This window comes from Xanthomonas vasicola (genome assembly GCF_000772705.2).
GTDB lineage: Bacteria > Pseudomonadota > Gammaproteobacteria > Xanthomonadales > Xanthomonadaceae > Xanthomonas > Xanthomonas vasicola.
In genome coordinates this window covers 1-57457 of sequence record NZ_JSBW02000051.1, presented here as the reverse complement: position 1 = coordinate 57457, position 57457 = coordinate 1, and the positions used below count along the sequence as shown (strand labels likewise).

General features: G+C 63.2%; 49 protein-coding genes, 2 tRNA genes, 1 other RNA gene and 4 pseudogenes. 25 read left to right on the top strand and 31 right to left on the bottom strand.

Annotated elements, in window-relative coordinates; genetic code table 11:
* Positions 1-2 precede the first annotated feature (2 nt).
* Positions 3-2216 (top strand): YccS family putative transporter, encoded by a 2214-nt coding sequence (gene yccS / locus NX05_RS14450; RefSeq protein WP_039434097.1) that lies wholly within the window; start codon positions 3-5, stop codon positions 2214-2216.
* 129 nt (positions 2217-2345) lie between these two features.
* Here the strand turns inward: yccS and NX05_RS14445 are convergent, their stop codons facing one another.
* Positions 2346-3536, bottom strand: coding sequence for an MFS transporter (locus NX05_RS14445; RefSeq protein ID WP_039434094.1), 1191 nt, complete (start codon positions 3534-3536; stop codon positions 2346-2348).
* A 97-nt stretch (positions 3537-3633) separates the two neighbouring features.
* On the opposite strand from NX05_RS14445, the gene NX05_RS14440 reads away from it, so the two are divergent.
* The 4 genes from NX05_RS14440 (at position 3634) to NX05_RS14425 (ending at position 7737) form a co-directional block, all read left to right on the top strand.
* A complete protein-coding gene (locus NX05_RS14440) occupies positions 3634-4536 on the top strand; it encodes a LysR family transcriptional regulator (RefSeq protein ID WP_039434091.1) in 903 nt (300 codons plus the stop codon).
* A gap of 68 nt (positions 4537-4604) precedes the next feature.
* Positions 4605-6527: an MFS transporter gene (locus tag NX05_RS14435; RefSeq protein WP_039434089.1), complete on the top strand. Its 1923-nt coding sequence runs from the start codon at positions 4605-4607 to the stop codon at positions 6525-6527.
* Positions 6528-6982: 455 nt separating this feature from the next.
* Positions 6983-7327: a CD225/dispanin family protein gene (locus tag NX05_RS14430; RefSeq protein ID WP_010368109.1), complete on the top strand. Its 345-nt coding sequence runs from the start codon at positions 6983-6985 to the stop codon at positions 7325-7327.
* The gene (locus NX05_RS14425) at positions 7327-7737 is read left to right on the top strand and encodes a DUF2752 domain-containing protein (protein WP_010368108.1); all 411 of its coding nucleotides are present in this window, start codon (positions 7327-7329) and stop codon (positions 7735-7737) included. The genes NX05_RS14430 and NX05_RS14425 overlap by 1 nt, the downstream gene beginning before the upstream one ends.
* A gap of 219 nt (positions 7738-7956) precedes the next feature.
* Here the strand turns inward: NX05_RS14425 and ampE are convergent, their stop codons facing one another.
* The 6 genes from ampE to NX05_RS14395 form a co-directional block, all read right to left on the bottom strand.
* Positions 7957-8847 (bottom strand): regulatory signaling modulator protein AmpE, encoded by an 891-nt coding sequence (ampE, locus tag NX05_RS14420; RefSeq protein WP_010368105.1) that lies wholly within the window; start codon positions 8845-8847, stop codon positions 7957-7959.
* Between the two features lie 73 nt (positions 8848-8920).
* Positions 8921-9811 carry an NAD(+) diphosphatase gene (gene nudC, locus NX05_RS14415; RefSeq protein WP_039434224.1) on the bottom strand — a complete coding sequence of 297 codons (891 nt, stop codon included), beginning with the start codon at positions 9809-9811 and terminating at the stop codon, positions 8921-8923.
* Positions 9812-10120: 309 nt separating this feature from the next.
* Positions 10121-11383 (bottom strand): lipase family protein, encoded by a 1263-nt coding sequence (locus NX05_RS14410; RefSeq protein ID WP_017117213.1) that lies wholly within the window; start codon positions 11381-11383, stop codon positions 10121-10123.
* A 919-nt stretch (positions 11384-12302) separates the two neighbouring features.
* Complete coding sequence (gene erpA / locus NX05_RS14405) at positions 12303-12689, bottom strand: iron-sulfur cluster insertion protein ErpA (protein ID WP_010368095.1); 387 nt, start codon at positions 12687-12689, stop codon at positions 12303-12305.
* Positions 12690-12761: 72 nt separating this feature from the next.
* A complete protein-coding gene (locus NX05_RS14400) occupies positions 12762-13211 on the bottom strand; it encodes a bactofilin family protein (RefSeq protein ID WP_010379445.1) in 450 nt (149 codons plus the stop codon).
* A gap of 3 nt (positions 13212-13214) precedes the next feature.
* The gene (locus NX05_RS14395; RefSeq protein WP_039434085.1) at positions 13215-13952 is read right to left on the bottom strand and encodes a DUF6776 family protein; all 738 of its coding nucleotides are present in this window, start codon (positions 13950-13952) and stop codon (positions 13215-13217) included.
* A gap of 140 nt (positions 13953-14092) precedes the next feature.
* On the opposite strand from NX05_RS14395, the gene NX05_RS14390 reads away from it, so the two are divergent.
* The 3 genes from NX05_RS14390 to NX05_RS14380 are packed head-to-tail and all read left to right on the top strand — an operon-like array spanning position 14093 to position 19038.
* Positions 14093-14719: a DUF4126 domain-containing protein gene (locus tag NX05_RS14390; protein WP_039434084.1), complete on the top strand. Its 627-nt coding sequence runs from the start codon at positions 14093-14095 to the stop codon at positions 14717-14719.
* A 38-nt stretch (positions 14720-14757) separates the two neighbouring features.
* A complete protein-coding gene (locus NX05_RS14385) occupies positions 14758-16728 on the top strand; it encodes an EAL domain-containing protein (RefSeq protein ID WP_010368088.1) in 1971 nt (656 codons plus the stop codon).
* On the top strand, positions 16729-19038 hold the full coding sequence (locus tag NX05_RS14380; RefSeq protein ID WP_039434082.1) for an ATP-binding protein: 2310 nt from the start codon (positions 16729-16731) through the stop codon (positions 19036-19038). It abuts the gene before it with no gap.
* 601 nt (positions 19039-19639) lie between these two features.
* On the opposite strand, the gene bfr is transcribed toward NX05_RS14380, so the two are convergent.
* The 3 genes from bfr to NX05_RS14365 all read right to left on the bottom strand — a co-directional run bounded on the left by bfr (position 19640) and on the right by NX05_RS14365 (position 21402).
* Positions 19640-20110, bottom strand: a complete 471-nt coding sequence (bfr, locus tag NX05_RS14375; protein ID WP_003483093.1) for a bacterioferritin — start codon at positions 20108-20110, stop codon at positions 19640-19642.
* A 384-nt stretch (positions 20111-20494) separates the two neighbouring features.
* Complete coding sequence (locus NX05_RS14370) at positions 20495-20704, bottom strand: (2Fe-2S)-binding protein (protein ID WP_010368085.1); 210 nt, start codon at positions 20702-20704, stop codon at positions 20495-20497.
* A 95-nt stretch (positions 20705-20799) separates the two neighbouring features.
* A complete protein-coding gene (locus tag NX05_RS14365; protein ID WP_039434080.1) occupies positions 20800-21402 on the bottom strand; it encodes an RNA pyrophosphohydrolase in 603 nt (200 codons plus the stop codon).
* Between the two features lie 118 nt (positions 21403-21520).
* On the opposite strand from NX05_RS14365, the gene NX05_RS14360 reads away from it, so the two are divergent.
* Together NX05_RS14360 and NX05_RS14355 are read left to right on the top strand one after the other, a co-directional pair.
* A tRNA-Met gene (locus NX05_RS14360) sits at positions 21521-21597 on the top strand.
* Between the two features lie 53 nt (positions 21598-21650).
* Positions 21651-21724: transfer RNA gene (locus NX05_RS14355), tRNA-Gln, on the top strand.
* 222 nt (positions 21725-21946) lie between these two features.
* Here NX05_RS14355 and rpsI read toward each other — a convergent pair.
* Positions 21947-22339: a 30S ribosomal protein S9 gene (gene rpsI, locus NX05_RS14350; protein ID WP_005990700.1), complete on the bottom strand. Its 393-nt coding sequence runs from the start codon at positions 22337-22339 to the stop codon at positions 21947-21949.
* 3 nt (positions 22340-22342) lie between these two features.
* A complete protein-coding gene (gene rplM / locus NX05_RS14345; RefSeq protein ID WP_003483082.1) occupies positions 22343-22771 on the bottom strand; it encodes a 50S ribosomal protein L13 in 429 nt (142 codons plus the stop codon).
* A gap of 182 nt (positions 22772-22953) precedes the next feature.
* Between rplM and coq7 the strand changes: the two genes are divergently transcribed.
* A complete protein-coding gene (coq7, locus tag NX05_RS14340; RefSeq protein WP_039434077.1) occupies positions 22954-23607 on the top strand; it encodes a 2-polyprenyl-3-methyl-6-methoxy-1,4-benzoquinone monooxygenase in 654 nt (217 codons plus the stop codon).
* A 355-nt stretch (positions 23608-23962) separates the two neighbouring features.
* Here the strand turns inward: coq7 and NX05_RS14335 are convergent, their stop codons facing one another.
* Together NX05_RS14335 and speD are read right to left on the bottom strand one after the other, a co-directional pair.
* Positions 23963-24277, bottom strand: coding sequence for a DMT family transporter (locus NX05_RS14335; RefSeq protein WP_010379439.1), 315 nt, complete (start codon positions 24275-24277; stop codon positions 23963-23965).
* A 160-nt stretch (positions 24278-24437) separates the two neighbouring features.
* The gene (gene speD, locus NX05_RS14330; protein ID WP_010368069.1) at positions 24438-25232 is read right to left on the bottom strand and encodes an adenosylmethionine decarboxylase; all 795 of its coding nucleotides are present in this window, start codon (positions 25230-25232) and stop codon (positions 24438-24440) included.
* A gap of 137 nt (positions 25233-25369) precedes the next feature.
* On the opposite strand from speD, the gene crp reads away from it, so the two are divergent.
* A complete protein-coding gene (gene crp / locus NX05_RS14325) occupies positions 25370-26062 on the top strand; it encodes a cAMP-activated global transcriptional regulator CRP (RefSeq protein WP_010368067.1) in 693 nt (230 codons plus the stop codon).
* A 318-nt stretch (positions 26063-26380) separates the two neighbouring features.
* Here the strand turns inward: crp and NX05_RS14320 are convergent, their stop codons facing one another.
* The 11 genes from NX05_RS14320 to rpe all read right to left on the bottom strand — a co-directional run bounded on the left by NX05_RS14320 (position 26381) and on the right by rpe (position 36823).
* Positions 26381-27097, bottom strand: a complete 717-nt coding sequence (locus NX05_RS14320) for a haloacid dehalogenase-like hydrolase (RefSeq protein ID WP_039434073.1) — start codon at positions 27095-27097, stop codon at positions 26381-26383.
* The gene (gene trpC, locus NX05_RS14315) at positions 27090-27965 is read right to left on the bottom strand and encodes an indole-3-glycerol phosphate synthase TrpC (RefSeq protein ID WP_172645746.1); all 876 of its coding nucleotides are present in this window, start codon (positions 27963-27965) and stop codon (positions 27090-27092) included. The genes NX05_RS14320 and trpC overlap by 8 nt, the downstream gene beginning before the upstream one ends.
* Before the next feature lie 62 nt (positions 27966-28027).
* Entirely contained in the window at positions 28028-29065 is a 1038-nt protein-coding gene (trpD, locus tag NX05_RS14310; RefSeq protein ID WP_010379436.1) for an anthranilate phosphoribosyltransferase, read from the bottom strand.
* Between the two features lie 115 nt (positions 29066-29180).
* Complete coding sequence (locus NX05_RS14305) at positions 29181-29813, bottom strand: flavin reductase family protein (RefSeq protein ID WP_039434068.1); 633 nt, start codon at positions 29811-29813, stop codon at positions 29181-29183.
* Positions 29814-29965: 152 nt separating this feature from the next.
* Entirely contained in the window at positions 29966-30544 is a 579-nt protein-coding gene (locus NX05_RS14300; RefSeq protein WP_010368061.1) for an anthranilate synthase component II, read from the bottom strand.
* 10 nt (positions 30545-30554) lie between these two features.
* A complete protein-coding gene (locus NX05_RS14295; RefSeq protein ID WP_039434065.1) occupies positions 30555-31319 on the bottom strand; it encodes an SIMPL domain-containing protein in 765 nt (254 codons plus the stop codon).
* A gap of 31 nt (positions 31320-31350) precedes the next feature.
* Complete coding sequence (locus NX05_RS14290; protein WP_039434062.1) at positions 31351-32412, bottom strand: threonine aldolase family protein; 1062 nt, start codon at positions 32410-32412, stop codon at positions 31351-31353.
* Entirely contained in the window at positions 32412-33887 is a 1476-nt protein-coding gene (gene trpE, locus NX05_RS14285; protein WP_039434060.1) for an anthranilate synthase component I, read from the bottom strand. Before trpE ends, NX05_RS14290 begins: the two co-directional genes overlap by 1 nt.
* A gap of 581 nt (positions 33888-34468) precedes the next feature.
* Positions 34469-35398: a lipid kinase YegS gene (gene yegS / locus NX05_RS14280; RefSeq protein ID WP_039434058.1), complete on the bottom strand. Its 930-nt coding sequence runs from the start codon at positions 35396-35398 to the stop codon at positions 34469-34471.
* A gap of 235 nt (positions 35399-35633) precedes the next feature.
* The gene (locus NX05_RS14275) at positions 35634-36125 is read right to left on the bottom strand and encodes a GNAT family N-acetyltransferase (RefSeq protein ID WP_017115962.1); all 492 of its coding nucleotides are present in this window, start codon (positions 36123-36125) and stop codon (positions 35634-35636) included.
* Positions 36122-36823 (bottom strand): ribulose-phosphate 3-epimerase, encoded by a 702-nt coding sequence (gene rpe, locus NX05_RS14270; RefSeq protein WP_172645745.1) that lies wholly within the window; start codon positions 36821-36823, stop codon positions 36122-36124. The genes NX05_RS14275 and rpe overlap by 4 nt, the downstream gene beginning before the upstream one ends.
* Positions 36824-37068: 245 nt before the next feature.
* Here rpe and NX05_RS23820 point away from each other — a divergent pair.
* Positions 37069-37897: pseudogene (locus tag NX05_RS23820) on the top strand (outer membrane protein).
* Positions 37898-38047: 150 nt separating this feature from the next.
* On the opposite strand, the gene NX05_RS14260 reads toward NX05_RS23820, so the two are convergent.
* Entirely contained in the window at positions 38048-38377 is a 330-nt protein-coding gene (locus NX05_RS14260; RefSeq protein WP_010368045.1) for a J domain-containing protein, read from the bottom strand.
* A 209-nt stretch (positions 38378-38586) separates the two neighbouring features.
* Here NX05_RS14260 and NX05_RS14255 point away from each other — a divergent pair, with 209 nt between their 5' ends.
* Positions 38587-39513 (top strand): phosphoribosylaminoimidazolesuccinocarboxamide synthase, encoded by a 927-nt coding sequence (locus tag NX05_RS14255; RefSeq protein ID WP_039434056.1) that lies wholly within the window; start codon positions 38587-38589, stop codon positions 39511-39513.
* A 526-nt stretch (positions 39514-40039) separates the two neighbouring features.
* Here the strand turns inward: NX05_RS14255 and NX05_RS24970 are convergent.
* The 4 genes and pseudogenes from NX05_RS24970 to NX05_RS24965 all read right to left on the bottom strand — a co-directional run.
* Positions 40040-41155 (bottom strand): YopT-type cysteine protease domain-containing protein, encoded by a 1116-nt coding sequence (locus tag NX05_RS24970; protein WP_230597701.1) that lies wholly within the window; start codon positions 41153-41155, stop codon positions 40040-40042.
* Positions 41156-41750: 595 nt separating this feature from the next.
* Entirely contained in the window at positions 41751-43718 is a 1968-nt protein-coding gene (gene xopF1 / locus NX05_RS14245; RefSeq protein WP_249027762.1) for a type III secretion system effector XopF1, read from the bottom strand.
* Positions 43715-44164, bottom strand: coding sequence for an Hpa3 family type III secretion system protein (gene hap3 / locus NX05_RS14240; protein ID WP_039434213.1), 450 nt, complete (start codon positions 44162-44164; stop codon positions 43715-43717). The genes xopF1 and hap3 overlap by 4 nt, the downstream gene beginning before the upstream one ends.
* A gap of 930 nt (positions 44165-45094) precedes the next feature.
* Positions 45095-45542, bottom strand: a pseudogene (locus NX05_RS24965) (transposase); the annotation flags it as partial.
* Positions 45543-45667: 125 nt separating this feature from the next.
* Here NX05_RS24965 and NX05_RS23815 point away from each other — a divergent pair.
* The 4 genes from NX05_RS23815 to NX05_RS22730 all read left to right on the top strand — a co-directional run bounded on the left by NX05_RS23815 (position 45668) and on the right by NX05_RS22730 (position 48560).
* Positions 45668-45817: a hypothetical protein gene (locus NX05_RS23815; protein WP_155282151.1), complete on the top strand. Its 150-nt coding sequence runs from the start codon at positions 45668-45670 to the stop codon at positions 45815-45817.
* Between the two features lie 426 nt (positions 45818-46243).
* Entirely contained in the window at positions 46244-47842 is a 1599-nt protein-coding gene (locus tag NX05_RS14225) for a M4 family metallopeptidase (RefSeq protein ID WP_039434211.1), read from the top strand.
* 96 nt (positions 47843-47938) lie between these two features.
* Complete coding sequence (locus NX05_RS14220) at positions 47939-48424, top strand: Mpo1 family 2-hydroxy fatty acid dioxygenase (RefSeq protein ID WP_010368031.1); 486 nt, start codon at positions 47939-47941, stop codon at positions 48422-48424.
* Positions 48425-48485: 61 nt separating this feature from the next.
* Positions 48486-48560: non-coding RNA, sX9 sRNA (locus tag NX05_RS22730), on the top strand.
* Positions 48561-48591: 31 nt separating this feature from the next.
* Here NX05_RS22730 and NX05_RS25260 read toward each other — a convergent pair.
* Positions 48592-49402: pseudogene (locus tag NX05_RS25260) on the bottom strand (NAD-dependent epimerase/dehydratase family protein).
* Between the two features lie 164 nt (positions 49403-49566).
* Between NX05_RS25260 and NX05_RS14210 the strand changes: the two are divergent.
* From NX05_RS14210 to NX05_RS14180, 7 genes and pseudogenes are all read left to right on the top strand, one after another.
* Positions 49567-52395, top strand: coding sequence for a monovalent cation/H+ antiporter subunit A (locus NX05_RS14210; protein ID WP_039434039.1), 2829 nt, complete (start codon positions 49567-49569; stop codon positions 52393-52395).
* Positions 52395-52769, top strand: coding sequence for a Na+/H+ antiporter subunit C (locus NX05_RS14205; RefSeq protein WP_010368025.1), 375 nt, complete (start codon positions 52395-52397; stop codon positions 52767-52769). The genes NX05_RS14210 and NX05_RS14205 overlap by 1 nt, the downstream gene beginning before the upstream one ends.
* Positions 52766-54310, top strand: a complete 1545-nt coding sequence (locus NX05_RS14200) for a monovalent cation/H+ antiporter subunit D (protein WP_039434035.1) — start codon at positions 52766-52768, stop codon at positions 54308-54310. Before NX05_RS14205 ends, NX05_RS14200 begins: the two co-directional genes overlap by 4 nt.
* Positions 54307-54813 carry a Na+/H+ antiporter subunit E gene (locus NX05_RS14195; RefSeq protein WP_010368021.1) on the top strand — a complete coding sequence of 169 codons (507 nt, stop codon included), beginning with the start codon at positions 54307-54309 and terminating at the stop codon, positions 54811-54813. The genes NX05_RS14200 and NX05_RS14195 overlap by 4 nt, the downstream gene beginning before the upstream one ends.
* On the top strand, positions 54810-55094 hold the full coding sequence (locus NX05_RS14190) for a K+/H+ antiporter subunit F (protein ID WP_003486364.1): 285 nt from the start codon (positions 54810-54812) through the stop codon (positions 55092-55094). The genes NX05_RS14195 and NX05_RS14190 overlap by 4 nt, the downstream gene beginning before the upstream one ends.
* Positions 55091-55444 carry a Na+/H+ antiporter subunit G gene (locus NX05_RS14185; protein ID WP_010368016.1) on the top strand — a complete coding sequence of 118 codons (354 nt, stop codon included), beginning with the start codon at positions 55091-55093 and terminating at the stop codon, positions 55442-55444. The genes NX05_RS14190 and NX05_RS14185 overlap by 4 nt, the downstream gene beginning before the upstream one ends.
* Positions 55445-55799: 355 nt before the next feature.
* A pseudogene (locus tag NX05_RS14180) lies at positions 55800-56761 on the top strand (IS1595 family transposase).
* The last annotated feature ends 696 nt before the right edge of the window (positions 56762-57457 follow it).

The window sequence follows — 57457 nt, the reverse complement described above, 5'->3', positions numbered from 1 at the left end:
CTGTGGCCACTCCCTCCTTCGAAACCCGCTTAAGCCGTTTGTGGGCCCATGAAAAGGCCAGCTATGGCCTGCGCGTGTTCATCGCGTTGGCGGTGGCGATGGGCGTGTGCTGGCACTGGCAGCAACTCACCGCGGTACCGGCGCTGTTCCTCGGCGCGATTGCCAGCGCCATTGCCGAAACCGACGACAACTGGCTGGGCCGCATCAAATCGGTGCTGCTGTCGCTGTTGTGTTTTGCTGCCGCGGCAGCTGCGGTGGTGCTGCTGTTTCCATACCCGCTGCCGTTCGTGACCGGCATGGCGTTGGCGACGTTCTCGTTGACCCTGCTCGGTGCGCTGGGCGAGCGCTATGCCTCGATCGCGCAGGCCACGGTGGCCTTGTCGATCTACGCCATGATCGGCATGGACCAGCACGGCAACCACGATCCGTCGATCGCCTGGCATGGCGCGGTGCTGCTGTTGATCGGGGCGACCTGGTATGGCGTGCTGTCGATCCTGTGGACCATCCTGTTCGCCAATCGCCCGGTGCGCGAGCGGCTGTCGCGGCTGTTTTTCGAGCTGGGACGCTATCTCAAGCTCAAGGCCGATCTGTTCGAACCGGTACGCCAAAGCGACCTGCATGCACGCCGGCTGGCATTGGCCGAACAGAACGCCAAGGTGGTCGGCGCGCTCAATGCGGCCAAGACCGCGATCATGAGCCGCTTCGGCCGCTCGGGGCGGCCGGGCGTGCAATCTGGCCTGTATTTCAGGCTGTATTACATGGCGCAGGAATTCCATGAACGCGCCAGCTCGTCGCATTATCCGTACGAAGCGCTGACCGACGCGTTCTTCCACAGCGACGTGCTGTATCGCTGCCAGCGCCTGCTCGCATTGCAAGGCAAGGCGTGCACCGCGCTGGGCGAGGCGATCCGCCTGCGCCATCCGTTCGATTACGGCGACAACAGCCGTCTGGCCACCGAAGATCTACGCCAATCGCTGGATTATCTGCACGCGCGTGCCGACCCTGCGTTGACGCGGCTGCTGGGCGCGCTGGAACTGCTAGTGACCAACCTGCAAAGCATCGAACGCAAGTTATCGGAGGCAGCGCAATCCGATTCCACCAGCGACAACCTCGACACCCGCCTGCGCGATTCCTCGCCGCATACCTTGCGCGAAATGGGCGCACGGCTGGTGCAGCAACTCACGCCCGGCTCGGTGCTGTTCCGCCACGGCCTGCGCATGGCCATCGCGCTGCTGGTCGGCTACGCCATCATGCAATCCATCCATGCCGACAACGGCTACTGGATCCTGCTCACCACCGCGTTCGTCTGCCGGCCCAATTACGGCGCCACGCGCTTGCGGCTGGTGCAGCGCATCGCCGGCACCTTGATCGGCCTGGTCGCCACCTGGGCGTTGATGCAGCTATTTCCCGGTACCGAAGTGCAACTGCTGCTGGCGCTGGTTGCTGCGCTGGTGTTTTTCATCACCCGCACCGACCGCTACATGCTGGCCACTGCCGGCATCACGGTGATGGCGCTGTTCTGCTTCAACCTGCTCGGCGATGGCTTCGTGCTGATCTGGCCGCGCCTGATCGACACCCTGATTGGCTGCGCGATTGCCGCGGCTGCTTCGTTCCTGATCCTGCCGGACTGGCAGGGCCGCCGCCTCAACCAGGTGATGGCCACGGTACTGGCCAGCTGCGCGCGCTATCTCACCCAAGTGCTGGAGCAATACGCCAGCGGCATGCGCGACGATCTGCCCTACCGCATCGCGCGCCGCGACATGCACAACGCCGATGCCGCGTTGTCGGTGGCGCTGTCCAACATGCTGCGCGAGCCAGGTCGCTACCGGCGCAATCTGGATGCGGGGTTTCGCTTCCTGGCGCTGTCCAACACCTTGCTCGGCTATCTGTCTGCACTGGGTGCGCATCGCGCCGCGCTGGAAGGCGAACACGATGCCGCCATCGCGCAGGCCGGCGAGTACCTGCAGCGCGCGCTGAGCGAAATCGCCAGCGCGCTCGGCCAACGCCAACCGCTGCCGGTGCACGACGAAAGCGAAGAACTGGCCATCGCCGAAACGCTGGAACAACACGCCGTGCAGTTGCCACCCAAACAACGCCTGGTGCGCGACCAGTTGGCATTGACGCTGCGCCTGCTGCCCAAGCTGCGTGCTGCAGCGTTGGCGGTGACAACGGCGCCGGCAGAGAATCCGCCGCGTCTGGCAATCAACAAGGCCTAACGCATCGTCTCTGTGGGCCTGGACGCTGCGCCACCGACGCAGCATCCGTGGACAACGCGGAGCCGAGCACTGTCATGCCGAGTAACCGCCACATCGACTAAATCGCGGTGGCGTTTCCATCAGCCACGCTTACTTCCACTGCTTGCGCGCCACGCTCAGTCCCACCCAACCCAGCGCCGCTGCAGCAAGCACCGCTCCACCGATCACCACACCCATCCACCCAGCCTGCGCATACGCCGCCGTGCCCAGGGTCGAGCCCAGCGCACCGCCGATGAAGTAGCAAGTGATGTAGGCGGAGGTGATGCGATTGCGTGCAGTCGGATTGCGCTGATAGATCACGCTTTGATTGGCGATATGCACGCCCTGCACCGCGATATCCAGCAGCAGCACACCGACGATCAGCAGCACGATCGAGTGCGGCGCAAACGCCAGCAAGCCCCACGACAGCAGCAACATCACCAGCCCGCCCCAGCTCACGCGGTCGCCATGGCCGTGATCGGACCAATGCCCGGAGCGATTGGCAGCCAGCGCACCGGCCGCACCGATCAGCCCGAATAACCCGATCACCGCCGTGCCATAGCAATAGTTCGGCCCGGACAACAAAAACGCCAGGGTGGTCCAGAACATGCTGAAACCGGCAAAGATCAGCCCGCCCAGCACCGCGCGCGAACGCAGCACCGCATCGTCGCGCAGCAACATCAGCACCGAGCCCACCAGCTGTGGATACGCCAGTTGCGCATTGCCCGGATGGCGCGGCAGCCCACGCCACAACAACCCGGCAGTAAGCAATAACGCGACCGATGCGATCCAGTACACCGTCTGCCAGCCACCTACGCCGGCCAGCACGCCGGCCGCGATGCGCGCCAGCAAGATCCCCAGCAACAACCCGCTCATCACCGTGCCGATCACCCGGCCACGCTCGTGGGGCGCGGCCAGCGTGGCGGCAAATGGCACCAGGATCTGCGCCGCCACCGAGCTGGCGCCGGTCACGATCGTGCCGACCAGCAACATCGTAAAACTGTGCGAACTGGCGCTCACCAGCAGGCCGAGCGCGCTCAGCGCGAACAAGCCCACGATCAGGCCGCGCCGCTCCAGCCGGTCGCCCAGTGGTACCAGTAACAGCAACCCCCCCGCGTACGCCAACTGCGCAGCCGTAACCACTGCACCGGCGCTGCGCACCTGGATGCCGAATGCCTGCGCCAGCGTTTCCAGCAGGGGCTGGGCGTAATAGTTGCTCGCCACCGCCAGCCCGGTGGCAGCGGCCATCAGCAGCACCAAGCGACGTGGCAAGGGCGGGTGGGAGGTGGGCTCGGTCTGCATGGCTGCTGCTTGGTCAAGGAATGTGCGCAGTGTGGACAGCCGGCTGGCATCTTTCCAATGTATTGTTTTCACCAGAGCCATCGTATTGCGAGATTGCATGCTGACCCTGCGCCAACTGGAATTCGCCGTGGCCGTGGCCGAAGAAGGCGGCTTCACTGCTGCCGCACGCCGCTGCAACACCGTGCAATCGGCACTCAGCCATCAAGTTGCCAAGATCGAAGAGACCTTCGGCGCGCGCCTGTTCGAACGCGGCACCCGCCAGGTGCGGCCCACCGCCGCCGGCGAGGTGTTCCTGCATAACGCCCGCCAGACCCTGCACGCGGCCGAGCGCCTGCACGAGGAAATGGCGCAGGCCCTGGGCACCGTGCGCGGGCGGCTCGCGTTGGGGCAGATCTCCTCGCTCACCACCGTGCAGCTGCCGGGCTTACTGCATCAGTTCCGCAGCGCGCATGCGCGGGTGGATGTGCATCTGCGCACCGCCATGAGCGAAGCGCTGCTGCACGATCTGGGCGAAGGCCGGCTGGATGTCGTCCTGGTCGGCGTCGGCCCGCAGATCGCGGTGCCGGCGCAGCGCCTGCTGCTGCATGAAGAGGCGCTGGCCTTGATCGTGGCCCCCGGCCATCGCTTCGCCGCGCGCAAGCGGGTGGCACTGGCCGAGCTGGACGACGAACCGATGGCCGGGCTGATTCCCGGTGCTGGCGTGCGCGGCATCATCGATGCCGCCTTTGCGCAGGCCGGCCTGCGGCAGCGCCAGCAGTACGAAGTGACCCATGCCGATCTGGTGCGCGAACTGGTCGCCGCCGACCTGGGCGTGGGCATCATCCCGCAGACCATGGCCGGCGCCATGCGCGGCGTGGTCACGGTCGCGCTGAAGGAGCGCTACCGCTTTCTGACGTATGCAGTGTGGCGGCCCGACCCCAGCCCGGCCGCGCGCGCCTTCGTCGCCTTGCTGCGTGCCCAGCTTGCACGCCCCAAGCCGCCGGCATGTATCGCCCGCTGAGCGCAGCCGCCATCCACCAGCACGCCGTGGAAGACTGCTAGGCTGCGCGCGTTCGCAAAGGAAACTGCATGTCCGGTCACAGCCAGTTCGCCCTGCTCAGGCAGCGCCGCTTCTTGCCGTTCTTCGCTGTCCAGGCGCTGGGCGCGTTCAACGACAACGTCTATCGGCAGGCCATCATCGGCCTGTTGTTCTATCTCGGCATCGATGCCGCGCAGCGCACGCTGTATACGAACCTGGCGCCGGCATTGTTCATCCTGCCGTACTTCCTGTTCTCCGCGCTGGCCGGGCAGATCGCCGAGAAACTGGAAAAACAGAAGCTCATCGTGATCACCACCACGATGGAGATTGCGATCATGTCACTGGCCGCCGTCGGCTTCATTACCGAAAACATGGTGATCCTGCTGATTGCGCTGTTCTGCACCGGCCTGCAGTCCACGCTATTTGGGCCGGTGAAATATTCGATCCTGCCATCGGTACTCAAGCCGGAAGAACTCACCGGCGGTAACGGATTGGTCGAAATGGGCACCTCCATCTCGATCCTGTGCGGGATGATCTTCGGCGGGCTGATCTTCCAGATCGCCGGCAGCCATGGTCCGGAAGCTGCGGCGACGGCGGTGATCGCAATTGCGGTCACCGGCAACCTGGTGGCGCGGCTGGTACCGCGCGTGGACGCCGGCGCGCCCGAGCTGAAGATCAACTGGAACCCCATCCCCGAATCGCGCGCCATCATGCGCCTGACCCGGCGCACGCTGGCGGTGCGCAATTCGGTGTTGGGTGTGTCGTGGTTCTGGTTCATCGGCACCGTGTTGACCGCGCAGCTGCCCACCTATGCGCAGCTCAACCTCGGCGGCCAGCAGGACCTGTACGTGTTTGCGCTGGCACTGTTTTCGATCGGCACCGGCGTGGGCTCGCTGCTATGCGAACGCCTGTCCGGGCGCACCGTGGAAATCGGCTTGGTGCCGCTGGGCGCGTTCGGCATCAGCGCATTCCTGCTGGATCTGTACTTCGCCCGCCCTGGCGCGGCGCCCGTCACAGGCCTTTCGATCGGCCAGTTCGTGCAGCAGCCCGGCAGCGTGCGGCTGATCATCGATCTGATCGGCATCGGCCTGTTTACCGGCCTGTTCGTGGTGCCGTTGTTTGCGCTGATCCAGAGCCGCACGCCCAAGGCAGAGCTGTCGCGCGTGATTGCCGGGCTCAACATCCAGAACTCGTTGTTCATCGTGGCTGCGGCCGTCGTTGGCATTGCGCTGCAGTTGCCGCATGTGGTGCTGTTTGGGGTGCGCATCCCGCTGCCGGGCCTGAGCATTCCACAGGTGTTCCTGGCACTGGCAATCGCCAACACGCTGGCGGCGCTGTGGATCTTCACCCTGGTGCCCGAGTTCCTGATGCGCTTCCTCAGCTGGGTGCTGGTGAGCGTGTTGTATCGCCTGCGCGCGCGCGACATCGACGCACACGTGCCCGACGAGGGCGCAGCGCTGCTGGTGTGCAACCACGTCAGCTACATGGACGCGCTGATTCTGTCGGCAGTGATTCCGCGCCCGGTGCGCTTTGTCATGTACTACAAGATCTTCCGCATCCCGGTGATGCGCTGGATCTTCCGCACCGCCAAGGCCATCCCGATCGCCGGCGCGCGCGAAGACCCCGCATTGATGCAACAAGCCTTCGACCGCATCGATGCCGCATTGGCCGATGGCGAGCTGGTGTGCATCTTCCCCGAGGGCGCGTTGACCAAGGATGGCGAGATCGCGCCATTCAAATCGGGTGTGGAAAAGATTCTGCAACGCCGCAGCGTGCCGGTCATTCCGATGGCGCTGCGCGGCATGTGGTCGAGCATGTGGAGCCGGCGTGACACGCGCCTGGGCCGCATGCGGGTGCCGCGGCGGATGCGCGCGCAGATCGAAGTGGTGGCAGGTGCGGCGGTTGCCGGCGATCACGCCAGCGCCGCGCTGTTGGAACAACAGGTGCGCGCACTGCGTCAGGACCAGTCCTGAGCTTGGCAGCTGTAGACTTTGCGTCGATGACGCGCCGCGAGTAGCCTGTGCGCCATTGCACGCTTTGCCGCCGCATCCACCAAGCGGACGCGGCTGGTCGTACCGGGGGACGTCGTTGTGCTCAACATCATCGCGCCTGAGGCGTCTGCCGTGATCGGCGGGCGGCGCTCAGTCCAGCGGCTGGCCGTCATGCAGGCAGCGATGCGCATGGCAATGCGCGCGATTACTGCGTGGGCGCAGTGTGCATGTCGCTTGCGCGAGCAAACATCCAGCATTGGCCCACGTCCACAGATGCCGACACCTGGCTTGCCGCTCACGCGCATGCCGACGTTTGCTTGAGGACCATCCGGCCAGCGCCGGCGCGCCCATCGCGCATTGCCGCTGCGCAAGGCTACCGATAACGCACCCCACTCACCCATCAGTTCGCTGTTGCTTACCACCCAAGGAGCTTCACCATGAGTGCCATGCCACCGCCGATCCATCCCTCGTCCAGCGCCGCGCCCGGCCCGGTGCCGAATCACCTGATCTGGGCGATCGTCTCCACCGTGCTCGGCTTCTGCCTGTGCTGCCCGGCCCTGATCTCCGGCATCGTGGCGATCGTGTTTTCCAGCAAGGTCAACGGCCTGCTCAACCAGGGCGACATCGACGGCGCACGTCGTGCCTCCAACACCGCCAAGACCTGGTGCATCGTGACCAGCGTGCTGGCTGCGATCGGCTTGCTGATCAGCATCGGCATGGTGGCCACCGGCGGCATGCAGGGCTACATGGACTACATGCAGCAGTTGCAGCACATGAAGTAATGGAACTGCGTCCACGCCACTGGCTTGGACTGGGGGCGGCCACCAGCGTGGCCGCCTTTGGCGTGTCGTTGCTGTATCGCTTCGACCCGAATGCGAGCAACAGCCCGTTCCCGCCCTGCGTTTTTCGTGCCGTCACCGGCTGCTACTGCCCCGGCTGCGGCATGACCCGCGCACTGTATGCGCTGGTCCACTTCGATCTACCCGGCGCCTTCGCAATGAATCCGGCCGCGGTGCTCGGCCTGTTCACCCTGCCCGGCCTGATAGCCTGGAAAGCCGGCTGGCGCGCACGCTGGTTTGCACCCGTCGTGGCGGTGATGTCCGAACCGAAGTTCTGGTTGTTGGCGCTGCCCACCTATTGGGTTGCAAGAAATTTGCCGTGGTACCCGTTTACGCTGCTGGCGCCGGGTTAGACCGCAAGGATCAACGCTGTGAACTTGGAACTAGCATCCGAGCGCGCGACTGAACTCTTGGCCGGGAAGGCAGTTAAGACTGTTCTCCATCACCGACCAGGCGCAATCGTCATTCAGTTCGAAGATGGCAGCCGGCTCTTGTGGACGCCAATGGCGATGCGCTTGAGCTTTCCATCACCGGTTGCACAGGCGATTAACTGTTTCTAAGCAGGCGCGGAGCTATCGCACCCACCCAGCAATCACCAGCAACGCCAGCACCACCAACCACAGCAGCAGCACGCGCCAGACCAGGCTCATCGCATCGCGCACTTCCGGCAGTCGACGCCAGACGGGCACCAAGCCCGAATCGGTGTAATCGTGCGCTTCTTCGCGCAGCTCTGCGCTGACGCTGGCACGCGCGACGGCACCGAGAAAATGCGGTTCCAGCGACCAGCGGTTGCCATGCGCTTCACGCCAGGCGCGGAACACCGTCTCGAAGTTACCCACCAGCGCCATCGACATCGTCATCAGCTGCGCCACCGGCCATTCCAACACCGCCAGCAGCCAACGTGCGCCGCCCAGATTGCGTGGCGGAAGCAAAACCGCCAGCGGGCTTTCCACCGCTGATGCAGTCAGCCGGTAGAGCACCGCGCCGAACGGGCCCAGCAGCAAAAACCACCACAGCACCGCAAACCAGCGCCGCAGGCCATTGACCACCACCGCTTCCACCAGCGACGGCGTGTCTTCATGCACGCTGCCGCCCGCGGCCTGCAGGTGCGAAATCGCCTCGCGCCGCGTGTGCGGCTCGTCGGCATCGATCACCGCTTCTACATCGCGATCCAGATCGCGCGGGCCCCAGGTCCAGGCCAGCACCGCCACGCCGAACAGCAAGTCCAGAAAGCCGTGCCAGACATCGTCCAGCAGCCACTGCACCAGCAACACCAGCAGCGCCGGCAGCAGCGCTAGCAGCACGCCATAGCGGCCTTGCCACGCACCGCGCCCGGCCGCGTAACTGTCCAACCGACGCAGCCATTGGCCGAACCAGGCGAAATTGCGCAGTCTGGCCACCTGCGCCGGCACCAGATGGCCCAGCGTGAGTGCGACGACGACGGCTACCAGGGTGGTGAACATGGGTGGGCCTCCTCAGCCGAGTCTAGCCGAGCGGACGCAAGCGCCGCTGCAAGGTCGCGACCGCCAGCCAGACTCAGCCATGCGTGCGATGCCAGTGCTCGATCAATGCACGCGCAATAGAGATACGCGGCGGCAACCCGATGTCGCCCTCGCCGGCCAGCGCGGCGGTGACCTGCGCATGGCTGACCCAGCGCGCGTCTTCCAGTTCTCCGGTGACCTGCGGCACCTCGGTCGCTGCGGCACGCGCCGTAAAGCCCAGCATCAGCGCGCCTGGGAACGGCCACGGCTGCGCGCCCAGATAGCGGCAATCCTGCACATGCACGCGGGTTTCTTCGAACACCTCGCGCACCACGGTCTGCTCCAGCGACTCACCCGGCTCGACGAACCCGGCAATCACCGAATAACGGCCCGGCGTCCAACTGGCCTGGCGGCCGAGCAGCAAGCGCGCGCCATCGCTCACCGCCACGATAATGGCCGGATCCACGCGTGGGTAATGCTCGGTCTGGCATTGCGTGCAGTGCGCGATGAAGCCGGCGCGCCGGAACGCGATCGCACCGCCGCAGACGCCGCAAAAGCGCGTGCGCGATTGCCAGTGCAGCATCGCCCGTGCATAAGCGAAGGCGGTCGCGATCTCGGCAGGCCAGTCGGCCGCCTCCTGGCGTAGATCGATCCGCTGGGGCGCCTGCACCGCGGCAATGTCGGCCGGCAGACAAAACCAGCCCACCGCGTCGCGCAGGCCCAGGAAGATCGCCGCCTCTGGACCATCGGCCAGTGCCGCGCCCCCCATCAACAGCGGCTGGCCATCGGCATCGGCCAGCGCCGCGCCTTTGGCATCGAGCAACAGCACACGGCCCTGCGGCCAGAGACGCGCCAGGGCGTCGGGATCGTCACGCAGCACATCACCGCGATCGAGCGGCGCGTGGGTGAAGGCAAAACCGGAAGATGAAAAAAGAGGCTCTGACATCGGCGCAAGCCTGCCGATAATCGGCAGCGCCTGCAACCATCATAAGCACTCTGCCTAAGGCAGCTGCGGTGCGTGTTCAGACGTGGGCGCCACCCGCGCTGGTGATTGGCTCGGCCTGTGGTTCACGGCAGGCCGCATGTGGCCCAATCCCCGGCAGGGCGTGCGGATATCACAACGTCAAGGCATCCACGCTAGCCGGTGGTCATCGGGAATGCATTGACGCAAGAGCAGCGACGAACCATGCAGGTGCGGGCGTTCGATACGCCCGCACCTGCAAAACCTAAGGCAGCGTCAACAATAACCGTGGCGTCAGCGCTGCTTGTCCAGCAACTGATGCCGCACCGCCACGATGCACGGTTCGTTCGTCAACAGATGGGCGAAGGCCGAGTTGTCGCTGGAGTTGCCTGTGCCGATATCCACCAACGCCACCTGGCTGCTACCACGCCGCTTGAAACTGGCGATGGCGGTCTGCGCATTCTTGAGCGGAATGGTGGCATCGTTGGACGAACCGCACAGCAATGTCGGGGTGTGCGGCGTCCACGCCAGCAGATCGTTGCGCGCCAGATCCTGACGGAACGGGTTGGCGGGATTGCTGGCAAAGTCGCGGTAGAAGCCAGGCTGGAAATACGCCTTAATTTGATCGATGCCGGGCAAGGTGTCGCCGAGGAACAGATCTGTCAGGCTTTGCTTGCCCGGGAACAAGGGCTCCACTTTGGCAGCCCACGGGTCTTGAAACACCTGTCCGGGCGCCAGATAGATGTTCTTGTACGTGTGCTGCATCGCGACGATGGCATAGCTGCCCAGAATGATGCCGAAGCTGCTTTGGCCCACCGCGTTGCTGCCGCTCCAGCTGTCCAGAAAGGTCTGCTGCAGCGCGTAAGGCCCGGAGATCGGCGCGCTGGCCACCAGCTGGAATTCCTTGGACAGATGCGCTTCTATCTCACGCTGGGTAGCCATCGCCGTGTGGCCGCCCTGCGAATAACCCGACAGCATCACCTTGCCGGACAGCGGCGTGTTCAAGCGCTGCAACACACTGCGCGCAGCGCGCATCGCATCGATGGTCGCACTCGCCTCGGTCGCGCTGTGCAAATACGGGTGATAACCGTAGTTGGACTTACCAAGCCCCAGATAATCGCTGCTGACCACGACATACCCCTGGCTGGCCAGGCGCGTGACCAGTGGGTCGTTGCCCTTGGCATCGCGGATGTCCTTGGCCTGCTCCTCAGCGCGAACCGTTCCGGTCGGGCGTCCCCAGCCGAGCAACGGATACGGCCCGGCACACCGCTCGCCATCGGGAATCAGCAGCACGCCAGATGCGGTTGCAGGTTCGCCTTCGACACCGACGGTTGAATAGGTGAATTCGGCAACGCGGACGTTGCATTTGGGCTGCTCGGCCTGCGGCTCGGAGGACAGCATCGCGCCGATCGCATCACGGGTGTAGCTGGTCAGGAAATTGCTGGTAAGCAAGGTGCCGCGCGCAGGCGCAGCCAGTGCGCTCGGCGCAAGTACTGCACTGGCGATACCTAGAATGGCCACCAGGCCAAGCGACGATCGGGAGTTGATCTGCAACATGAGGTGATGCTCTCTTGGGAGGGACGGAACGAGCAGGCAAGAATCACGCAACGCGTGATCGGCATCGGCTGCCTGATCAAGGTGGGGGAGGAGTTGGAGCGTTCACTGCGCTACCGCATGCAATCGACGCAGGGTGTGTCATGCGCTGTCGGCACGGTGCAACGGGTGGCCGACCATGCATTAGCATGGACAAGTGATAGTGCCTGGAGGAAACGCGCATATCGTGGCGCCAGCGCTGAACACTGCACGCAGTGTAGTCATCTCGATCCATGCACCATCGCGCACGCACGAAGCTGGCGCGCGCGCAGCGAAAGCTGCAACGCGCAGATATTAGTGCGCGTTAAACGCACGCAGCGGTGACGTGGCGTTGCGTGCGAATTCAAGTAATCAGCTGCGTATCAGGCACTCGATAGGCAGCGACCCGCTGCATTCCTACCATCATGTAGAACATGGCTACGGCGCTGCGCGTGGCACAAGCCATCTTCCTCTACTGCGTGCATGGATCGCTGCTTGCGTGCTTTATATGGCGCACGCGCTGTCATCGCATTGAAGGATTACCGCAATAATTATCGGCAGTTGAAACACTCAACCGAATCTCTGAGCAGTGGTGGCCATTCGTGCAATGCGCGGCCGCGTCCGTAGCCTTGTCGTGAGCTAGTCCGCAGTCGTCCGCCGAGCTGCAGCGACCCAAAGCCATACATCACCATCAGCAAGCGCAGCGCGGCGAGTGACATCACGCAAACACGTCACACCACGGCGGGCCGACCAGCCTCATTGGCTCGCGTTCAATACTTACCGGAGCGCAGCGCGCGCGCGTCTACCGCGCTCGATCTCACGCGCAAGAACCCAGCTCTCATCGCGACAGGCGCCATACCGCAGCACGCCTACACGCCGGCAATCAGCACGCATCAACATGCACTCAAACGCTGAAGCTGCTCCCGCACCCGCACGTGGTCTTCGCATTGGGATTGCGAATCACAAACTGCGCGCCGGTCAGGCTTTCGGTGTAATCCACCTCGGCGCCCATCAGGTATTGCAGGCTCAGCGGATCCACCAGCAACGTCACGCCATCGGTGGCCACGGCAAGGTCATCCTCGGCACGGTTCTCGTCGAACTCGAAGCCATACTGGAAGCCGGAACACCCGCCGCCCTGGATATACACGCGCAATGCCAGATCGGCATTGCCTTCTTCCTGGATCAGCTCGCGCACCTTGGCGGCGGCGGCCACGGAAAAGTTCAGTGGCCGGTCGATGGATTGGTAGTCCGGTACCGGGGCGGCGGTGGGAAGCGAAACGAGCGTACTCATGGCGCCAGCATGGGGGCCAGACGGCCCCACTTCAAGTCGCGGCTGCGCTGGCGTTCACCGCGCACGCCGCACTCAGACGTCGGCGGTTTCGGCCTGCAGTGCCTTGACCGGCTCGGCACGGCTGGCTTCCGGCGCCGGCAGCGCCGCGGTTGCGCCTGCGCTGGCGGCGTGGATCAGCCGCCCGGTGAGCTGCGCACCGGCGCTCATTTCCACCACTTGGTAATGCACATTGCCCTGCACGCGCGCATTGGCGGCCAGTTCGACCCGCTCAGCGGCATGCACATCACCGATCAGCTGGCCGTTGATGATGACCACCGGCGCGCGCACTTCGCCCTCGATGCTGCCCTGCTCGGCCACCGTCAAGGTGGCGCTGGCACCTTCTTCGGCAATCACCTTGCCCAGGACGCGGCCTTCCACATACAGGCCGCCGCTGAACATCAGGTCGCCGCGGATGACGACCTGCGGTCCGATCAAGGTATCGACCACGGTCTGTGCACCACGGTTGGACTTGTTTCCGAACATGAGCTACTCCCCCGCGCCATTGCCGGCGACTTTCCAATCGAATGTCTGATTGACCGGCGCCCCATCACCGCTCAGGGAGATTTTGACACGTTGCGGGGTGAAATCCTTCGGCAGGATCACGCTACCGTCCAGTTGCTGGAAATAGCGAAAGGAATACGGCTGCCCGGCGGCATCGGGCTTCTGGTGCAGCTCGTTCCAGCTCACGGTCACCAGCTTGCCGGCGCGCACGCCTTCTACCGCAAAGCGCAGCTGGCCCTGGCTGATCGCGCCACGGTTGAGGTTCTGGGTGAGCACCACGCTGTAATTCCAGGTGCCGCCGGCTTCGGCAGTGAACTGCACCGAGTGCGCGTTGAGCCCCTTACGCTGCGCTGTAGAACCCACCAAGCGCTCGTAGAAGGCCACGTCGGCACGCAATGCGGCGATCTGCTCGTCGCGCTCGGCCAGCGAGGCCTGCACTTCGGTATTGGCCGCGCGGCTGATCTTGTCCGACATCGCCAGATTGACCTGACGCTGCTGCAACTGCTCGATCTGCCGACGCTGCTGAGCCTGACTGCGTTGCGCCTGCCGCAGCGCAGCCTCGGCCTCCACCAAGCGCGGGGCGGCGGTGCGCGTGGCTATCCACCACACCCCGCCCAGCGAGGCCAGCCAGACGACGGCGACCACCAGCCACAGCCAGCGGCCACCGGGACGGCCACCGCCGGAGTCACGTTGGACGATCTGCACGCGTGCGGCTGGTCTCATGGGCATCGGGTCCGGACGGGCCGGCGCAATCATCGGCGGCGTAGTGTGCCAGAGCCCCGACAATCGTCGCGCTGGCGCTGGCCCGGCGGTTATCCCAAAGTTCTGCGATAGTTCTGCAATTGTTTGCAGGGAACCACGCCATGAGCGAAGCGCATCTGTTCGTGATCGGCATTCTGCTGGCCTGGCTGGCCGGCATCCGGGTCTATCTCACCGTGTTCGGCGTCGGCCTGGCCGGCCTGCTGGGCTGGATCGACTTGCCGCCGGCGCTGCATCCGGCGCAGTCGTGGTGGGTGCTGGGCACCTCCGGCGCGCTGGCAGTGGCCGAATTCTTCGCCGACAAGATCCCGGGCGTGGATTCGGGCTGGGACCTGCTGCAGACGCTGGCGCGCGTGCCGGCCGGCGCCTTCCTGGCCGCGGCCACCCTCTCGCCCGACGGCGATCTGGGTGCCGGCGCCCTGGCGGCCGGCGCCGGCGTGGCGCTCACCAGCCACACGCTCAAGGCCGGAACCCGCGTATTGCTCAACACCTCACCCGAGCCGGCCAGCAACTGGGTCGCCTCGCTGGCCGAAGACACCGTCGCTACCACGGCATTGGCACTGGCGTTGGCGCACCCGTGGCTGGCACTGAGTGTTGCGGTGGGTGCCAGCCTGCTGGCGGCGCTGGTGGTGTGGTGGGTCTGGCGCTTGCTATGGCGGGGCATGCGCCGGCTGGTCGCGCCGATGCGCTCTACCGCCACGCCGGCTGCACGCAGCTCCCCGCTACGGTGAAGTTCATCGCATAATCACAGTTACTGTAGGGAATATCGATGGCCGCCCGAGATCCGGTTGTTTCCACCACACGTGACGATACCGCCACGCGTAATCGTGCACTGCGCGCCGAGACCCCGCCGGCCGACCACTGGCGTCGCTGGGCCGATGAGGCTGCCGCGACGTCTGACGACGCCGCGCCGGTGAGCGCAGCGATCATTCCTGCGCCAGCCGCTGCAGCTGCGCCAAGTTCGGCTGCCCCCGTGGCCGCGCTGCGCCCGGCAGCCGCCGTTGGCAGCGCGCGTGCCGCATCGGCATCGGCGTTCGCTGCACCGCCGACCTCCGCAGCCGCGGCGCGCGAAGGCGACGACAACATTGCGGCCGATGCGCCATATCGTGTGCTCATCGTCGAAGACGATCGCTCCCAGGCCTTGTTCGCGCAGAGCGTGCTGCACGGTGCCGGCATGCACGCGCAGGTCGAAATGACCGCCGCCAGCGTGCCGCAGGCGATCCAGGACTATCACCCGGATCTGATCCTGATGGACCTGCACATGCCCGAACTGGACGGCATCCGCCTGACCACGCTGATCCGCCAGCAGCCCGGTCAGCAGTTGCTGCCAATCGTGTTCCTCACCGGCGACCCGGACCCGGAGCGCCAGTTCGAAGTGCTCGACAGCGGCGCCGACGACTTCCTCACCAAACCAATTCGCCCGCGCCATCTGATCGCTGCGGTGTCCAATCGCATCCGCCGCGCACGCCAACAGGCGCTGCAGCTAGCCGGCGAACAGGTCAGTGTGCGCAGCAATCCGGAAACCGGTCTGCCCACGCGCGGCCACGTGATGGACCTGCTCGCCGATGCGCTGGAGCGCAAGCAGTCCGGCGGCCTGTTCTTCATCGAGATCGCCAGTGCGCTCGGCCTGCGCGAACGCTATGGCTACGCCGCCTACGAGCGCCTGATGACCCAGGCCGGGCACCGCCTGGCTAGCGCCGCTCAGCCCTACCCGCTGGCGCGCTTGAACGACAACAGCTTCCTGCTGCTGACCGTGGACATGCCCGAAGCCAGCCTGGAACAGCAGGCGCTGGAGATCCGCCAGCGGCTGTCCGCCAACGCTTTCCCGGTACGCGAAGAAGAATCCGTGCACGTGCGCTGCGCCATCGGCGTGGCAGCGCTGGGCTTGGGTTTCGACGACACCGGCAGCGCGCTGGAAGCGGTCGAACGCACCGCGCTGCAGGCACGCCTGCGCAGCGAGGGCGTGCAGACCTATCTGGCACCCAGCCAGGCCGAACAGCAGGAGCAACTGCGGCTGGTCGAAGGCCAACTAGAACTGGCCTATCAACCGATCGTGGCCGTGGCCGGCGGCGACACCGCGCAATACCAGGTGCTGCTGCGTCTGCGCCAGGCCGACGGCACCCTGCTGTCGGCGGGCCAGGTCATTCCTGCCGCCGAAGCGGCCGGGCGCATCGCCGATCTGGACCAGCAGGTCATGGACCACGCGCTGGGGTTGCTGCATCTGTACCAGCACGCCAGCCCGCCGCTGCGCCTGTTCGTATCGCAGTCACCGCGCACGCTGGCCCGTGACGCCTTCGCCGATTGGCTGCTCAAGGCGCTGGTGGAACGCGGCGTGGCCGGGCAGTCCCTGATCGTGGATCTGCGCCTGGACGATGCGCTGATCCATGCCGTCACCGTGCAGCAGTTCTGCGCCAAGTTGATGCCGGCCGGCGTTCAGTTCTGCCTGAGCCAGTTCGAACCCGGCGACGAAGCCAACGCGCTGCTGGCCCAGTTGCCACTGAGCTTCGTGCGCATGGCCCACCGCTTCGCCGATGCCCATGGCAACGCGGCGGTGCGCGACGAATTGCGCGGCGTGATCGACATCGCCCACCAGCGCGGCCTGCTCATCATCGGCCAACGCATCGAAGACCCGCAGGCAGCGGCTGCGATGTGGATGAGCGGTGTGGATTTCATCCAGGGCAACCTGGTGCAGACGGTCGGCAAGGAACTGGACTTCGATTTCACGAGCGCGGTGCTCTGAGTGACAGTGCAGGCAGGGGGCCTCCGCGCCTGGAGCATCGCGGCAACACTGGCGGCGCTCGCTGCAGCGCTAAGTGCAGCCCTGCAGCGGTCTTCGCTGCAAGGCCCCTGGCGCGCGGCCACCGCGGTGTCGGCAGTACTGGCAGTGGTGTGCGGCATTTGCGCTGCAGCCGGCGCCTACCGGGCCGCACGTGCGCAGCACGCCTTGGCGCAGCGCCTGGAAGAGTCTGAGCTGGCCCGCGAACGCTTGCAGCAGGAGCTGCAGCGCCACGGCGAACTCGAACAGGAACTGTTGCGTGCCAAACAGGCTGCGGAGGCCGCCACGCTGGCCAAGGGCGAATTCCTGGCGACCATGAGCCACGAAATCCGCACCCCACTCAACGGCATCATTCCGATGCTGGAGCTGATCTCCAGCGGCCAGCTCAGCCTGGATCAGCGCGACATGCTGCAGACCGCCACCGGCAGCTCGCTGCAGCTGCTGCGCATCGTCGACGACATCCTCGATTACTCCAAGCTCGAGGCCAACAAGCTCGAACTGGAAATCACCACCTTCAACCTGCGCGAATTGCTCGACGGCGTCGTGCAGCTGCTCCAGCGCACTGCCGAAGGCCGCCAGCTGCGGCTAAGCCTGGATATCGAACCGTCGGTGCGCCTGCTGGTGCGCGGCGACCCGATCCGCCTGCGCCAGGTGCTGGGTAACCTGATCGGCAACGCCATCAAGTTCACCGAACGCGGCAGCGTCGACATCCAGCTGCGTCGCCTGGGCGAAACCCACGCCCAACATCTGCTGCGCTTCCAGGTGCGCGACACCGGGATCGGCATCGCCCCGGACCAGCAGGCGCGCCTGTTTCGCTCCTTCGCACAGGCCGATGCTTCCACCACGCGGCTGTACGGCGGCACCGGGTTGGGCCTGGCGATCTGCAAACGCATCATTGATCTGATGGGCGGCCGCATCGGGGTGGAATCTGAACCCGGGCGCGGCTCCACCTTCTGGTTTGAAATTCCGCTACTCAAGGTTATCGGCGACCTGCAGCAGGCCACCGGCGCCGACGCCGCGCGGGTGATGGTGATCAGCTCCGATGCACGCCTGTCGCAACGTCTCAAGCGCCTGCTCGATAGTTGGGGCGTATCGCATGTGCTGATGGAAACCACCCAGGAAGCGCTCGAACGCGTGCGCCGCCACAGTGACACTGAGGGCTTCCGCTGCGTCATCGCCGACCATGACACGCTGCGCTACAGCGCACGTGCCGTGCACCGCGCACTCGCCCGCCCGGGAGACGCCAACAGCGCGCGGCTGATCTGGCTGTACGGCGAAGAGCCGGTGCCGGCCGAATTGCAGGATCACGCCACCCTTGTGCCGCGTCAGAGCCCGGACGAAACCCTGCGCGCTCTGGTGTGGCCGGCCGATCCCAAGCCCGGCCACACCGCCACGCTGGCCACGGCGATGATTCCCGAGCCGTTGCCGCCGCCAGTGGCCAACGCGCGCGAAATGCGCATCCTGCTGGTCGAAGACAACCCGGTGAACCTGCTGGTCGCGCAGAAGCTGCTGGCCGTGCTTGGCTTCGAGGCCGACACCGCCACCGACGGCGAAGCCGCGCTGAGCCGCATGGAATCCACCCGCTACGACATGGTCTTCATGGATTGCCAGATGCCGGTGCTGGACGGCTACGCCGCCACCCGCCACTGGCGCGCCTTGGAAACCGAAAGCGGCGGGCGCCCGGTTCCGATCGTGGCGATGACCGCCAACGCCATGGCCGGCGACCGCGAACGCTGCCTGGCCGCCGGCATGGACGACTATCTGTCCAAGCCGGTCGCACGCGAACAGCTCGACGCCTGCCTGCAACGCTGGCTGCCGCGTCAGGCGCTGCTGCCCGGCCCAAGCACCACCGGCCAGGCCACACATGCCCACGAAAGCGCCAGCGCCGCTGCGCAGGCGCGCGCATTGCCGATCCTGGACAACAGCGTCATCGACGAGCTGTACGAAGTGGCCGGCGCTGACACCATCACCATCCTGCAGCTGTTCCTGGAAGACGCCCCGCTCATCATCGAACAACTGGAAGCGGCCGCAGCCAATCGCGATAGTACGCAGCTGCGCGACCTCGCCCATACCCTCAAGTCCTCCAGCGCCAACGTCGGCGCCCAGGCCGTGTCCAACGCGGCACGGCGTATCGAACTGGCCGCCCGCACTGGCACCATCGAACGCCCCTCGGCCATGGTCGCCCTGGTCATCGCCGAATACGCGCGCGCGCGCCTGGCGCTGCTAGGCCAAGTCGCCCACCTGCAAGCCGCCGCCAACACGACAAATCCGTAATCGAAGAAGCGCTATCGAAGCGGCGACAACGGCGCGGCGCCACCATCCGCATCGAACGTGCCTTGGCAATAGCCACTCCGACCCCGCTCCGACCGCGAACGCACTCGGGCAGAGCCGTCCTGACCACGAACGCTACTCGGTCATGGCTGCCTTGATCGCTCGGTGAGCGCGCCCAGGATCATCGCCGCATCTTTACGGCGCGTGGTCGCACGGGGAGGCCGTAGCGCGCTTGCAGGCCGTCACCAACATGATTGATGAGCATCGAGCACGGATCATCAGGCAGGCGCCGACAGCTATGTGCAGACCGCCTGAAAGCTATGTACCGAGCATCTGCAAGTCGTCAACGCGATGCTTAATCGCTCTGACGCTCAATGCCCGCTCATGCAGGAGGACGCTTAAGCCTCTTGAGCCTCGGGAACGAGGCTAGAGCCCCTCTCCTGCGGGAGAGGGCTTGGGGTGAGGTACGGGCGAAGCCACGCACTCTCACCAGGCAGCCAAAGCTGCAAGACACATCATCAGCAAACAATCGCTGAAAACACCAACCAGTAGACAACCCGCGCCAGCAGGTCAGGGCCAAACAATCACCCGGCCAGACGCGCGTTTAGTCGTCCAGCTTGGTCAGCAGATAATTCGGCTCGCCGATGCGCGCCACCAGATCCAGCTGGGTTTCCAGCCAGTCGATGTGCTCTTCTTCCGACTCCAGGATGTCCACCAACAACTGGCGGCTCACGTAGTCCTTGACGGTCTCCGCATAAGCCACTGCCTCGCGCAGCACGACAACGGCCTCGCGCTCCAGGGTCAGATCGCAGCGGAACATCTCGGTCGGGTTCTCGCCGATGCGCAGCTTGCCCAGCGCCTGAAAATTGGGCAGCCCCTCGAGAAACAGGATGCGGTCGGACAGCTTGTCCGCATGCTTCATTTCGTCGATGGATTCTTTGTACTCATGCTCGGCCAGTTCTTTCAGGCCCCAGTTCTTCAGCATCTTGGCGTGCAAGAAGTACTGGTTGATCGCAGTGAGTTCGTTGTAGAGCACCTTGTTGAGGTACTCGATGACTTTGGTATCGCCCTTCATGCGATGTCTCCGAGACAGTGAGCCGGCCGCACTCTAACGCGTTGGCGCAAGGCATGAAGGAACGCGAATCGTGATCAGTTGCGGGACGCTTCGCGAGACGGAGACGGAGACGGAGACGGAGACGCCAGATTATTCAAAGCTGCCAGATATCCGCCGACAAATCAGCCGACGAACCGGCTGTAATCTTGCCGGCTAACGCCAGCTGCGGCGCCAGCCCGCGCGGTGTTGCAGTCCGTCCGCGAAAAGCCTCGCAGCTGCATGGCTGCTCCAATGGCGGAGGGACACCACTTGCACTCGGGGCAACGCAGCTGCGCACCGCGTTAGGTATCGCTGAGGAAACACATGAAAGCCATGTTCGGGCCCTGCAGACCCGGACGGCTTACATCATGCAGCGCTGGCCAGTCCCAACAGGGGCAACGGCAACGCGCGGGTGGCGTGTACCTGATTCAACAAATCGCCCGCCATCTCGAGACACGAGCCGCAATTGGACCCGCAGCCGGTGCGCATGGTCAGTTCGGCAAGGCTGGCGCAGCCATTCTCGGCCGCTTCGCGGATCTGGTGGTCGGTGACCCCATTACAGATGCAGACGTACACGGTATCGGTTAGGTGTTGGCGATCCGGAAAGGACCGGCACTGATTGCACCGCAAACGAGAATAGGTGTCAATTCCATACGTTAATCATTATTAATTCATATCGGCCGAGCCCCGCTACGCTTGCGTGGGCGTTTGCGTGGGCTGTCGTGCCCGGCCGCGCTGCTGCCCGGCAACCACGCCTCCAGCGCACGTTCGGGCATCGCGCCGACTGCCGCCGGGCCCGCCAGATTCTGCGCCAGCGGCGCCAGATGACGTAACGCGCGGGCATACACGCCGCGCTTGAACATCACCACGTGCTCGACCGGATACCAAAAATCCACCCAGCGCCAATGATCGAACTCCGGGGTATCGGTATGGTCGAGTTTGAGATGGGATTCGTTGCCGGTGAAACGCAGCAAGAACCAGACCTGCTTTTGCCCGATACACACCTGCCGCTCACCGCGGCGCACCGCGCGGCTTGGCAGGCGATAGCGTAGCCACCCCGGCGTGGCACCGAGCAATTCCACATGCTCGGGCAACAACCCGGTTTCTTCGCGCAACTCGCGGTACATGGCTTCAACGGGGGTCTCGTCGGTGTTCATGCCACCTTGCGGGAACTGCCAGCCGTCCCTGCGCACACGTCGTGCCCAGAACACCTGACCGTCCTGCCGCATCAGCACGATTCCAACGTTTGGCCGGAAACCGTCCGGATCGATCACGATGCGGACTCCTGAAAATCTACTGTCACCGACTCTGCCACGGCGACGCCCGGCTCACAAGCTGAAAACGAAATACTTGACAACACTGAAGCGCATCGTGAGAATTGCCGGCTCCCTAGGCTATGTAGCTCAGCCGGTTAGAGCACAGCACTCATAATGCTGGGGTCGGTGGTTCGAGTCCACCCATAGCCACCAAGGTATTCACGCCCTCACCGGCATGCGATAATCTTGAATCAACACGTTTTTATTGCCCCGTCGCCAAGCGGTAAGGCACCTGACTCTGACTCAGGCATCGGTGGTTCGAATCCATCCGGGGCAGCCAAACACAAGAGGTCCGATCGAAGATCGGGCCTTTTTTGTTGCCCAAGTTTCGCAGCGACGCATTGCGTACATGCAGCCAGGCGCATCTCGCCTTTCTCCTCCAGGGCAACCTTTGCCGCGCGCGCAAACCACAGACGTCAAACCCCAAAACGACAAAAGCCCGGCATGGCCGGGCTTTTGAAGCAAGCGCCCCGGCGAACCGGGACGCACCAAACGCGATGGATCAGCGCTTGGAGAACTGGGTAGCGCGACGGGCCTTGTGCAGACCGACCTTCTTACGCTCGACTTCACGGGCGTCGCGGGTCATGAAGCCAGCCTTACGCAACTCGGACTTCAGGGTTTCGTCGTATTCGACCAGCGCACGGGCGATGCCCAGACGGATCGCACCGGCCTGACCGGTGGTGCCGCCGCCGGAGGCGGTGACCAGGATGTCGAAGCTTTCGGTGTTCTTGGTCAGTTCCAGCGGCTGGCGCACGATCATGCGCGCAGTCTCACGACCAAAGAACTCGTCCAGCGGACGGTCGTTAACGGTGATTTTGCCGGTACCCTTGCGCAGGAACACGCGAGCGGTGGAGGACTTGCGGCGGCCAGTGCCGTAGTTTTGCGTGATAGCCATGATTTAGATATCCAGAACTTGCGGCTGCTGGGCGGCATGCGGATGCTCGGCACCCGAATAGACCTTGAGCTTGCGGTACATGGTGCGGCCCAGGGGGCCCTTCGGCAGCATGCCCTTGACGGCGATTTCGATCACGCGCTCCGGGTGGCGCTGCAGCGCCTGCTCCAGGCTCTCGGTTTTCAAATTACCGATGTAGCCGGTGAAGCGGTGATACTTCTTGTCTTTCAGCTTATTGCCCGTAACCACGATCTTCTCGGCGTTGATCACCACAAGGTAATCGCCAGTATCGACGTGAGGGGTATAAACCGGCTTGTGCTTGCCGCGCAGGCGGCGGGCCAGTTCGGTGGACAGACGGCCGAGCGTCTTGCCGGCGGCGTCAACGAGATACCAGTCGCGCTGGACGGTCTCGGACTTGGCTGTGAACGTAGTCATGAGAAAACTCTTGAGTGGTCGGGCGGATTGCAGCGGCCGATGACCACTGGAACTTTGCCACGCGTTGTGAAGGCGAAACAGAAGACGCCGGATTGTACGGGACGCCCGGCGGAGACGCAAGTTGCAGCGACGGCCGGGCTATGGCGGTTGGCAGCGCGGCGGAGCGGGGCCAGAATCGACGCATGACCCAGACCTCCCCTTCCCGACTGCATAGCCCGCTCGACCGGCTGCTGGTCGAAGCCCAGCGCGCGCTGGACACAGTCTTCGGCAATCCGCCGGCCGAACGCCCCAACCCCGCTGCGGACACACCCGACGTCGCGCTGGACCCGGAGCAGCGTGGCCACGCCGCCGGCCTGATGCGCATCAACCATGTCGGCGAAGTCTGCGCGCAGGGCCTGTATTTCGGCCAGGCCGCGGTGGCCCGCGACGCGCACACCCAGCGCCACCTGTTGGAAGCCGCGCAGGAAGAGACTGACCACCTCGCCTGGTGTGCCGACCGCCTGCACGAACTGGACAGCCGCCCCAGCTTGTTCAATCCACTCTGGTACGCCGGCAGCTACGCGCTCGGCGCGCTCGCCGGGCTGCGTGGCGACGACTGGAGCCTGGGGTTCGTGGTCGAAACCGAGCGACAGGTTGAAGCCCACCTGGATGAGCACCTGGAAACCCTGCCCGACATCGACCAACGCAGCCGCGCCATCCTGCGCGTGATGAAGATCGACGAGGCCCGCCACGCAGACCAAGCCGAACAAGCCGGCGCCCGCCAGCTGCCCGCCCCGATCCCCAGCGCGATGGCTTTGGCCTCCAAGCTGATGAAGACCGTCGCGTACCGGCTCTAGTCGGGATCGGGAATCGGGAATTGGCGGCTAGCCCCTAGCGGCCAAAATCCAGCCTACGGTCGTGTGCAACATGCACAGCCACCCGCCCGCTGTGACGGCCACTCCGTCAACAGCGCCACCAACGTCACACCTAGCGACGCACCACCGGAGTAGAGCCCCCTTTTGTTAAGGGGGCACGCCGAAGGCGTGGGGATAGGGAGCTAACAAGTTGGGCCCAAGGTTTGCACAGCAGACTTTGGGGGCTGCGCCCACGTGCGGGTGCGGCCACGGCCGAAGCGTGGGTTAGTAAGCCACTGTGTCGGTAGTCAGGTTTGCGCAGCAACCTTTGGGGGGAAAGCCCTTGCAGCGATGCCGACTATGACACGAGCTTCAACCCGATCACGCCAGCCACGATCAAACCGATGCACGCCAGCCGCGACCACGACGCGCTGTCGCCGAACAACGCGATGCCGGCGATGGTCACGCCCAGCGCGCCAATGCCGGTCCAGATCGCGTAGCCGGTGCCGACCGGAATGGTTTTCAGCGCCTGGGTCATAAACCACAGACTGATGCCGGCCAGGCCGATCGTCAGCACGGTCGGCCACAGGCGGGTGAAGCCGTCGCTGTATTTCAGTCCCATGGCAAAGCCGATCTCGAACAGGCCGGCCAGCAACAGATAGATCCAGGGCATCGCAGTACTCCTCACAAAAAATCGCACAAAAAAAAAAGCGACCCAGTGTTTGCACACTGGGCCGCCGTCGGCTGTGGAACGCGAGGTGATCGCGTGGCGGGCCGTCCCGCCTTGTGGCATTTGCGCGCCTACGCAAGCGCGAAACGGGTTGCTCCTGCGCTTATTCGCTCAGGTTGCGCCCGTGAAACAGTTCTTCGATCTCGCGCTTGAGCAGCGTTTCGATCTTCATGCGTTCCTTGAACGAGAGGTTCTTGGCGCGCTCTTCGAACAGGTACTGATCCAGGTCGAAGTCCTTCAGGTGCATCTTCGTGTGGAAGATATTTTCCTGATAGACGTTGACATCGATCATCTCGTAGCGCGACTTCACGTTCTTGGCGAGGAAGTGCTGGATCGAGTTGATCTTGTGGTCGATGTAGTGCTTCTTGCCCTTCACATCGCGGGTAAAGCCACGGACACGGTAGTCCATGATCACGATGTCCGATTCCAGCGTCTCGATCAGATAGTTCAGCGCCTTCAGCGGCGAGATCACGCCGCAGGTGGCGACGTCGATATCGGCGCGGAACGTGGCGATACCTTCCTGCGGGTGCGTTTCCGGATATGTATGGACAGTAATATGACTTTTGTCCATGTGAGCAACCACGGCGTCGGAGATCAACTCCTTGCCGGCCTGCTTTTTGTCGATCACCGGTTCTTCGGAGATCAGAATCGTCACCGATGCACCCTGCGGATCGTAGTCCTGACGTGCGATATTGAGGATGTTGGCGCCAATGATCTCGGCCACATCGGTCAGGATCTGCGTCAGACGATCGGCGTCGTACTGCTCATCGATATACTCGATGTAGCGCTGACGCTCCTCTTCGGTACGCGCATAACAGACGTCGTAGATGTTGAAGCTCAACGCCTTGGTGAGGTTGTTGAACCCCTGTAGCCTCAGGCGAGGCAACGGCTTGACCACGTCGGTCTGTCCTTATGGAAAGCGGGAAAGGAGTTAATTATGAGCCAAAGATCCCAGCAACGAAATGCCGATGTTAAGAATGGTTTACCTTGCATGACTCATGCCATTAAGCTTCAGGAATCACACGCGGAACTCCCATGAGCCCAGGAAACACGACGGTTGTCACTACGACGGTACGTAACGCTACCCCTTCCCTGGCGCTGGACGCGGGCACCATCGAGCGTTTCCTAGCGCACAGTCACCGCAGGCGCTATCCGACCCGGACCGATGTGTTCCGGCCAGGAGACCCGGCCGGCACCCTCTACTACGTGATCAGCGGCTCGGTGAGCATCATCGCCGAGGAAGATGACGACCGTGAGTTGGTGCTGGGCTACTTCGGTAGCGGGGAATTCGTCGGCGAGATGGGCTTGTTCATCGAATCCGATACGCGCGAGGTGATCCTGCGCACTCGCACCCAGTGCGAGCTTGCCGAGATCAGCTACGAGCGGCTGCAGCAGCTGTTCCAGACCAGCCTGTCGCCGGATGCGCCTAAGATCCTTTACGCGATCGGTGTTCAGCTTTCAAAACGGCTGCTCGATACCACAAGGAAAGCCAGCCGCCTGGCCTTCCTGGACGTGACCGACCGCATCGTGCGCACGCTGCACGACCTGTCCAAAGAGCCGGAAGCGATGAGTCATCCGCAAGGCACCCAGCTGCGCGTTTCGCGCCAGGAACTGGCGCGCCTGGTCGGGTGCTCGCGCGAAATGGCCGGCCGCGTGCTCAAGAAGCTGCAAGCCGACGGCCTGCTGCATGCACGCGGTAAGACCGTCGTGCTGTACGGCACTCGCTGAGACGGCACCACGCAGCCAGTGCGTTGCATTGGCTGCGTGCCGAGTTCGGCAACGAGGTACGCGATTGCGATGCTGCCGACATTGGCACTTGCAGAGGCTTACACCAACGCGTTTGCGCGATACCTCTTATAAGCGAGTGTTCGGGCAGTCGAACCGCACGGTTCGCATCGCGACTAAGTCACGGTTCTGATGATTCGTCGTTATTAAATCGCATAGGCCTTACCCAAGTCGGTGCGCTTCATCAATGACGCACAGCGGGCTGAACTGCACACCCGTCCATCCGCTTGAAAGACTTGTTGCCTGGACGCGTGCGCTTGCCTACAGCGCCTTGCCGCCGCGGTCGCGGCAACCCCAGTTGAGGATGGGCGTCCCCGCCGGCAGGACCTGACGGAACACCGCTTCGCGATTGGCCTTTGGATTGACCACCACCGGCGCGCGTGCGGCCTTCAACAGCGGCAGATCTGCGGTGCTGTCCGAATAGGCGATGGCGATGTCGGAGTAGCCGCGCTCGCGCAACATGCGCATCTTTTCTTCGTTATGGCAGTGCCGCCGTGCGGTGACCGCGCCCAGACGCGGGCCGACCAGGCTGCCGATTACCGGCACGTCCTGGTGCGCGACAAAGCCGAGAATGGCGCGCGCCAGTTCTGGCGGTGCACCGGTGGCGACGACCACACGGTCCCCGGCAGCGCGGTGTTCGGTGAAGACCTTGAGCGCACGAGGCAGCAGGCGCTGGCGGATCTGCACTTCATGTTTGAGCACGTATGCGTCGATGAAACGGTTGAACTCGCGCGCGCGATGCAGGCCGAAGGTGGCGATCCACACATAGCCGGACACGCCGCGCCGCCGGGTTGGCAGCATCGCTACCATCGGGCCGAGAATTGGCGAGGCCAACAGTGCGACCAGCAAGCGCAACGGATTGCGCTTGATCAGCCAGGCGAACAGATGGCTGCCGGAATCGCCGTCGTACAAGGTGTGGTCGAAGTCGAACACCACCAGCGGTGCGTCTTCGCGCGGTGCGGGATACGACTCAGTCATGCGCGAAGAATAGCTGGCGCAGTGACTCGCCGGGTTCGGCCGCGCGCATGAAGGTCTCGCCAACCAGAAACGCGTTCACATCGTTGCTGCGCATCAGTTGCACATCGGCCTGGGTGACGATGCCGCTTTCTGTAACCAGCACGCGATCACGCGGCACGGCGGCGCGCATGTCCAGCGTGGTCTGCAGCGTGACCTCGAACGTGCGCAGGTTGCGGTTGTTAATGCCGATCAATGGCACCGGCACCTGCACCGCACGCTCGAGTTCGTCGATGTCATGCACTTCCACCAGCACGTCCAGGCCCAGCTGCATGGCCAGGCCCGACAGGTCGGCCAGCTGGGCGTCTTCCAATGCGGAGACGATCAACAAAATGCAGTCGGCACCGAGCACGCGCGCTTCGTAGACCTGATACGGGTCAACGGTGAAATCCTTGCGCAGCGCCGGCAGCGTGCAGGCATCACGCGCCTGGCGCAGGTAGGCATCGGATCCCTGGAAGAAATCCACATCGGTGAGCACCGACAGGCACGTCGCGCCGCCAAATTCATAGCTGACCGCGATATCGGCCGGATGAAAGTCGGGCCGGATCACGCCCTTGGACGGGCTGGCCTTCTTCACTTCGGCAATCACGGCCGGGTCGCCGGCGGCGATGCTGGCCTGCATGGCAGCGGCGAAACCGCGCGTGAGCGGCAGGTCGGCGCTGCGTGCGATCAACTCGGCCAGCGGCACGCGCGCACTGCGCTCGGCGACTTCGTCGGCCTTGCGGGCAAGAATGGTGTTGAGGATGTCGCTCATCGTATCGGGTCCTGGCGGGCGGGCATTATCGGTCAAGACGACCGCACTGGAGCGCAGCTGCATGCCAGCGCGCAGCATGCCAGCGTCACTGTGAGGATGCTGGCGGGTGATTGACGCTGCGTTGCGGTCGCCGGCATGACTCAGGGCTGCACGGCGAGTTGGCGGGTGCAGGCGACATAAGCGTCCAGCCGCGCGCGCGCCGAGCCGTCGGCGAGTACCGCGCGTGCACGCAGCACGCCGTCGGCGATGCTGTCGGCCACGCCGGCCACATACAACGCAGCACCCGCATTGAGCGCCACGATGTCCAGCGCGGGGCCGGGCACGTTATCCAAAACCTGCAGCAGCATCACGCGCGATTGCGCCGCATCGGCGACCCTGAGGTTACGGCTGGCCGACATGGCGATGCCAAAATCTTCCGGGTGCACTTCGTATTCGTGCACCTGGCCATCGCGCAATTCGCCAACCAGGGTGCCGGCGCCGAGCGAGAGTTCGTCCATGCCGTCACGCCCCCACACCACCAACGCGCGTTCGGCGCCAAGCTCCTGCAACACGCGCGCCTGGATGCCGACCAAGTCGGGGTGGAACACGCCCATCAGGATGTTCGGCGAGCCAGCGGGGTTGGTGAGCGGGCCGAGGATGTTGAAAATGGTGCGCACGCCCATTTCGCGACGCACCGGCGCCACCACCTTCATGGCCGGGTGATGCACCGGCGCGTACATGAAGCCGATGCCGGTCTGCGCCAATGCGTCGGCAACCTGCTCGGGCTGCAGCTCGATCACCGCGCCCAATGCCTCCAGTGCGTCGGCACTGCCGGATTTGGACGAGACGCTGCGATTGCCGTGCTTGGCCACCTTGGCACCGCCGGCTGCAGCAACGAACATCGCGCAGGTGGAAATGTTGAAGGTGTGCGAGCCATCGCCGCCGGTGCCGACGATGTCGACCATGTGTTGGCGATCGCTCACCTCTACGCGGCGCGAGAACTCGCGCATCACCGTGGCGGCGCCGGCGATTTCGCCGATGGTTTCCTTCTTGACCCGTAGCCCGGTGAGGATGGCCGCGACCATCATGTCGGAGACCTCGCCGCGCATGATCTGCCGCATCAATTCGACCATTTCGTCATGGAAGATTTCGCGGTGTTCAATGGTGCGCTGGAGGGCTTCTTGCGGAGTGATGGGCATGGGGACAACCGTGGCAGAACGTGATGGATGGAGCCGCAAGCGGCTCGCGGCGTGCTGAATCAGTGCGGGAAATCGCGGGCGCTGAGCGACGTACTAGGCGAAACAACGACGATGATCATTGGCCTGGACGCCGCATGCGGAAGCGCGCCTGCGGTTGCACTTCGTAGTAATCGGCCGGCCCGCCTGCGCGCAGAATCGTCTGCACTGCGGCCGGGTCGTAGATGCCCTCGTGCAACGCCGACTTAGCCAAATGCACGCCGACCACTTCGCCCAGCACTAACCAGGTCTCGATGGCATGACCGGCGGCGGTTTGCAGCGGTAATAGCTGGCTGAGCCGGCATTCGAAACTCACCGGGCTGGCAGCGACGCGTGGCGCAGCGATCAGGCGCGATGGCGCCATCTGCAGGCCGGCAAGATCGAATTCATCAACCTCCGCTGGCACCATCGCCGCACTGGCATTCATCGCCTCGGCCAGCGGGCGGGTGGTCAGATTCCAGGTGAATTCGCCAGTGGCTTCGATGTTGCGCAGGCTGTCTTTGCGACCGATGCTGGCAAAACCGACGATCGGCGGAATGTAGTTGAAGGCATTGAAAAAACTGTACGGCGCCAGATTGGCAATGCCCTCGGCGCTGCGCGAGCCGATCCAGCCGATCGGGCGTGGGCCGACAATGGCATTGAACGGATCGTGCGGCAGCCCGTGGCCCCGGGTCGGCTCGTAGAAATGGATGCTTTCGTCGGGTGTGCTCATCATGATCCGGATGCGGTGGAAGCCGGCGCGGCGGTGACATCAGTTGCGCGGGAGTTGCGTGGGTCGGGTGACATCGTGGCTCTGTATCGTCGCTGCGTTGACGCATCAGCGCGATGCAGTCGCCACACCAAGACGCAGATGACGCATCGTAATCAACGCTGCAGAAAGTTTTTCAGCAAGGCGTGCCCGTGCTGGGTCAGGATCGATTCGGGATGGAACTGCACGCCTTCGACCGGAAACTGGCGATGGCGAAGGCCCATGATCTCTTCCATCGAACCATCCGGATTTTCGGTCCAGGCGGTGACCTCCAGCGCATCCGGCAAGGTGGTCTTGTCCACCACCAGCGAGTGATAGCGGGTGGCCTCGTAGCTGTCCGGCAGGCCGGCGAACACGCCCTTGCCCTCATGGCGAATGGGCGAAGTCTTGCCATGCATGATGTTGCCGGCACGGATCACATCGCCGCCATAGACCTGACCGATGCTTTGATGGCCCAGGCACACGCCCAGGATGGGTGTGGTCTGACCCAGCTGCTCGATCAATTGCAGCGAGATGCCTGCCTCGTTGGGCGTGCACGGACCTGGCGAGATGACGATGCGCTCGGGCCTGAGCGCGGCGATCTGATCGACGCGCATCGCGTCGTTGCGCACCACCATGACCTCGGCGCCCAGTGCCTGCAGATACTGCACAAGGTTGTAGGTGAAGCTGTCGTAGTTGTCGAGCATCAGCAGCATGGCAAAGGACTCATTGCGCGATCAGGAAGACCGCATAGATATTTTCGGTGAGGGTGATGCTGCCGGCTTCGAGTGACTCGACGGTTGCACCTCGATCAGCAACAGGCGCAGACGGTGCCGGCGATGCGGAGACAAGTGAGATCATAGGGACCTTTGTCGGCCAACTGCCCGCCTGAATGCCATAGGCGAAATTCGGTGCAACATCGGAGATCGTGTAAAGCCCCTGAATCCGGACGCCATACGCCTTGGCAAGTTCGGCTGCAGAACTGCGTGATTGGTCAGCAGCTTCGCGCTTGAGTTGCGCACGCACCTCGGCTTCCTTGCTATAGGACGTCTGGATACCCGACAGCTGGACTTCGTCACTCGTCTTCATGTCGCCGAGAAACTGCCGCGCATCATCAAGCGCCTGAAATGCCGCGCCAATGCCGCGTTTGACTTCAGTGCCTTCGAATTTTTGTGTTCCGTTCGCCACGTAAGAATAGGAAGGCTGTATCTGCAGCGACGAGGCTTCGATGCTGTCCTTGAGGGCATGGTGCGCCTTCAAGGACGTGAGGATCTGTTCGGCGGCTAACTGGACGCGCTTGCGTGCAAGTTCCGGCTGCAGATCCACGGCGCGAAAATTAATCGTCACAAAAAACCGGTCGGGCATGACCGTTTTTTCTGCCTGTCCCTTCACCAATAAATGCGGCTGCGACGGCAGGCTGTTGACCTGCGCTGTCGCCAGCATCGGCACTGCAAGCAGTGCCACCAGCATCCAACGCGTCAATTGCTTCATCTGCCTTCTCCCTGGTGAATGATGCGCATGCTTACGGCACGCCGCGCTGCAGTGCCGCCACATCCGCACACAGGCGATCGACCGCCGTGGCCGTGGTCGCCCACGAAGTGACGAAGCGGATCACGTGACTGCCATCGGTGCGCACTTCCCAGCGCTCGAAGTCGTAGCGTTGCGCCAGCTGCGCTGCGTGTTGCGCGCTGATGGCGATGAACTGCTGATTGGTCGGCGAGTCGCTTGTGAAGTGCGCGCGTGCGGCAAGCAGGCCGGCGCGCAAGCGTTGTGCCATTGCGTTGGCATGCGTCGCCAATTCAAAAAACAGACCGCCGTCGAACAACGCGGCGAATTGCACGCCGAGCACCATGCCCTTGGCCAGCAACGCACCGCGCTGCTTGATCAGATAGCGAAAATCAGCCTGCAGGGCGGGATTGACGATGACCAGCGCTTCGCCCAGCAGCGCACCATTCTTGGTGCCACCGATGTAGAACGCGTCGGTGAGCGCGGCAACTGTGGGCAGATCCAGATCGTTGCCGTCGGCGGTCAGCGCGGCGCCCAAGCGTGCGCCATCCAGATATAGCAGCAGATCGTTTGCATGGCAGAACCGAGACAACGCATCAAGTTCGGCACGTGTGTAGATGGTGCCGCTTTCGGTGCTGTTGGAAATATAGACCAGGCGTGGCTGCACCATGTGTTCGTTGCTGTGCACAGCGAGCAGTGGCTCGATCAGTGCAGGGGTCAGCTTGTCGTGCAGCGCCGGCACAGTGAGCACCTTGTGCCCAGTCGCTTCGATTGCCCCGGTTTCGTGCGTGGCGATATGCCCCGCCTCCACCGCGATGACCGCCTGATGCGGGCGCAAAAACGCGCTGATCGCGATCAGATTGGTCTGCGTGCCGCCGACCAACAGATGCACGTCGGCCTGCGGCTGCGCGACTGCATTGCGGATCAACGCAACCGCACGCGCCGTGTGCCGATCGGTACCGTAGCCGGCGTGCTGCTCGGCGCTGGCCTGCGCCAACGCCTGCAGCAGACGCGGATGCGCGCCTTCGCTGTAGTCGTTACGAAAGCTGATGCGCGCATTGCTGCCCTGCCCGTCCATCACAGGCCCTTTGCCGCCTGGGCGACTGCGCGAAACAGCGCGCGCCCCTTGTTCATGGTTTCCTGCCATTCCAGGTCGGGGTCGGAGTCGTAGACCACGCCGCCACCGGCCTGCACGTATAGATAACCGTCCTGGATGACGGCGGTGCGGATGGCGATGGCGGTGTCGGCATCGCCGTGCCACCCGATGTAGCCGACCGCACCGGAATACACATTGCGCTTGACCGGCTCGAGCTCGCGGATGATTTCAAGCGCGCGGATTTTTGGCGCGCCGCTGACAGTGCCGGCCGGGAAGGTGGCGCGCAGCACATCGCTGTAGTTCAAACCGGCCTTCAACGTGCCGGTTACCTCACTGACGATATGCATGACGTGGCTATAGCGTTCGATCACGAACTGCTCGCCAACCTTGACCGTGCCCGGCTCGGCAACGCGGCCGACATCATTGCGGCCCAGATCGATCAGCATCACGTGCTCGGCGCGCTCCTTCGGGTCGGCCAGCAATTCAGCTTCCAGCGCCTTGTCGAGTTCCGGCGTGGCACCGCGTGGGCGGGTGCCGGCAATCGGGCGCACGGTGACCACGCCGTCGCGCAGACGCGCCAGAATTTCCGGCGACGAGCCGACCACCTGGGTGCCGCCGACGTCGAGAAAATACATGTACGGCGAGGGATTCAACGCGCGCAACGCGCGATACACATCCACCGGGCGCGCGCGGAACGGCACACGCAAACGTTGCGATGGCACCACCTGGAAGATGTCGCCGGCGCGCACGTATTCCTGCGCCTTGCGTACTACCGCGTGGTACTCCTCGCGGGTGAACGAGGAATGGAAATCCGATTCGCCGATCGCATCAGAAATCTGTGCGCGCGGATAACCCGCACCGCCCTGGCGCAGGCGATGGGCCAGTTCGTCCAGACGCCGATTTGCACGCACATACGCCTGCGGCTGACGCGGGTCGGCATGCACGATCAGGTACAGGCGGCCCTTGAGATTGTCGAACACTGCCAGCTCTTCGGAGAGCATCAGCAAAATATCGGGCGTGCCGAGTTCGTCGGGTTTGTCGCCGCTGCCCAGGCGCGGTTCGATGTACTGGATGCACTCGAAACCGAACCAGCCGACCAGCCCGCCAGTGAAGCCCGGCAGCCTATCCAGCTGCGGCACCGAATGCTCGGCGCGTAGTGCGTCCACTTCGGCCAACGGGTCGGCGACCTCGCGCGTTTCGACCACTTCGCCGTGCTCGCTGACGTCCAGCGTGTGGCCGCGAAAGCTGTACACACGGCGCGCCGGCAGGCCGATGATGGAATAGCGTCCGAAGCGCTCCCCGCCTTCGACCGATTCGAATAGATAGGTGTAAGCGCCGTCGGCGAGCTTCAGATAGACCGAAAGCGGCGTGTCCAGGTCGGACAGCACTTCGCGGACAATGGGAATACGGGTGTGACCTTCAGCGGCCTGGCGCTGGAACTGCTCTGCAGTGATCAAGACGACTTTCCTTCCGGGGCTCTGTGGCGGGGCGGACGACGGCAACGGGCCACCATCACCACCAGCGGCGAGCGGAAGAGAAGGAGCGTGGGGTCGTCAGGCGGGACACACGGCTACTGTAGCGCAACTGCTGGCCCAGGGCAGCAGGCGCAGGCGAACGCCGTTCAACAACGGCGAAGGTGGGATGGTGTTGCTGATGTGGTTTTGCGGGTTGGCGGAGAGCTGAGGCACGCAGGCGAGTTGGTTGATGTCGTCAGGCTGGTGGGCGCTGGACCTCAGTGCGCACGCTTAGAGTCCGCGCGGCGCGGTGCGCTTCGTGCGCTTCGTGCGCTAGCTTGCGGCAACTATTTCTCTGAACAAGGTGGTCAGGTCGCGGCATGCGAATCGCCGCAGGGCACTCACCCCAACCCCTGCGACGCACCGGCCCACGCTAGCAGCGCGGGCGCTCCAGGGCACGTGCCAATGGCGCGCAAGCAGTGCCTCATCGACCCGGCCGGAGAGGTGCTTGAAGCGGCGGGATTGCGGGGCTCACCGAAATGCGTGCCACGCTTTCCCAATTCCCCATTCCCGATTCCCCGTCCTCACCCCCCAAGCAGCGGGCACTCGCCCGGCAAATGCATCCGCAGCCGCGCTGGGACGCATTCGATGCGGAAGTGCCGCGAGGTTTCCGGTTCGCCGTCCAGGTTCAAGGTCAGCGATTGCCGGGAGACGATCTCCAGCCACGGCACCCGGGCGCGTACGGCGACACGTTCGAGTGCAGCCTGTTTGCCGCCGGTGACCAAGGTGCCGAGCGTAGCAGCCACTTCGCCGTCGAGGTCGGGGACGATGGTGACATCCAGCAGGCCGTCGTCGATCAACGCCTCCGGGCATAGCGCCTGGCCGCCACCGGCCTGGCGCCCGTTACCCAGGCCCAGCGCAATGAATTCGCCTTCCCAACTGAAATCCGGGCCGCTGAAGCGGGCGCTGATCGGGTCGATACGACCCAGCCGCGACATGCCGGTGATGAGATACGCCAGGCCTCCGAGCATCTTCTTCAGGCCCTCGTCGGTTTCCACGGTGACCTGGGTACCGAAGCCGCCGCTGGCCACATTGGCGCACCAATGCGCGCCGTGATCGGCGTCGATGCGCAGCAGGTCGACCGGCTGCGCAACGCGCTCGGCGATCAGGGTCAGCGCGTCCAGTGGGGCGATCGGCAGGTTGGCAGCGGTGGCGAAGTCGTTGGCGGTACCCAGCGGCACCAGGCCTAGCGACGGCAATGTGGCCGCATCGCCATCGTGGTGCGCCAGCGCGGCGGCCACTTCGCTCAAGGTGCCATCGCCACCGGCAGCCACCACCGTGTCCACGCCGTCGGCCACCGCTTCGCCGACGTAGCGTTCGGCATCGCCGTCTTCCCAGGTGACCCGCACATCGAGCTGGATGCCACGCTTGCGCAGCGTGCCCACCGCCTCACGCAGTTCCAGATTATCGGTGGACTTGCCATTGAGGATCAGACGCCAGTGGGACGGGGCCATGCGCGCTGCCGATGCTGTGAGGGTAATGGCCGCAGGCTAGCAGCGGGCCAATGGGTAGATCGTGAATAGGCACCGCCGGGACGCTGTCATTGCCATGTCATCGATGGCCCGGAGAGTAGAAGGTCATAGCAGGGACGACGGGCGGAGGCAGGATCAGCCTCCAATTTTCTTGAAGGCCGCTTCCTCGGGAGCGGCCTTCCGTTTGCGTGACGTTGGATTCCCGGTGCGCGCGGGCTCAGCTGCCTGCGGCAAACGCAGCCAACCGCTCGCCGTCGAGCCGGTAGACGGTCCAGCCATCCATCGGGCGCGCACCCACCGCTTGATAGAAGTCGATGGCCGGCTGGTTCCAGTCCAGTACCGACCATTCGAACCGCCCGCAGCCACGCTGCACCGCCAGCTGCGCCAGGTGCCGCAACAACGCAAGGCCCGCGCCCTTGCCGCGCGCTTGCGGGCGCACGAACAGGTCTTCCAGATACAGGCCGTTGCGGCCCAGCCAGGTGGAATAGTTGAAGAAATACACCGCAAATCCCAGCGCTTGACCGTCCTGCTCGCAGATCAGCGCATGGGCGGTGGCGCCCTCGCCGAACAGACTGGTGCGCAGATCTTCCAGGCTCGCCTTGACCGCATCCGGCTCGCGCTCGTAGACCGCCAGCGCAGTGATCAGTTCATGCAGCAATGGCACATCGTCGGGGGTGGCGCTGCGGATCTGCGGCGCGGGCTGGCTCATCGCACCGCCTCCACCGCCGCGCGCATCTGTTCAATCACCTGCGCATAGTCGGGCGCGTTGAAGATGGCCGACCCGGCGACGAAGGTGTCGGCGCCGGCTGCGGCAATCGCGCCGATGTTGTCGGCCTTGACGCCGCCATCGATCTCCAGCCGGATCGGCTTGCCCAACGCGTCGATTTTCGTGCGGATGGCACGCAATTTATCCAGCGCGGACGGAATAAAGGCCTGCCCGCCAAAGCCTGGATTGACCGACATCACCAGCACCAGATCCAACTCGGGCAGCACCCAATCCAGGATATCCACCGGCGTGGCCGGGTTGAGCACCAGCCCGGCCTGACAGCCGTGCGACTTGATCAACTGGATCGTGCGGTGCACGTGGCGGCTGGCTTCGGGATGGAAGCTGATGGTGGTGGCGCCGGCCTCGGCGAAGTCCGGCACGATGCGGTCCACCGGCTCGACCATCAGATGCACGTCGATCGGTGCAGTGATGCCGTGCTTGCGCAGCGCCTGGCAGACCATCGGGCCAATGGTGAGGTTGGGCACGTAGTGGTTGTCCATCACATCGAAGTGCACCCAGTCGGCGCCGGCGTTGAGGACGTTGTTCACTTCCTCGCCCAGACGGGCGAAATCGGCAGACAGGATGGACGGGGCGATCGCCGTCGGTTGCATGGGCAGCTCGGAAAAATGCAGGAGCGCCATTGTCGCAACCGCGGCCCGGCGAGGAAAGCCGAACGCCACTGGACACATCTGAGAATCCTTCCATCGTTGGGCGGCTCGCATCGCGCAGGTGACGGGGTTTGACCGCCACGACCACGTTGCTGACCGCTGCATCGGCTGCTGTCGCGCCATGCAATGCCCTCTCCAGCGCCACCCACCTGCATCTGTAACGGACGCGAGCACGCAGGTACCCGGCCGGCGCGCCACACCAGATGCAAGGAGACCGCATGAAAACAACCCCGCTCGCTCCCGCCGCGCTTGTTTTGCTGGCCTTGGCTCCCTCGGCCTGGGCCCAATCCGGCCCCGCCGATTGGTCAGACTTTTCCATCGACGCCAACGTCGGCGGGGCCGACCCAGCCGGCGTGTCCGGTGGCCGCTTCGGCTTCGACACCAACTGGATGGCAGCGATGGCGACCAGGTCAGCACCGCCACCGGCGCCGATGCGTTCTCGCCCGGCTTCTGCGGCGCCGCCACGGCTGGGCGCACTCCCGCCAGCGGCTGCAGCAAGGACAAGGGCGGTGTCGAATACGGCGCGCCGCTGGGTATGACTGGCAGGCCGGCGACTGGGTCTACGGCGTAGTGGCCGAATGCACCCGCAACGATATCCGCGACAGCGTCAGCGCGTTCAGCACCAACCCGGCGCTGTACACCTTCACCCGCCAGTTCAACCGCACCGCGGCGTTGCGCGGCCGCATCGGCTACGCCTTGGGTGAGCACGGCGATTACCTGGCCTACGTCACCGCCGGCGTTGCACGCGGCGAGTTCGACCATAGCTTCAACAGCAGCAACACCGCCAACAGCTTCACCAGCAGCGGCGGCGACAGCGCCGATGGCTATCAGGCCGGCATCGGCCTGCAGAGGTGGTTGAGCGACAACGTCTCGGTGGGCGTGGAGTACCTGTTCACCCGTCTGCAGGACGACGCCACCCGCGTGCGCGTCGGGCCGGGCACCGCGCCGGCAACCAACCCGTTCCTGCGCATGAATCCGGCCGGTACCGGTCTGCGTCGTACCGATACCGATTTTTCGACCAATGTGGTGCGGCTGACGGCGACCTAGGAGTTCTAAAAGCCGTCTGTGTGGGTAACCACGGCGCCTGATCGTCATGATCAGGCGTTTTTTACAGTGTGACGCCACTGCGCTGTAAGAGCCTGCTGCGTAGACGCTCTGCAAACCTCGACCCATCCGTTTTCGGCGCGCGGCCTTCGCTCAGCGCTTGCGTAGCCGTTGAATCCGGTCGTAGGCGGCGTTGATCTGGCTGGCCTTTTTTTCGGCCTGGCGACGGGCTTCCGGGTCGGCGTTGATCATTTTGTCTGGGTGGTAGCGCGAGATCAGCCGGCGATAGGCCAGATCGATCTCGGCGGCGGTGGCATCCGGCTCCAGGCCCAGCGCTTCATACGGGTTTTCCGCGCGCCGCTTGAACCAGCCGGCGTCGACCGCGTGGCCGATCGCCAGGCCGATCATCAGCCCCACCACCGGTGCCCCGCGAAACAGCAGGGCGCCGGCCAGTGCGCCGAGCAGTTTTCCGTACCAGGACATGGGGGCGATCGGGGGCGGGAGGCGGGCTGGCGATCTTACCCGAACGAACGCCCGGCCTGGCTGACGGCGCCTGCCTAGGCCCCCGCCCCGGGGCTGCCAATAAATTCTGCGGGCGGCGGCGAAGCGCCGTACACTACGCGGCCCGCTGACCAACCGCGGGCCCACCGGGTCCCGAGGACAGCGTCATAGCGACGTCCTTAGGAGTGCCTGTGTCGACCACGCTGTTGCAATCCGATCTGCCCGGCCTGCCGTTGCGTCACCGTGGCAAGGTCCGCGATGTCTTCGATATTCCCCGCGACCGCCTGCCCGCCGATGCGCCCCCGGGCGACTATCTGTTGATGGTGGCCACCGACCGTCTGTCTGCGTTCGACGTGGTGCTGCCCGACCCGATTCCCGGCAAGGGCGAGATGCTGTGCCAGGTATCCAACTTCTGGTTCCACAAGACCGAACACCTGATGCCCAACCACCTGGTGGACATCGGCGTGGAGCAGGTGTTGCCCGAGGGCGTGGACCCGACCTTGTACGCCAAACGCGCCGTGGTCACGCGCAAGCTCAAGCCCGTGCCGGTGGAAGCCATCGCACGCGGCTATGTGATCGGCAGCGGTTGGAAGGATTATCAGCGCACCGGCAAGATCAGCGGGATCGAATTGCCCGACGGGCTGCGTCAAGCCGAGAAACTGCCCGAGCCGATCTTTACTCCCTCGACAAAAGCCGCCGCCGGCGACCATGACGAGAACATCGACTTCGATGCGATGGTCAAGACGGTCGGTGCCGAACTGGCCGAACGCGTGCGCGATGCCACCTTGCGCATCTACCGTTTCGCAGCCGATTTTGCAGCCGAACGCGGCATTTTACTGGCCGATACCAAGTTCGAATTCGGCACCGATGCCGATGGCCGGCTGTACATCATGGACGAGATGCTGACCCCGGACTCCTCGCGTTATTGGCCGGCCGACCAATACGAACCGGGCACCAGCCCGCCGAGCTACGACAAGCAGTTCGTGCGCGATTATCTGGAAACCCTGGAATGGGGCAAGACCGCGCCCGGCCCGCGCCTGCCGGCAGAGATCATCGACCGTACACGGGCAAAATATGCCGAAGCGCTGCAGCGGCTGGCAGATATCTGGGTCGATTGAGTTTCAAGGCCTCGCGTTCGGGCCTCGCGCTTTACTGAGGAAGCCACGCATCAAGGCGAAGTGGGAGCGCACGGGCTTGTTCGCTCCACCTCGGCGATCCCCTCGTTGACGAAGCGGGACGCACCCGCGAACGACCAGACGCGCGACGCCGGACAGGCGCCGCTGTGGTCTGGCTTCGACTCGGTTGCATGAGCCAGCATGCACCGGCGCGCGCTGTTGTTGACGGTCTGCCTCAGCGACAATTCGGACGCGTGGAACAGCTACGCCAGCTGAAAGACCGGATCGGACTCCACCCTGCGGCACCAGCCTGATGAGCTGGGCCATTGCCGGGCAAAGATGGACTCGAAGCCCGGCGCGTCGATGAGGTCTAGTGCAGCTTGTACGGGTCAGCCGCTATGCAGGGGGTCATTTCCGCTGCGGTCGAATCACCGTTTTAGGATCCTCGCGCGTACGGAGCAGAGAGTGACTTGCATTGCGGCGTTTCGCGTCAAAAAAAACCACGACGAGAATTGACCGTCATGTCCAGCTAAGGCACGAGGCGAGCTGCATACTTTGCTTTTATGTGATCTACCAACACGTCAATGGGCGTACTCGTGCCTGCGATGTTCGGTCGGACTCGTGTCAATATCCAGTTGAAGTAAATGTCGCTTCTATCTCGCACCCTTTTTTTTAATTCCCGCAGGAACTGGGCAGCCGCTTTGGTGCTGAATCTAAACTCCCCAAAGTTAGGTTCGAAGAAAGTGATCATGCCGTTTTGGGCGCTCCGGTACATGCTCATTTCATGCGCGCTACGCTGTTTTTTGTCATTATGGATGCGCTGGTAAAGGAGGCTGGCGTAACCGTCGACGGTCGCTATCGCCTCAGCCATTTCCGCCGAGGATGACGTGCTTTTTATCGGCATATACTCCCTAGCGATTCCGTAGAGTTCGTTCATGTGCTCACGCCCCTCTGACTCTACTGACAGTATTGGGTCTAGTGAATTTTCGCTAATTTTGCGGAACGCCTCAGATTGAATTGATTTAGGTTCGAACAAGCCCTGCGTCGAGTAACGCAGGTTAAGGCTGTCTTCGTGGTGAAGACAGTAAAGTCTCTGATAAATGAGGGCGTGGTGCAGGCTTTCAGGCGAGGCCAGCGTTTGCAGTCTCGTGCTGACTTTGGCATCGGGGACGGCACAGTGGAGATTCATCCATATGGCAGAAAGTCCGGCGCACAACCCGCCGTCCCCTATCTCATCACCATTGAACACAGTCTCTAAACTCTTCCTGTCTTGTACAAAACCGAATCGAAGACTTTTTTCGAAAACGCTTTTATCGGACGGAGCCCAGCAGGCAAAACCAATCAACTTTGCTTTCAAGCGAGTGGGTACATCGACGCAGCCAACCGAAGTCGCAACTGTCTCCGTCGGTTTACCGGCTTGCGCTTCACATGAAGGCAGATCCAGGCCGGAGCGCGAAGCAGACAACCACGAGGCACTGCGGTGTGCCCGTGCCGGCCGTCGCGGCAGCCCCGCCAGCGGGCCACACGAGGTGGCATTTCCAGACGAAGGCGCTTCGCGCCACAGTTCTGATACGGGCGGAGCCTGGGTATGCGAGGGAATAGAGGCCGCAGTCGCAACGGGAAATGCAAGCCGAGTTTTAGCCATGAGTCACTCCTGAGTCCGAGCAGGCACAGCGCATTATCAAAAGGATTTCGTTTCGTCACGGCTAATGCGCGCCACGAAAGCAGAAAAATGGGGACGCTCTTATGCGTGACCCATGCAAGAATCCAGGTCGAATAAAGAAACTCTGAACGACTCCGTCATAGGCTGTCGGTCAGTGTCTGAGACAGGCTAGTTGGCGCGCACGATGCTTAAGTACAATAACCGCAATCGTCGCCACTAACCCAGATTGCAGCTCTCCAGCCGGTCCATGCGTTGCCCAGGGCCTTCTTAGGTGTCCATGTCGCAACAGGAACCGCGCAGCACCGTAACTCGCTGCGGACGCACCGATGCCAGATGCGCTCCGTAGCGGAAATCGCGCCGGCCCGTACTTCAGCCCTCCGGCAGGATGCGCGCCGCTTCCTCACCAGCGATAGGCAGCATTCGTTTCGGATTCGTTTCTCGGCAGATGCAAGTCCATGCATCTGCGGAATGTGCCGATCACACCGATCTAACGCGAAATACGAGCCGCAGCCTAGCTGCGACTCGCAGCGGTTGCGTTTGGTCGTTGACCTGACCAAACGCATGCGATGGCAGCCGCTCAGATAACGCCCTCCTGCCACTCACTCAGTTCTTCATTCTTGACAAGATTCTGCCAGAGATCGGTCAGCTGCTTTGTCAACGCGACAAGCAACCGGCTGTCAGGCAAAGCCTCACTTGCATCGCGTGAACGTGTGGCGAGCTGCTCAAGCGCATATTGGACTGACTCAATCGAGACTGAGCGGGTTCGCATCTCGTCTCTAAGCTGCTCCAAGGCCTTGCGTAATGCGCGGGCGCCGGTGCCAAACGGCACCTGCGTGATCTCGCCCTCTTCCATTGCGCGCATCTCTTCGCCGCCGAGCGGAGAAAGCATTTCGATCATCGTTTCCACGGGCTGCCTCAATTCCCGCAGCGAGCGCAAAATCGCGGTGTCCTGCACATGGAACGCAATGGACTCCTGGAAATCCAGTCGATTGGACTGGTTCGTATTTGCACTAACCTTGGCTTTGAAGGAGTTCCAAACAACGTCACTGAAGAAACTCTGCAAGGCTTGCTGCAACACCGATACTGGCGAATTGTTGGGCTCGCCGGGTAAGGCCTTATCCTGCCCGTGGCGCAAGGGTGACACGATCAATTTGGTGGTCCCGAGCGCCGCCAAATTCGACATGAGGCTGCCGGCCATATGACGCCCTAGCAAGTCGCGCAGCGCGGTTCTAAACGCATTTCCCGTGGTGAACACTTGCTTGGCCAGTGCAATCCCTTCCCTACTGGTTTGGAGAATATAACGGGGGATATGCACTGCGTCGGACCACGTGGCAGGGGGACGTGTCTGGTCCGGGAGTGTCATGGCAAACAGATTCAAGCGTTGATGCCCACCCAATAAATCGCTCACCCTGCCTTGACCGGTGATTGGGCCGACCTTACCCGCGTGCAGCATCCCTTTGTGAAATGCGCCGGAGACCGCACCGGTCAGCGCGCTCAACAGGACCTCCACAGGCAAGGGGTAGGGTACGTGGTTGGCGAACGAGCGACGCGCGCCGCTAAACAAGCCGGTGATCGCTGGCCTGAGCATCATGGTGTCCGGCGAGGCGTCGGTCAGTGCGTCCTGACGCCAAGCTAATTCTGAACGTTTATCGAAGACCTTTGCCGTGAGTTCCTGCTTCGACGGCACGCCAGGATCGCCGGGAGTCACGAAGCGCTTAGTGCCGTTCGCCGTAATCTGCAACAGCACCGGCGCCGGGTCTGGGATCAGGATCTTCGGATCGACCTTTTTCAGTACCGGCATGTTGGCGACGCGGGCCCGCCGGTCCATCGCGGGAAGTAGCATGGTATCGCATGTGAATGACCCTAGCCCCCCGATGGCCCCGGCGAGGGCCGCCGTACTCACCGGCTCGGCAGAAGGCAGGTGAGTGTTCTGGTACGGGAGGGCAACCATGTTGCCGAACGGACCACGCATTGTGCCGATGATCAAGCCTTTCAAGCAGTCGTAAGCGAGGGGTAGCGACGCGTCATTGCCCAGGGCCTTCATATCCCCGGCAATATGGTAGGCGGAGTCTGCCCCGTACACATCGACACGTTCCTGTATTCGAGCTTCAGCCCACCGGATGTATTCCGCTTCCAACGCCATCTGCTCCGGCGAGGCATCTTCAAACGGAAAATTCTTCAAGCCGGCATGGAACTCCGCCTTCAGCTTCTGGACGCAAGCGTTATTACGATCCAGAGATTGCTGAAGCCTGGCCTCCCGCGCAGCCGCGCCGGCGGAAGATTCTCCTGGGTGCCGCTGTGGCTTGATGGATGCTTTGTCCACCGAAGCCCCCTTGAACGAGGCTCCGAGACTGGATCCCATACGCATTAGACGCTTACTGATACTCTCGCGTTTGGGCAACCCTTCGAGTGGCCCGGAGGGAGGTGTCTGCCTTGCTTGCGGCGAGGCATCGCTCAGATGCTGTGCCTCGGGGTGCGCCGGAGAGGAATTATCCTGCAGCGCCGCCTCTGGAGCGGTTTGTGCGCGCTGGAGCTGTGTTTTCATACGGTCGCTTCCTTCTTAGCGCTGCCGGCCTTCGGAGCCAGCGTATCCAATGCGATACGTGCGATGACCTGACCACGCTCAAGGGTGGCCGCCACTTCTTCTGGCGTCTGCGCGAGCAACAACGGGCAAATGCAGAGCAGGCCCATATTGGACATCGTCAGCCGCCACCCGTACTCGGTCAGCAGTTGCTCCTGCAGCGCAAGCAGTGTCACGACTTCGTCGCCCCCGATTTCGCGTGCGGCCAGCGGCAGGATGACTTCCGGAAACCCTGATACGTCACCTTCCTGAGACTGCGTATGCACACGGCACAGCATGCCCGCAGGTCCGAGAACGGTCTCGCCTTCGCGCAGCCGCTGCGCCAGCGCATCGGTAAGCCCCAGACGTATACCAATATTGGAAAAGAACGCCGCGACCTTGGAGTCACTATATTCCTGATTAAGTTTCATCACAAAAATCCTCATAAGATAAATAATGAATTTCAATCGACTTCGTTTCGCGCTAATCGCTCTTTCCGCGTCGCGAAGCGGGCGAATTTTTATTCTTATGGAAAATCGACTGGAGCTACATTGCGAATCTCGCGCGCAGTGAGCGAAGCGAATTTTAATCATGCACATATGCATGCACCACGATTCTATTCAAAAAAAATAATTTAATTACCTTTCTTTATCGTCTTGAACCGGCATTCCATGTGCTTTTTTTGCGAATAAGTATCGCGATCACCTATTGTTTATAGCGATATATAAAACTCTAGCCACCTAACCTGCGTTGATGGTGATTTCGTCGTTCCATCTTCGCCTATCGCTTGCGCGAGAGTGGGAATTGGCTAGACCTATTAAAGCGCGATTATGCGCGTATGGGTTTCGGTGGCAGCATGTTCGCCATGATCACCATGTCTTGCTATCCAGGCGATCCACATCCCGGGACGCGGCTACTAGGGAACCTCTGAACAATTGCCGGACCAGCGAGAGCGCTAGCAATCTGACCTAATCGCAACACTCGCAACTTGCGGAATCACTTACGCGTAATGCCTACAAGCTCAGGCGTCGATCAGAAGCCGATGGAGGAGTTGTTCAGAGCTTCCCTAGATGTGCTACGAAACCGACGGCATCGACGTCGCAAGGCCGGGCCGGGCCGGGCCGGGCCGGGCCGGGCCGGGCCGGGCCGGGCCGGGCAATAGTGACTGCGGAACTCGCGGCCTTCCGCCACTTTTGGTGTGGTTGGGATATCACCTCCTGATGGCAGTCGCAGGCTCCTCCCGACATGCAGTAACCGCTTTCGCTTCATCCACCGGTGTGACCGCGCGAGCAAGGTCGTCACTTGGGCGCTTCTTTGGGGCTAGTCTCGATCGTGGCCTTTTGTATCACCGAACTGACGTGAGTCGAACTAGGCGCAGCAATTGTCGACGCGTCGACAATCGTGCCCGATTGCAAGCTCTGGCCCAACGCAAGCACCACATACGTCGACGCGTCCAACACCTGCGCGGCAAGCTTGGGTCTATAGCAGGCGGCAAACACTGAGAATCGTGGTCTGGCCCGGAGGTTGCCCAAGTCAGTAAGCTGAGCAACCGCCATAAGGTCGGGATCGGTGCACTGCCCCTTCCATCTGCGGACTGGGCGCATACGAATGTTGCAGCAGATGACTCTGCAACATCTTAGCCAGACCAAATGGCTGCCGACCGGGCCGTCCTGCTACTGTCCAGTGCGGCTCGATCAGATCGAGTAATTGCGGCCGCAGAAGCGACCGCTCCATTTCGGGCCGGAAAATTTCGCGCCGGGTCTGGTTGCGCTTGCCCAGGCTTTCAGCGTTGCCGAGCGTCAGTTGCATGGATCACCTTTCACCGTGACGCGAGAGTTTCGCTTATCTGCGATGCGTTATTACATCGACGGCACTGGGATCTATGGCAATGCTGCATCGGCATCTGCTACCGCCTTCACCAGTAAGTCGCTCTCATGGGCACCACGCCTGGCTTCCGTGCGGCGGTGGACCTGAACCAACCTACCGCGACACTTGAGCAAACCAGCGCGCAGTTGCTGGCTGGTCAGTCGCAGCAGCAACAGGCCCAGCAAGAGCAGCAGAAGGTTGCGATGGGCGGTCGCTGATCTTTCAGCGATGGTCAAAAAGGCGCCGGCCAGGACATTGGTCGGCGTCTTTGTTTCCGCATGCGCCGCGGGAGCAACGACACCATCGCGCAAGCTGATCGTCGTTCAACGGCCAGCGCGCGCGGTGATGGGACACCGCAGCGCCCCCGCGCTGGCGCAACGATGCAGCGCACCCCTGCTTGGAAACCACTGCATTGCGCGCATGCTTGGCCGCAGCGGCCAATAACACCATACATTCGCTGCACCTCTGCGATGTGCGCCACAGCGGAAAGTGGCCGGGCGCACAGAACGCAACACATCCGTAATTTTTACTCCTGTGTAGCTCGTGACTGTGCAAGCGTAGCTGCCGGCACCCAAGGTGCCATCGGCGACCGGCTGTCGGGGGCCGCCGGTCTTTGCATCGCACGTTTTCTGGAGAGAGTCGTCATGCAAGTCCACGTCTTGGGCGCGGCGATCTGCTGCGCGCTATCGTCTTCTGCTGCCGCTACCGCGGCAGATTTGTCCGCAAATGCCGCTGTTTCGCGAGCGCAATCGTTGTTGGGGAACAACGCGTCGGCATTGGCCAACCGTGCATCGGCCGATACGTTCATCGCACGCGATAGCATCGTCGATGCCGACGGCACCGAACATGTGCGCTTCGATCGCACCTATCAGGGCCTGCCGGTGATCGGCGGCGATGTGGTGGTGCATTCGCGCCGTGGCGTGATGCGTGAATTGAGCCAGACCATGGACACCACGGTGCGTCCCAGCCTGGTGCCGGGTATCGATGCGGCAACCGCATTGCGTGTGGCCGGATCTCACTTCGATGTGGCGCAGGATGCCGCGCCGCATGCGAGCCTGGCGCTGTCTGCACGCCAAGGCGCACCGCGCCTGGTCTACGAAGTAATTTACAGCGGCGTCAAACCCGACCAGACACCGACCGAGATGCATTACATCGTCGATGCAGTGACCCAGCGCATCCTCGAATCCTGGGATACCGTACACACCGCGTGTAGCGGCGGCACCAGCGCCGCTGGCACAGGACGTTCGTTGTATGCGGGCAGCGTGACGGTGAACACGACGCGCTGCAGCAGCACCAGCTATGAAATGACCGATGTCAGTCGCGGCAGCGGTGCGACCTACAACATGCGCAACAGCACTTCCGGCAACGGCACGCTGGTCACCGATGCCGACAATGCCTGGGGTAGCGGCACCATCGGCGATACGGTCACCGTAGCGGTCGATGCGCAGTACGGCGTGGCGTTGACCTGGGACTATTACCGCACCACGCATTCGCGCACCGGCATCGCCAACGACGGCACCGGTGCACGGAGCCGCGTGCATTACGGTAGCCGCTATAACAATGCCTTCTGGCAGGACAGCTGTTTCTGCATGACCTTCGGCGATGGCGACGGCAGCACGTTCACGCCGCTGGTGTCGGTGGATGTGGCCGGCCACGAGATGACCCATGGCGTGACCAGTCGGACTGCACGTCTGGTGTACTCGGGAGAATCTGGCGGCTTGAATGAAGCCACCTCCGACATCATGGGCACCATGGTGGAGTACTCCGCTGCCAACAGTGCAGAGCCTGGCAATTACCTGATTGGCGAGAAGATCATCCCCAACAACAGCACCGACACGCTGGCGTTGCGTTACATGTTCAAGCCGAGCCTGGATGGCGATTCGCCGGATTGCTACAGCAGCAGCCTGGGCTCGCTCAATGTGCACTACAGCTCGGGCGTGGCCAATCACTTCTACTATCTGCTGGCCGAAGGCGCAGTGGTGCCGAGCGGATTCGGTGCGGGCACCAGCTACGACCTGACCCCGGCCGGGCTGGTCTGCAGCGGCTCGACAGCGCTGACCGCGATCGGCCGCGCTGCCGCCAGCCGTATCTGGTATCGCGCGCTGACGGTGTACATGACCTCGTCCACCAACTACGCGGCCGCCCGCCGTGCCACGTTGAGCGCCGCCACCGATCTGTACGGCAGCACGTCCACGCAATACCGCGCGGTCGCTGCGGCGTGGAGCGCGGTCTCGGTCAACTGATGTAGCGTCCCTCGTCACGCCACGAGTGTGTGGCGAGGGGCATACCTGCGCAGCGCCATCCGCACGCGTATGCTTGGGTCATCCCTGGGAGGGAACATGACCGAACGCACCACGACCGCGCGACCGATCGAGCGCTATTTCGCCAGCTATTCCGACGATCATCAAAACGCGACCAACCAGCAGATCCACGTGCTGGCGGTGCCTGCAATCCTGTGGTCGGTGGTGGCGCTGCTGTGGTGCATTCCGGTCGGCGGGACCTGGTTCAGTAGCGGCATTTGGGCCGCGCTGTCGATGTTTGCGGCGTGGTCGTACTACAACCGGCTGTCGCGCCCGTTGGGTCTGGGCATGCTGGGGATTTTCTTCTTTTTCGGTTGCCTGTGCCGGCTGATCGAAGGCCGCATCGGGCTCAGTGGCCTGTTCACGACCGCACTGACGGTGTTCGTGCTGGCGTGGATCGCCCAATTCGTTGGCCACAAGATCGAAGGCCGCAAACCGAGCTTTTTGACAGATCTGACCTATCTGCTGATCGGGCCGATCTGGGTGTTGGCCAAGGCGTATCGCCAGCTGGGTTGGCGATACTAAGAGCAGCTAACAAAACGACTGCGGAGCTGTCAGGCGGGCGCGGCCGGTGCTCGGAATCGGCATGTACCACTCACACTGAGGTTCTGATTGCGCCGTCCATGCCCACCTGACGACCGCTCGCTACGTTTTGTTAGCGCTCTAAGCGCCGCTGACAGACCAGTCAGGCATCACTCGCCGATTCCGAGCTCTTCAGGCAAAGGGCGGAATGCACGCGGTGCATCCCCGAAATCGCGGCGTGCAGGTTCCAGACCCAACACCAAGTCGTCGCGCATGCGCTCTAGCGCGGCGGCATTCAGACCACGCAGCCGGCCCAGGCGTTGCGCTGCGGTGAGTGCAAGACCAAACAGGCTCGGCGGCACCTGAGACAGGCGCGCGGGCCGTGGCAGCGCCTCCAGCACGCGCTCCACCATCTGCGTGTACGCCAGCATTTTACCGCCGCCCACTGCATCACTGCGTTGCTGGGTCGCCGCCTGCCCGACCACTGCCAAGGCGGCGCTGCCAGATCGTCCACGTGTACCGGCTGACGCAGCCCAGTGGCGTTGGCCGGCAGCACGAACGCGCCGGTGCGCTGCGCCAACCCCGCAATCTGAGTCAGCGTCCTGTCGCGCCCGGCACCGTAGACCAGGGTCGGACGCAGCACCGTGGCGCTGGCGCAAGGCGCGAGGGCGGCGGAAAACAGCGCTTGTTCGGCATTGGACAGACGCTGGGCCACATCGCGCTCGGCTGCATCGATGGAGTGTTCCTTGACCTCTACGCTGGTGGAACCGAACGCCACACTACGCGGCGCGACCACCGGATTTTCGGCATACCAGCGGGCGGAATGGTCCAACGGACCGAAGCTGAAGATCACCTCGAAGGCCTCACCGGTGGCTGCCGGCGCCCGCCAGACTGGGCCGGAGCGGGCTGCCCGCTGCCGCCGAAGACCAGGGCGCGTGGCGCAGATGCAGCAGCGGACGGAGCGGGATCGGCGGCAGTCACAAGGCAACTATCGGTGCATGGATACGCAGCATGCCGAGTGCAGCGCGGCGATGTGCAGCCAATCCGGCGTCGCTTCGGGCTGCGCGCCGTGACGGCGTTGACGCGGGCGTCAGTCAACGGTTTGTTAAGCTCTTTGGCCTGCTCGCGAATCTCGTGTTCCCTGCATGCCTTTCTCGTTGGAAATTCTGCTGGCGCTGCCATTCGTCATGGCCGCTGCCGCGGCGCTGCTCTGGCGCGCCCCTCGTTCGATCACTGCGTGGTTGGCTGCGGCCGCGCCGTTGGGCGGGCTACTGGTGCTGGCGCTCTTGACGCCAGCGGTACTGCGCGGCGAGGTGATTCGCAGCGAACATGCGTGGCTGCCGCAGATTGGTTTGATGCTTTCCCTGCGGCTCGACGGCCTGGCGTGGATGTTTTCACTGCTGGTGCTGGGTATCGGCGCACTCGTTGTGCTGTATGCGCATTACTACCTAAGCGCACGCGATAGCGCATCGCGCTTTTATGCTTATCTGCTGCTGTTTATGGGCGCGATGCTCGGCATGGTACTGTCGGGCAATCTGCTCCTGCTGATGGTGTTCTGGGAACTCACCAGTATCAGCTCGTTCCTGTTGATCGGATTCTGGTCACACCGCAAGGACGCGCGCGAAGGCGCGCGCATGGCCTTCGTGCTGACCGCCGGCGGTGGCCTGGCGTTGTTGGGCGGCGTGTTGATGATCGGCCGCATCGTCGGCAGTTTTCAGCTGGATGCCGTATTGGCGGCTGGCAATGTGATTCGCGCCAGCCCGCTGTATCCATATGCGTTGATGCTGGTGCTGCTGGGCATTTTTACCAAGAGCGCGCAGTTCCCGTTTCACTTCTGGTTGCCGCATGCAATGGCGGCGCCCACGCCGGTGTCGGCGTATCTGCATTCGGCGACGATGGTGAAAGCCGGCGTATTTTTGCTGGCGCGCCTGCATCCGGCGCTGGCGGGTACCGATCTGTTTTTCTACACGGTCACCAGCATCGGTGCGATCACGGTCTTGCTAGGCGCGTGGCACGCCATCTTTCAGCACGACCTCAAAGGCGTGTTGGCCTATTCGACCATTTCGCATCTTGGTTTGATCACGATGCTATTCGGTCTGTCCACGCCGATGGCGGTGGTGGCCGGTGTGTTTCACCTCATCAACCACGCGGTGTTCAAGGCATCGCTGTTCATGGCTGCCGGCATCATCGACCACGAGACCGGCACGCGCGACATGCGCAAGCTGGGCAATCTGCGCCATTTGATGCCGGTGACCAGCGCGCTGGCGATCACTGCGTCGCTGGCGATGGCGGGCATTCCGCTGCTCAACGGCTTCTTGTCGAAAGAAATGTTCTTTGCAGTTGCGCTGGACACCGAAGCACCGCAGCTGATGCGCATCCTGGCCAGCACGGCTGCGCTGCTGGCCGGTCTGCTGGGCGTGGCGTACAGCCTGCGCTTTGTGCACGACACCTTCTTCGGCGACGGCCCACGCGATCTGGATACCACACCGCACGAGCCGCCGCGCTGGATGCGGATTCCGGTAGATGTGTTGGTGCTCACCTGCGTGGCGGTGGGCATCGTGCCCGCGTGGACAGTAGCGCCGGTGTTGCGCGCGGGCGCCACCGCGATCCTTGGCGATCGCCTGCCCGACTACAGCTTGGCGCTGTGGCATGGCTTCAATTGGCCGCTGGCAATGAGCATCGCCGGCATCGTCGGCGGTGCGTTGCTGTACATGTCACTGCGACGCACGCTGGATTTGTACGCCATCCAGAACCGTTCCCCGGGCAAGGCGCTGTTCCAATGGAATTTGCGTGCCTTGTTCACCGCCACCACACGCATGACCGATGCGGTCACCAACGGCAACTTGCAGCGCATGTTGATGCTGCTGGTGCTGAGCGCAGTAGTGGTGGCGCTGGTGCCGTTCCTGCAAGGCGGCACATTGCCTGAGTGGCCTGCACCCACGCCGATGCCTGCGCTGGGTTGGATGGTGTGGCTGTTGATGATGGCGTGCGCCCTGGGCAGCCTGTTCCTGTACAAGCAGCGCCTGCTGGCCGTGCTGGTACTGGGCGGCACCGGGCTGGCGGTCAGCCTGACGTTCGTCTTCTTGTCGGCGCCGGATCTGGCACTGACGCAGTTGCTGGTGGAAATGGTCACGCTGGTACTGATGCTGCTGGCGATGAATTATCTGCCCGAGCGCTCGTTGCCCGAACACGCGCGGCTGCGCAAGATCCGCGATGCCGCAATTGCCGTTTTCGGCGGTGCGGGTCTGGCAGCGTTGGCGTATACCTTGATGACCCAGCCCAGCCACTCCGTCGCCGGCGAACTGCTGCAGCGCGCGTTGCCGGAAGCGTACGGGCGCAATGTGGTCAACGTGATCCTGGTGGATTTCCGCAGCTTCGACACCTTTGGCGAGATCACCGTGTTTGCGATTGCCGGGCTGGTGGTGCATGCCTTGCTGCGCCGCTCGCGCATGGCGCCGGAGCGCACCATGCCAGGGCCACCGATCAAGTTGCCGGTGCCGGCCGATCTGGCGCAGATCATGTTCCCGCTGACGCTGACGGTGTCGCTGTTTCTGTTCCTGCGCGGGCACAACGCGCCGGGTGGCGGTTTTATCGCCGGGCTGGTGCTGGCGGTGCCGTTGCTGATGCAGTACGTGATTCAGGGCACCGCCTCGGTGGAGTCACGCTTTGGTTTCGACTACATCCGCCTGACCGGTATCGGCTTGTTGTGCGCACTGGTCAGCGGTGCAGGCTCGTTGGTCTTTGGGCTGCCGTTCCTGAGTAGCGGACATCTGGAAATTTCGCTACCGCTGCTGGGCGAGTTGGAATTGGCCAGTGCGCTGGGCTTCGATATCGGCGTGTATCTGGTGGTGTTCGGTGCGGCGATGTTGACGCTGTCGATGATGGGCACGATCAAACCCTCACGCACGCGCAGTTCGCAGCGCGGCGAGATCGACCCCACCCAACGTTCGACACGCACCGCGGAGCAACATTGATGGAATTGGCAGTGGCAAGCGCGATCGGCGTCCTCACCGCATTGGCGATCTACCTGCTGCTGCGTGCGCGCAGCTTCGATGTGATCCTGGGCATGACCTTCCTGTCGTACGCGACCAACCTGCTGATCTTTGCCGGCGGACGCTTACGCAGCGGCCAAGCACCTGTGTTACGCGAGGGCGTGCCAGCCGAACTGATGCACCACACCGACCCGCTCCCGCAGGCATTGGTCCTCACCGCCATCGTGATTGCGTTTGCGATGACGGCGGTGAGCCTGGTGCTGGCGATCCGCAGCCGTAGCGACAACCACAGCGATCACGTGGATGCGCATGAAGACGCCACCACCGGCGTGGATACGCGCGAGGCACGGCGATGAACCATCTGCTGATCTTGCCGATCCTGATCCCAATGCTGGGCGCATCGGCGTCGTTGTTCGTCGAACATCGCCGCTATGGGCCGCGCGTGCAGCGCAGCGTGGCGTGGGTCAGCATGACCTTGCTGGCCGCGGCGGTCATCGCCGTGTTCGCACGCGCGGCCGACGGCGAAATCCTGGTGTATCTGCTCGGCGACTGGCCGGCGCGCATCGGTATCGTGCTAATGGGCGACCGCTTGTCGGCATGGATGCTGTTGACGACCTTGATCCTGGGCTCGGCGTGTCTCTTGCACGCGTGCGCAGGCTGGGATCGGCGCGCACCGCATTTCCATGCGTTGTTTCAGTTCCAGTTGATGGGCTTGAACGGCGCATTTTTGACCGGCGATATCTTCAACCTGTTCGTGTTCTTCGAGGTGATGCTGATCGCCTCCTACGGTCTGCTGCTAAGCGGCGGGCGTGGATTGCAGATGCGGGCGGGGCTGCATTACGTGGTGTTCAACGTGTGCGCGTCGACGTTATTCCTGATTGCATTGGGCTTGCTGTTCGGTGTGCTCGGCACGCTCAACATGGCCGAGCTCTCGCAGCGCATCGCCGATCTGCCGGCGCAGGATGTGCCGCTGGCCAAAGCCACACTGGGCTTGTTGCTGCTGGTGTTCTGCAGCAAGGCCGCATTGCTGCCACTGTATCTGTGGCTGCCGGAAACCTATTCGCGCGCGCCGGCAGCGGTGGCTGCGTTGTTCGCCATCATGACCAAGGTGGGGCTGTATGCAACGCTGCGGGTGTCGTCGTTGTGGTTTGGCGCCGGTGCCGGCGCGATGCACGGCTTCGGGCGCCATGCGCTGTTGTGGCTGGGGATTGCGACACTGCTGATGGCTGCGTTCGGGGTGACGGCTGCATCGCGGCTGCGGGTGATGGTGTCGTACCTGGTGATGTTCTCGGCGGCGACGTTGTTCATCGCGTTTTCGCTGGACGATGCAGGCGCACTGGGCGCGGGGCTGTATTACCTGCCGCACAGCAGCTTTGTGGCGGCCGCGTTGTTCATGGTCTCTGACCTGATCCGCCGCCGTCGCGGCAGTGCCAGCGACCGCAAGGAAGTGGTGGCGCCGCTACCGGGGCGGGCCATTCCGGGCACGATGTTCATGATTGCCGCAGTGGCGGTGGCCGGGTTGCCGCCGCTGTCCGGATTTCTGGCCAAGGCGGCGTTGCTGCAGCACGTGCCCGAGGGCTTGGTTGGTCCAGTGTGGGGCGCGGTGCTCGGTAGCAGCCTGCTGGTGGTGATCGGGCTCACGCGCGCGGGTGTGCGTTTGTTCTGGCGCGTGCCAGCCGCCGCGCAAGACGCGCCGGAACTGCAGCCGCAACGGCGTAGTCGCATGCGCCCGGTGGAGACCGCCGCCACGGTCGTGTTGCTCAGCGGGCTGGTGGCGATGACCGTGGCCGCCGGCCCCTTGATGCATTACACCAACGCCGCCGCTGCGCAGCTGCGCGAACCGGACGCGTATGTGGACCAGGTGCGTGCCACCACACCGCAACGGAGGCAGCCATGACCACGCGTGTGCCATTGCGTCGCCGCCTGTTTCCGTCGCCGCCTTTGAGCGTGACGGTCTTCGTGTTCTGGCTGCTGCTCAGCGACAGCTTCGGCCCGCAGCAATGGGGACTGGGCATGCTGCTGGGCGTGGTCGTGCCGATCTTTGCGGCGCGGCTGGACCGCGAGTTCGCTCAGATCGGTTCGCTGCGCTCGGTGCCGCGCATGCTGCTGGTGGCCGCGGGCGACATCGTGCGCTCCAACATCAAGGTCGCTGCGCAGGTGCTCGGGCCAGAATCGCGTATCCATCCCGGTTTCATCTGGGTGCCGCTGGATATCGCCAACATCCACGGCATTGCCGCGTTGACCAGCATGATCACGCTGACGCCCGGCACCGTCTCGGCGGCGCTGTCGGATGACCGTAAATATCTGCTGGTGCACGTGCTGCATCTGGACGATCCGGAGGCGTTGATTGCCGAGATCAAGAGCCGCTACGAGAAGCCCCTGATGGAGATCTTTCCATGACCGGCCACATGTTCATCGAATCGACCATCGTGATCTGCATGCATGCGGTGGGCCTGGCTATCCTGATGGCGTTATGGCGTCTGCTGCGCGGGCCGACCGTGCCAGACCGCATCCTGGCGCTGGATACGCTCTCGGTCACCGCCATCGCCGAATTGATGCTGCTGGGCATGTACCTGGATTCGCCGATCTATTTCGAGGCGGCCCTGGTCATTGCGATGCTCGGCTTCGGCAGCACGGTGGTGCTGAGCAAGTATGTGTTGCGGCGGAGCATCGTCGAATGATCGCCCTCACCGAATACGTGCTCAGCGCCTTGCTACTGGCGGGCACGTTTTTCATCCTGATCGGCGCATTCGGGCTGGTAAAACTGTCGGATTTTTTCAAGCGCCTGCATGCACCGACCAAGGCCAGCACGCTGGGCGTGGGCTGCGTGCTGCTGGCCTCGGTGGGCTATCACCTGTTTCTCGGCGTGGACCCGCAGCCGCGCGAATTGCTGATTACCGTATTTCTATTCATCACTGCACCGATCAGCGCGCACCTCATGGCAAAGGCAGCACTGTCGCTGATGATGGAAAACCGCCCGGAACCACCGAATCATAGCGACGCGCAGCAGCAAAAAGTGCCACCGCGCTAGGGCGGCGCGATTAGCTCCGACGCTCAGCCATGGATATTGCTGGTGGCTCTCTCAGAAGCAACTCCGAGCAGGGGTTGCACTGCATCATGGCCGTGCCAAACGTCCTCATGTCCTTTGCGCGATAGCATGCGCACTGCCGCAAGCGAGCAAGACAATGGGCTCCATGAGTACAAATAACGCGACACTCGACAGTACTGCAACTGCGCAATATTGGGCTTTTCCGGCGTTTCCGATGGCGCTTAGCAGGCTGCTGAAATACTAATTCCTGATTAGCCCCGACCTTCAGCCAGCAGCCGCAAGATCTGCGATGGCATGATCAGATACTGTCGTCACCTGAAGCCAGTGAGGTGGCGCGATGAGCATCAATGCGGTGCAATTCCAGGCGGGAGTGTCGATGCCGGAGTTCTTTGCGTCCCACGCCACCGAGGCCAAGTGCTACCGCGCTCTGCACAGATGGCGGTTGCCACAGGGATTTCGCTGCCCCTGCTACGCTGGACGAGCGCGCTCGCGCTTCAAGCGCGGTGGCGTCATCTATTACCGTGCAGCGCCTGCCGGCACCAGACCAGCTTGATCGCCGGCACGATGTTCCAAGGCACCAAGCTGACACTGCGCACCTGGATGCTGGCCTTGCATCTGTTGACCTCGACCAAGACCAACATGGCCGCGTTGGAACTGATGCGTCACCTGGGCGTCAACTACAAAACCGCCCGGCGGATGAAGCACAAGATCATGCAGGTGATGACGGAGCGCGAAGACACGCGTCGACTGTCTGGATTCGTGCAGACTGACGATGCCTACCTAGGCGGTGAGCGCAATGGTGGCAAGGCTGGTCGCGGATCGGAAAACAAGCAACTGTTCCTGATTGCAGTGCAGACCGACGAGACCTTCACCGCGCCGGGTTGTGTGGTCATCGAACCAGTGCGCAGCTTCGACACTATCTCGCTTACTGACTGGACCGCACGTCGCCTGGCGCCCGGGTGCGAGGTCGATACCGACGGATTGGCCTGTTTCCGCCGCCTGGAAGAGGCGGGACATGCGCATACCACACTGGACACCGGTGGCGGACGGGCTGCGACCGAAGCCGCCGGTGCCCTTTGGGTCAACGTGGTGCTGGGCAACCTCAAACGTGCCATCAGCGGCGTCTATCACGCCATTGCCCAAGGAAAATATGCAAATCGTTAGCTGGCCGAAGCCACCTACCGCTTCAATCGCCGTTTCCGCTTGCGCGAGATGCTGCCGCGACTCGCTACGGCGATGATGCGTTGCAAGCCCTGCCCGGATCCGGCTCTGCGCATGGCAAGCCATTTCCATGGCTGAGAGTCAGGGCTAATCAGGTACTAATTTCGGCCTGCCGACATGCATAGATGCGTAGCTTCTCCGCCAATTCTGAGCCTCCGACAGACACCGGCAGCCTCAGATTTCACGCAGGAGTTCTGTGTTGGCCCTTCCTCGAATAGCCGCAAAGGTCCATCCAGAGTATTTCAGCAGCCTGCTAGCGTCTGTTCGCCAGGAGACGCGTAACTGCGCCAACGAACAAAAGTCCCGGCTTGCAAGTCGTTATCCTCCACCATGTTACACCTAGTGGCATGCGATTCACAATCGATCCGCAGGCCTTTCCAACTTAAAGAAAAATATCTTGAGAAGTCCAATGAATCGAGAAATTCCGTGTGGAAAAGTTCGGACCATCGTGCCGACAGCATTGCTCCTGCTGGCACTGGTAAGTTCCTCGGCCCAGGCCGAGCCCGTGATTTCAACTAAATTCATAAGCGTTGTCGAAAGCGCCGGTGCGGTGTTGGTGGTAGGTAACGGCTTAAAGACGTGCGTGCCATTGGGCTATAATAGAAGTGTGCCTGGCCCGAATTTGAGGCTCAATACAGACAATAACTAGTTGTCCCTGAAAAATCCCCTTCAAGCGCCCCGTGCCGTCTGTGACAGCGGCACGTGGCTAAAGGATGGCCATTCCATCGCCCGCATCCAGGCACGCAAAAACGCGATCCAGCGCAGCAGCCAGCG

Excerpts from the sequence above, each read along its gene's own strand:
- NX05_RS14395 (WP_039434085.1), bottom strand. The coding sequence starts at position 13,952 with ATGAGACCAGCCGCACGCGTGCAGATCGTCCAACGTGACTCCGGCGGT.
- NX05_RS14440 (WP_039434091.1), top strand. The coding sequence starts at position 3,634 with ATGCTGACCCTGCGCCAACTGGAATTCGCCGTGGCCGTGGCCGAAGAA.
- NX05_RS14320 (WP_039434073.1), bottom strand. The coding sequence starts at position 27,097 with ATGACTGAGTCGTATCCCGCACCGCGCGAAGACGCACCGCTGGTGGTG.
- erpA (WP_010368095.1), bottom strand. The coding sequence starts at position 12,689 with ATGAGTACGCTCGTTTCGCTTCCCACCGCCGCCCCGGTACCGGACTAC.
- NX05_RS14295 (WP_039434065.1), bottom strand. The coding sequence starts at position 31,319 with ATGAAGCAATTGACGCGTTGGATGCTGGTGGCACTGCTTGCAGTGCCG.
- NX05_RS14190 (WP_003486364.1), top strand. The coding sequence starts at position 54,810 with ATGACCGGCCACATGTTCATCGAATCGACCATCGTGATCTGCATGCAT.
- NX05_RS14200 (WP_039434035.1), top strand. The coding sequence starts at position 52,766 with ATGAACCATCTGCTGATCTTGCCGATCCTGATCCCAATGCTGGGCGCA.
- NX05_RS14205 (WP_010368025.1), top strand. The coding sequence starts at position 52,395 with ATGGAATTGGCAGTGGCAAGCGCGATCGGCGTCCTCACCGCATTGGCG.
- NX05_RS14305 (WP_039434068.1), bottom strand. The coding sequence starts at position 29,813 with ATGAGCACACCCGACGAAAGCATCCATTTCTACGAGCCGACCCGGGGC.
- rpe (WP_172645745.1), bottom strand. The coding sequence starts at position 36,823 with ATGGCGCTCCTGCATTTTTCCGAGCTGCCCATGCAACCGACGGCGATC.
- rplM (WP_003483082.1), bottom strand. The coding sequence starts at position 22,771 with ATGACTACGTTCACAGCCAAGTCCGAGACCGTCCAGCGCGACTGGTAT.
- NX05_RS14210 (WP_039434039.1), top strand. The coding sequence starts at position 49,567 with ATGCCTTTCTCGTTGGAAATTCTGCTGGCGCTGCCATTCGTCATGGCC.
- trpC (WP_172645746.1), bottom strand. The coding sequence starts at position 27,965 with ATGCTGCGCGCTGGCATGCAGCTGCGCTCCAGTGCGGTCGTCTTGACC.
- NX05_RS14445 (WP_039434094.1), bottom strand. The coding sequence starts at position 3,536 with ATGCAGACCGAGCCCACCTCCCACCCGCCCTTGCCACGTCGCTTGGTG.
- NX05_RS14430 (WP_010368109.1), top strand. The coding sequence starts at position 6,983 with ATGAGTGCCATGCCACCGCCGATCCATCCCTCGTCCAGCGCCGCGCCC.
- NX05_RS14390 (WP_039434084.1), top strand. The coding sequence starts at position 14,093 with ATGAGCGAAGCGCATCTGTTCGTGATCGGCATTCTGCTGGCCTGGCTG.
- xopF1 (WP_249027762.1), bottom strand. The coding sequence starts at position 43,718 with ATGAAAACACAGCTCCAGCGCGCACAAACCGCTCCAGAGGCGGCGCTG.
- ampE (WP_010368105.1), bottom strand. The coding sequence starts at position 8,847 with ATGTTCACCACCCTGGTAGCCGTCGTCGTCGCACTCACGCTGGGCCAT.
- rpsI (WP_005990700.1), bottom strand. The coding sequence starts at position 22,339 with ATGGCTATCACGCAAAACTACGGCACTGGCCGCCGCAAGTCCTCCACC.
- crp (WP_010368067.1), top strand. The coding sequence starts at position 25,370 with ATGAGCCCAGGAAACACGACGGTTGTCACTACGACGGTACGTAACGCT.
- NX05_RS14195 (WP_010368021.1), top strand. The coding sequence starts at position 54,307 with ATGACCACGCGTGTGCCATTGCGTCGCCGCCTGTTTCCGTCGCCGCCT.
- NX05_RS14260 (WP_010368045.1), bottom strand. The coding sequence starts at position 38,377 with ATGTCCTGGTACGGAAAACTGCTCGGCGCACTGGCCGGCGCCCTGCTG.
- NX05_RS23815 (WP_155282151.1), top strand. The coding sequence starts at position 45,668 with ATGGGCACCACGCCTGGCTTCCGTGCGGCGGTGGACCTGAACCAACCT.
- NX05_RS14290 (WP_039434062.1), bottom strand. The coding sequence starts at position 32,412 with ATGGACGGGCAGGGCAGCAATGCGCGCATCAGCTTTCGTAACGACTAC.
- hap3 (WP_039434213.1), bottom strand. The coding sequence starts at position 44,164 with ATGAAACTTAATCAGGAATATAGTGACTCCAAGGTCGCGGCGTTCTTT.
- NX05_RS14400 (WP_010379445.1), bottom strand. The coding sequence starts at position 13,211 with ATGTTCGGAAACAAGTCCAACCGTGGTGCACAGACCGTGGTCGATACC.
- NX05_RS14425 (WP_010368108.1), top strand. The coding sequence starts at position 7,327 with ATGGAACTGCGTCCACGCCACTGGCTTGGACTGGGGGCGGCCACCAGC.
- NX05_RS24970 (WP_230597701.1), bottom strand. The coding sequence starts at position 41,155 with ATGGCTAAAACTCGGCTTGCATTTCCCGTTGCGACTGCGGCCTCTATT.
- NX05_RS14410 (WP_017117213.1), bottom strand. The coding sequence starts at position 11,383 with ATGTTGCAGATCAACTCCCGATCGTCGCTTGGCCTGGTGGCCATTCTA.
- NX05_RS14335 (WP_010379439.1), bottom strand. The coding sequence starts at position 24,277 with ATGCCCTGGATCTATCTGTTGCTGGCCGGCCTGTTCGAGATCGGCTTT.
- nudC (WP_039434224.1), bottom strand. The coding sequence starts at position 9,811 with ATGTCAGAGCCTCTTTTTTCATCTTCCGGTTTTGCCTTCACCCACGCG.
- NX05_RS14385 (WP_010368088.1), top strand. The coding sequence starts at position 14,758 with ATGGCCGCCCGAGATCCGGTTGTTTCCACCACACGTGACGATACCGCC.
- yegS (WP_039434058.1), bottom strand. The coding sequence starts at position 35,398 with ATGGCCCCGTCCCACTGGCGTCTGATCCTCAATGGCAAGTCCACCGAT.
- NX05_RS14275 (WP_017115962.1), bottom strand. The coding sequence starts at position 36,125 with ATGAGCCAGCCCGCGCCGCAGATCCGCAGCGCCACCCCCGACGATGTG.
- bfr (WP_003483093.1), bottom strand. The coding sequence starts at position 20,110 with ATGAAGGGCGATACCAAAGTCATCGAGTACCTCAACAAGGTGCTCTAC.
- coq7 (WP_039434077.1), top strand. The coding sequence starts at position 22,954 with ATGACCCAGACCTCCCCTTCCCGACTGCATAGCCCGCTCGACCGGCTG.
- NX05_RS14300 (WP_010368061.1), bottom strand. The coding sequence starts at position 30,544 with ATGCTGCTGATGCTCGACAACTACGACAGCTTCACCTACAACCTTGTG.
- trpD (WP_010379436.1), bottom strand. The coding sequence starts at position 29,065 with ATGCCCATCACTCCGCAAGAAGCCCTCCAGCGCACCATTGAACACCGC.
- NX05_RS14435 (WP_039434089.1), top strand. The coding sequence starts at position 4,605 with ATGTCCGGTCACAGCCAGTTCGCCCTGCTCAGGCAGCGCCGCTTCTTG.
- NX05_RS14185 (WP_010368016.1), top strand. The coding sequence starts at position 55,091 with ATGATCGCCCTCACCGAATACGTGCTCAGCGCCTTGCTACTGGCGGGC.
- NX05_RS14225 (WP_039434211.1), top strand. The coding sequence starts at position 46,244 with ATGCAAGTCCACGTCTTGGGCGCGGCGATCTGCTGCGCGCTATCGTCT.
- NX05_RS14220 (WP_010368031.1), top strand. The coding sequence starts at position 47,939 with ATGACCGAACGCACCACGACCGCGCGACCGATCGAGCGCTATTTCGCC.